The 57,671-nt window shown below is 61.1% G+C and carries 53 protein-coding genes and 1 pseudogene (2 of these 54 cut by a window edge); 30 read left to right on the top strand and 24 right to left on the bottom strand.

Going from position 1 to position 57,671, the window contains the following annotated elements; genetic code table 11:
- The 10 genes in view from F506_RS15410 to F506_RS15365 are tightly spaced (at most 24 nt apart) and all read right to left on the bottom strand, a layout consistent with a single transcriptional unit that may run on beyond the window.
- Positions 1-67, bottom strand: partial view of a polysaccharide deacetylase family protein gene (locus F506_RS15410; RefSeq protein ID WP_053198844.1) — the beginning only. 707 nt of this gene lie to the left of the window's left edge; only the first 67 of its 774 coding nucleotides appear in the window; its start codon is at positions 65-67; its stop codon lies beyond the left edge, outside the window.
- A gap of 23 nt (positions 68-90) precedes the next feature.
- Positions 91-1,218 carry an acyltransferase family protein gene (locus tag F506_RS15405; protein WP_053198843.1) on the bottom strand — a complete coding sequence of 376 codons (1,128 nt, stop codon included), beginning with the start codon at positions 1,216-1,218 and terminating at the stop codon, positions 91-93.
- Positions 1,215-2,603, bottom strand: coding sequence for a hypothetical protein (locus F506_RS15400; protein ID WP_235471169.1), 1,389 nt, complete (start codon positions 2,601-2,603; stop codon positions 1,215-1,217). The genes F506_RS15405 and F506_RS15400 overlap by 4 nt, the downstream gene beginning before the upstream one ends.
- 4 nt (positions 2,604-2,607) lie before the next feature.
- Positions 2,608-4,977 carry a hypothetical protein gene (locus tag F506_RS15395; RefSeq protein WP_053198841.1) on the bottom strand — a complete coding sequence of 790 codons (2,370 nt, stop codon included), beginning with the start codon at positions 4,975-4,977 and terminating at the stop codon, positions 2,608-2,610.
- Positions 4,974-6,353: an O-antigen ligase family protein gene (locus tag F506_RS15390; protein ID WP_053198839.1), complete on the bottom strand. Its 1,380-nt coding sequence runs from the start codon at positions 6,351-6,353 to the stop codon at positions 4,974-4,976. The genes F506_RS15395 and F506_RS15390 overlap by 4 nt, the downstream gene beginning before the upstream one ends.
- A complete protein-coding gene (locus tag F506_RS15385; RefSeq protein WP_053198838.1) occupies positions 6,337-7,275 on the bottom strand; it encodes a glycosyltransferase in 939 nt (312 codons plus the stop codon). The genes F506_RS15390 and F506_RS15385 overlap by 17 nt, the downstream gene beginning before the upstream one ends.
- Entirely contained in the window at positions 7,272-8,525 is a 1,254-nt protein-coding gene (locus tag F506_RS15380) for a lipopolysaccharide biosynthesis protein (RefSeq protein WP_235471168.1), read from the bottom strand. The genes F506_RS15385 and F506_RS15380 overlap by 4 nt, the downstream gene beginning before the upstream one ends.
- Positions 8,526-8,548: 23 nt before the next feature.
- A complete protein-coding gene (locus F506_RS15375; protein ID WP_235471167.1) occupies positions 8,549-9,502 on the bottom strand; it encodes a polysaccharide biosynthesis tyrosine autokinase in 954 nt (317 codons plus the stop codon).
- A gap of 24 nt (positions 9,503-9,526) precedes the next feature.
- Positions 9,527-10,909: a Wzz/FepE/Etk N-terminal domain-containing protein gene (locus F506_RS15370; protein ID WP_053198831.1), complete on the bottom strand. Its 1,383-nt coding sequence runs from the start codon at positions 10,907-10,909 to the stop codon at positions 9,527-9,529.
- Between the two features lie 20 nt (positions 10,910-10,929).
- Entirely contained in the window at positions 10,930-11,829 is a 900-nt protein-coding gene (locus F506_RS15365) for an SLBB domain-containing protein (protein WP_053198829.1), read from the bottom strand.
- Positions 11,830-12,318: 489 nt separating this feature from the next.
- On the opposite strand from F506_RS15365, the gene F506_RS15360 reads away from it, so the two are divergent.
- Entirely contained in the window at positions 12,319-13,374 is a 1,056-nt protein-coding gene (locus tag F506_RS15360; protein WP_083457929.1) for an LLM class flavin-dependent oxidoreductase, read from the top strand.
- A 138-nt stretch (positions 13,375-13,512) separates the two neighbouring features.
- Here F506_RS15360 and F506_RS15355 read toward each other — a convergent pair whose 3' ends face one another.
- Positions 13,513-14,655, bottom strand: a complete 1,143-nt coding sequence (locus tag F506_RS15355; RefSeq protein ID WP_053198826.1) for a glycerate kinase — start codon at positions 14,653-14,655, stop codon at positions 13,513-13,515.
- 259 nt (positions 14,656-14,914) lie between these two features.
- Between F506_RS15355 and F506_RS15350 the strand changes: the two genes are divergently transcribed.
- Complete coding sequence (locus tag F506_RS15350; protein WP_053198825.1) at positions 14,915-15,109, top strand: hypothetical protein; 195 nt, start codon at positions 14,915-14,917, stop codon at positions 15,107-15,109.
- A gap of 225 nt (positions 15,110-15,334) precedes the next feature.
- On the opposite strand, the gene F506_RS23665 is transcribed toward F506_RS15350, so the two are convergent.
- On the bottom strand, positions 15,335-15,628 hold the full coding sequence (locus F506_RS23665) for a hypothetical protein (RefSeq protein ID WP_235471166.1): 294 nt from the start codon (positions 15,626-15,628) through the stop codon (positions 15,335-15,337).
- On the opposite strand from F506_RS23665, the gene F506_RS23660 reads away from it, so the two are divergent.
- From F506_RS23660 to iscX, 10 genes are all read left to right on the top strand, one after another.
- Positions 15,618-16,070 (top strand): hypothetical protein, encoded by a 453-nt coding sequence (locus tag F506_RS23660; RefSeq protein ID WP_235471165.1) that lies wholly within the window; start codon positions 15,618-15,620, stop codon positions 16,068-16,070. The genes F506_RS23665 and F506_RS23660 overlap by 11 nt on opposite strands.
- Before the next feature lie 189 nt (positions 16,071-16,259).
- Positions 16,260-16,763, top strand: coding sequence for a Fe-S cluster assembly transcriptional regulator IscR (iscR, locus tag F506_RS15340; protein ID WP_053198822.1), 504 nt, complete (start codon positions 16,260-16,262; stop codon positions 16,761-16,763).
- Positions 16,764-16,778: 15 nt separating this feature from the next.
- Entirely contained in the window at positions 16,779-18,032 is a 1,254-nt protein-coding gene (locus F506_RS15335) for an IscS subfamily cysteine desulfurase (protein WP_053198820.1), read from the top strand.
- A gap of 60 nt (positions 18,033-18,092) precedes the next feature.
- Positions 18,093-18,497, top strand: coding sequence for a Fe-S cluster assembly scaffold IscU (gene iscU / locus F506_RS15330; protein ID WP_053198818.1), 405 nt, complete (start codon positions 18,093-18,095; stop codon positions 18,495-18,497).
- 39 nt (positions 18,498-18,536) lie between these two features.
- Positions 18,537-18,860, top strand: coding sequence for an iron-sulfur cluster assembly protein IscA (gene iscA, locus F506_RS15325; RefSeq protein WP_016834034.1), 324 nt, complete (start codon positions 18,537-18,539; stop codon positions 18,858-18,860).
- 208 nt (positions 18,861-19,068) lie between these two features.
- Positions 19,069-19,584, top strand: a complete 516-nt coding sequence (gene hscB / locus F506_RS15320) for a Fe-S protein assembly co-chaperone HscB (protein WP_053198816.1) — start codon at positions 19,069-19,071, stop codon at positions 19,582-19,584.
- A gap of 6 nt (positions 19,585-19,590) precedes the next feature.
- Positions 19,591-20,205: a LysE family translocator gene (locus tag F506_RS15315; protein ID WP_053198813.1), complete on the top strand. Its 615-nt coding sequence runs from the start codon at positions 19,591-19,593 to the stop codon at positions 20,203-20,205.
- Between the two features lie 19 nt (positions 20,206-20,224).
- Positions 20,225-22,090, top strand: a complete 1,866-nt coding sequence (gene hscA, locus F506_RS15310; protein WP_053198811.1) for a Fe-S protein assembly chaperone HscA — start codon at positions 20,225-20,227, stop codon at positions 22,088-22,090.
- Positions 22,091-22,117: 27 nt separating this feature from the next.
- Complete coding sequence (gene fdx / locus F506_RS15305) at positions 22,118-22,456, top strand: ISC system 2Fe-2S type ferredoxin (protein ID WP_053198809.1); 339 nt, start codon at positions 22,118-22,120, stop codon at positions 22,454-22,456.
- A 40-nt stretch (positions 22,457-22,496) separates the two neighbouring features.
- Entirely contained in the window at positions 22,497-22,691 is a 195-nt protein-coding gene (gene iscX / locus F506_RS15300; protein WP_016834025.1) for a Fe-S cluster assembly protein IscX, read from the top strand.
- A 101-nt stretch (positions 22,692-22,792) separates the two neighbouring features.
- Here the strand turns inward: iscX and F506_RS15295 are convergent, their stop codons facing one another.
- The 7 genes from F506_RS15295 to F506_RS15265 form a co-directional block, all read right to left on the bottom strand.
- Positions 22,793-24,109, bottom strand: coding sequence for a DUF1501 domain-containing protein (locus F506_RS15295; RefSeq protein WP_053198807.1), 1,317 nt, complete (start codon positions 24,107-24,109; stop codon positions 22,793-22,795).
- Positions 24,110-24,117: 8 nt separating this feature from the next.
- Positions 24,118-25,629 (bottom strand): DUF1800 domain-containing protein, encoded by a 1,512-nt coding sequence (locus F506_RS15290; protein ID WP_053198805.1) that lies wholly within the window; start codon positions 25,627-25,629, stop codon positions 24,118-24,120.
- A 118-nt stretch (positions 25,630-25,747) separates the two neighbouring features.
- Positions 25,748-26,299, bottom strand: coding sequence for a DUF1120 domain-containing protein (locus F506_RS15285; protein WP_144424067.1), 552 nt, complete (start codon positions 26,297-26,299; stop codon positions 25,748-25,750).
- A gap of 25 nt (positions 26,300-26,324) precedes the next feature.
- Positions 26,325-28,910 carry a fimbria/pilus outer membrane usher protein gene (locus F506_RS15280; protein ID WP_144424066.1) on the bottom strand — a complete coding sequence of 862 codons (2,586 nt, stop codon included), beginning with the start codon at positions 28,908-28,910 and terminating at the stop codon, positions 26,325-26,327.
- A gap of 32 nt (positions 28,911-28,942) precedes the next feature.
- The gene (locus F506_RS15275) at positions 28,943-29,653 is read right to left on the bottom strand and encodes a fimbria/pilus chaperone family protein (protein ID WP_268762577.1); all 711 of its coding nucleotides are present in this window, start codon (positions 29,651-29,653) and stop codon (positions 28,943-28,945) included.
- A gap of 147 nt (positions 29,654-29,800) precedes the next feature.
- On the bottom strand, positions 29,801-30,418 hold the full coding sequence (locus tag F506_RS15270) for a DUF1120 domain-containing protein (protein ID WP_158443132.1): 618 nt from the start codon (positions 30,416-30,418) through the stop codon (positions 29,801-29,803).
- A 114-nt stretch (positions 30,419-30,532) separates the two neighbouring features.
- Positions 30,533-31,189 carry a DUF1120 domain-containing protein gene (locus F506_RS15265; protein ID WP_053198797.1) on the bottom strand — a complete coding sequence of 219 codons (657 nt, stop codon included), beginning with the start codon at positions 31,187-31,189 and terminating at the stop codon, positions 30,533-30,535.
- 309 nt (positions 31,190-31,498) lie between these two features.
- On the opposite strand from F506_RS15265, the gene F506_RS15260 reads away from it, so the two are divergent.
- From F506_RS15260 to F506_RS15250, 3 genes are all read left to right on the top strand, one after another.
- Positions 31,499-32,707 (top strand): EAL domain-containing response regulator, encoded by a 1,209-nt coding sequence (locus tag F506_RS15260; RefSeq protein ID WP_235471164.1) that lies wholly within the window; start codon positions 31,499-31,501, stop codon positions 32,705-32,707.
- A 155-nt stretch (positions 32,708-32,862) separates the two neighbouring features.
- Positions 32,863-33,546, top strand: coding sequence for a response regulator transcription factor (locus F506_RS15255; protein WP_053201683.1), 684 nt, complete (start codon positions 32,863-32,865; stop codon positions 33,544-33,546).
- 9 nt (positions 33,547-33,555) lie between these two features.
- Positions 33,556-34,251 carry a response regulator gene (locus F506_RS15250; RefSeq protein ID WP_053198792.1) on the top strand — a complete coding sequence of 232 codons (696 nt, stop codon included), beginning with the start codon at positions 33,556-33,558 and terminating at the stop codon, positions 34,249-34,251.
- 89 nt (positions 34,252-34,340) lie between these two features.
- Here the strand turns inward: F506_RS15250 and F506_RS15245 are convergent, their stop codons facing one another.
- Positions 34,341-34,805, bottom strand: coding sequence for a rhodanese-like domain-containing protein (locus F506_RS15245; RefSeq protein WP_053198790.1), 465 nt, complete (start codon positions 34,803-34,805; stop codon positions 34,341-34,343).
- Between the two features lie 371 nt (positions 34,806-35,176).
- On the opposite strand from F506_RS15245, the gene glnA reads away from it, so the two are divergent.
- From glnA to ntrC, 4 genes are all read left to right on the top strand, one after another.
- Positions 35,177-36,592 carry a type I glutamate--ammonia ligase gene (gene glnA / locus F506_RS15240; RefSeq protein WP_007880082.1) on the top strand — a complete coding sequence of 472 codons (1,416 nt, stop codon included), beginning with the start codon at positions 35,177-35,179 and terminating at the stop codon, positions 36,590-36,592.
- Positions 36,593-36,741: 149 nt separating this feature from the next.
- Entirely contained in the window at positions 36,742-37,236 is a 495-nt protein-coding gene (locus tag F506_RS15235; protein WP_053198787.1) for a hypothetical protein, read from the top strand.
- A gap of 146 nt (positions 37,237-37,382) precedes the next feature.
- A complete protein-coding gene (gene glnL, locus F506_RS15230) occupies positions 37,383-38,456 on the top strand; it encodes a nitrogen regulation protein NR(II) (RefSeq protein WP_053198785.1) in 1,074 nt (357 codons plus the stop codon).
- Positions 38,457-38,555: 99 nt separating this feature from the next.
- Positions 38,556-40,049, top strand: coding sequence for a nitrogen regulation protein NR(I) (ntrC, locus tag F506_RS15225; protein ID WP_053198783.1), 1,494 nt, complete (start codon positions 38,556-38,558; stop codon positions 40,047-40,049).
- A gap of 209 nt (positions 40,050-40,258) precedes the next feature.
- Here the strand turns inward: ntrC and F506_RS15220 are convergent, their stop codons facing one another.
- Both F506_RS15220 and prpR read right to left on the bottom strand, forming a co-directional pair.
- Entirely contained in the window at positions 40,259-41,551 is a 1,293-nt protein-coding gene (locus F506_RS15220) for an MFS transporter (protein ID WP_053198781.1), read from the bottom strand.
- Between the two features lie 290 nt (positions 41,552-41,841).
- Positions 41,842-43,509, bottom strand: coding sequence for a propionate catabolism operon regulatory protein PrpR (gene prpR / locus F506_RS15215; protein WP_053198779.1), 1,668 nt, complete (start codon positions 43,507-43,509; stop codon positions 41,842-41,844).
- 287 nt (positions 43,510-43,796) lie between these two features.
- On the opposite strand from prpR, the gene F506_RS15210 reads away from it, so the two are divergent.
- The 10 genes and pseudogenes from F506_RS15210 to F506_RS22725 all read left to right on the top strand — a co-directional run.
- On the top strand, positions 43,797-44,678 hold the full coding sequence (locus F506_RS15210) for an isocitrate lyase/PEP mutase family protein (protein ID WP_053198777.1): 882 nt from the start codon (positions 43,797-43,799) through the stop codon (positions 44,676-44,678).
- A 67-nt stretch (positions 44,679-44,745) separates the two neighbouring features.
- Positions 44,746-45,906: a bifunctional 2-methylcitrate synthase/citrate synthase gene (gene prpC, locus F506_RS15205; protein ID WP_053198775.1), complete on the top strand. Its 1,161-nt coding sequence runs from the start codon at positions 44,746-44,748 to the stop codon at positions 45,904-45,906.
- A gap of 152 nt (positions 45,907-46,058) precedes the next feature.
- Positions 46,059-48,668, top strand: coding sequence for a Fe/S-dependent 2-methylisocitrate dehydratase AcnD (gene acnD, locus F506_RS15200; protein ID WP_053198772.1), 2,610 nt, complete (start codon positions 46,059-46,061; stop codon positions 48,666-48,668).
- A gap of 46 nt (positions 48,669-48,714) precedes the next feature.
- On the top strand, positions 48,715-49,905 hold the full coding sequence (gene prpF / locus F506_RS15195) for a 2-methylaconitate cis-trans isomerase PrpF (RefSeq protein ID WP_053198770.1): 1,191 nt from the start codon (positions 48,715-48,717) through the stop codon (positions 49,903-49,905).
- Positions 49,906-50,023: 118 nt separating this feature from the next.
- Complete coding sequence (locus F506_RS15190) at positions 50,024-50,416, top strand: hypothetical protein (protein ID WP_053198767.1); 393 nt, start codon at positions 50,024-50,026, stop codon at positions 50,414-50,416.
- 240 nt (positions 50,417-50,656) lie between these two features.
- The gene (locus tag F506_RS15185; RefSeq protein ID WP_053198765.1) at positions 50,657-52,555 is read left to right on the top strand and encodes a propionate--CoA ligase; all 1,899 of its coding nucleotides are present in this window, start codon (positions 50,657-50,659) and stop codon (positions 52,553-52,555) included.
- A gap of 96 nt (positions 52,556-52,651) precedes the next feature.
- Positions 52,652-53,143 carry an arsinothricin resistance N-acetyltransferase ArsN1 family B gene (locus tag F506_RS15180; RefSeq protein WP_053198763.1) on the top strand — a complete coding sequence of 164 codons (492 nt, stop codon included), beginning with the start codon at positions 52,652-52,654 and terminating at the stop codon, positions 53,141-53,143.
- 279 nt (positions 53,144-53,422) lie between these two features.
- A complete protein-coding gene (locus F506_RS15175; RefSeq protein ID WP_053198761.1) occupies positions 53,423-53,689 on the top strand; it encodes a hypothetical protein in 267 nt (88 codons plus the stop codon).
- Between the two features lie 78 nt (positions 53,690-53,767).
- The gene (locus F506_RS15170; RefSeq protein ID WP_200907747.1) at positions 53,768-54,526 is read left to right on the top strand and encodes a helix-turn-helix transcriptional regulator; all 759 of its coding nucleotides are present in this window, start codon (positions 53,768-53,770) and stop codon (positions 54,524-54,526) included.
- 98 nt (positions 54,527-54,624) lie between these two features.
- Positions 54,625-55,002 (top strand): annotated as a pseudogene (locus tag F506_RS22725) (cupin domain-containing protein); the annotation flags it as partial.
- Positions 55,003-55,014: 12 nt separating this feature from the next.
- On the opposite strand, the gene xth reads toward F506_RS22725, so the two are convergent.
- Complete coding sequence (xth, locus tag F506_RS15160; protein WP_053198755.1) at positions 55,015-55,782, bottom strand: exodeoxyribonuclease III; 768 nt, start codon at positions 55,780-55,782, stop codon at positions 55,015-55,017.
- Between the two features lie 388 nt (positions 55,783-56,170).
- Between xth and F506_RS15155 the strand changes: the two genes are divergently transcribed.
- Positions 56,171-57,250 (top strand): porin, encoded by a 1,080-nt coding sequence (locus F506_RS15155; protein WP_053198753.1) that lies wholly within the window; start codon positions 56,171-56,173, stop codon positions 57,248-57,250.
- Between the two features lie 56 nt (positions 57,251-57,306).
- On the opposite strand, the gene F506_RS15150 is transcribed toward F506_RS15155, so the two are convergent.
- Positions 57,307-57,671, bottom strand: the final stretch of a protein-coding gene (locus F506_RS15150) for a MipA/OmpV family protein (RefSeq protein WP_053198750.1). The gene runs 382 nt beyond the window's last position; only the last 365 of its 747 coding nucleotides appear in the window; its start codon lies off the right edge, out of view; it ends in the stop codon at positions 57,307-57,309.

Raw genomic sequence — 57,671 nt, 5'->3', positions numbered from 1 at the left:
CCTTGAACGCATGCTGCGCCAGTCGTCGACTGATGCGCAGGGCGAGTTTGGAAGCGGAATCGGGCATGGGATTTTTCCGGAATCTTTGCCCTAGTTCGCGACCACATGCGCGCCGAAACGGCGACGCCAGCGCAGGAAGGGCTTTTCGACAAAGTTATAGGACGCAACGGCCAGTGCAAATGATAGCAGCACTGCGGTCGCGGCGAACCAAGGGAAGGTTTGCCAGCCGATGCGTTGGGGGCCGAGGCTGCCCGGGCCCCAGCAGATCTCGGCGATCACGATGGCGATTGGATGGTAGAGGTAGAGCGAATACGACCAGTTGCCCACGCGCCGCGCCGGTTTGCTTTCCAGCAGGCGCGTCAGCGGCGCCAGCTTGTCGGTGAAACAGATCGCGGTCACCAGCGGCATCAGCGCCAGTCCTTGCAGCGAGTAGCGCAGCGTGTCGCGAAAGCCCGGATGGCGCAGCGTGAAGCACACCAGCAGCAACAGCAGACAAACTGCCTGGACCACGTGGCTGGACGAAAAGCGCCGCCAGTGTTTTTGCGTGTCGTTGGCGAGGATCAATGCCAGCCAGGCGCCATACAGGATGGAGTCGATGCGCGTGTCCGTGGCCATGTAGATGTAATCGCTGCTGCCGCCGCTGTGATGCACGATCACGCGCCATATCAACACCAGCGCCACGCTGGCCGCCAGCACCCAGGCAAACCGTCGCAGGCTCGCGGCGCCGGCCAGCAACGCCACGCAGACGAAGGGGAAGACCAGGTAATACTGTTCTTCCACCGCCAGCGACCACAGGATGCTGAACGGATCGAAGCCGTCGCGTCCCTGGCCGAAATGCACAAAGATGCCGTAGTAGTTGGCGTAATAGAACAGCGACGCGAAGACCTTGCCCCAGCTCATGATCCCACCGGCGAGGGTGAACACCAGCGCGCCCAAAGCCACCGCGACCAGCAACGCCGGATACAGGCGGAACAGCCGGCGTACATAGAAACGTCCGACCGCGATACTACCGTTCTGGGCGTGCTCGGCCAGCAGCAGGCGCGTGATCAGCGTGCCGCTGATGAAGAAGAATACCGTGACGCCGAAGCCGCCCGGAATACTGGTGCTGAAACCCATGTGCGCCACCAGCACCAGTAGCACCGCGCAGGCGCGCAGGCCGTCGAGTCCCGGAATGTAGTCGAACGAAGGTCGTGCACTGGCAAGCGCGCCGGCGGTCATCGCAGATCCTCGATTTGTTGGCGAGCGCGGTTGTAGCCCTGCTGGTTCTCGTACATGAACGGCCCGGTGATGTTGTCGAAGGTGTAGTTCAGGCTGACCTGCACCGTGCTGCGCCGGTAGTCGATATTGCCGCCCGATTTCGACGTGGTCTGCTCACGCATGGCGTCGACACGGAAGGCCAGCCGGCGCGTGATGTCGTAGTCGTAGCGGAAACCCAGGCGCAGCAGCTCGTCGTTGCCGCTGGTCGGGGTGCTGATCTGGCTGGTGGTGAAGCCGGCGGATTTCTGCGATTCCAGCGAGCTCAGCAGCGACACGCGTGTCTTCGGCGTGGCCTGCCAGACCACGCGGCCCTGTATGCCCTTGGTCACGACGTAGAGACGGCTGTCGGCCTCGTCATTGGCCTGGGGCCGGTCCCAGATGCGGCCGTAGAAGGTGGTCTTGGCGGAGTAGTGCCAGTCGATCCCGAGCTCGGCCGACACCAGCCGGCTGTCGCGGTTGGCCACAGTGTTGAAGTGGCGTGCAATGGTGCCGAGATGGCCGATGAATACCGTGTTCTCGGAAAAACGCCAGGCGGTGTCGGTAAATAGTTCCGTATCGGTATAGCCCGAGTCGAACTGCGCGACATCGAGGGCGGTGCGATTGGGGAAATTCACCTTGTTGCGCCGCATGCCGCCCGAGAAGGTCGACTTGGTGCCGGCGGTGTAGCGGATCGCGGCCTGGACCGCATTGCTGTTCATGTTGTACATCTCGACCCGGCCCGGAATCATGTAGCTCAGGGTTTGCTGGGTCCAGGTCAGCGGTACGTCGAAACGGTTGGTGACGCGGTAGGCGACTTCGACGTTGTCCTCGCGCAGATGCGGAAACTCCGGCTCCACATTGGAAATCCCGCGCGGCGGCGGATCAGTGGGGGCGCTGCGGCGTGCAATCTCGCCGCCGAAGTAGTTGTACAAACGATCGTCGGTTCGATGGCGAATGCGGCCGCGGAACAGGTCGCTGTATTCCCAGTTATAGATGCCCTCGAACTGCTTTTTATCTTTGTTCAGACTGTAGGGGCCGCCGGTATTGACCTGCTCATTGTAATTGCCGAAGCCGCTGCCGAAATGCATCTTGGACAGCGACGCCGTCAGTTGCAGGTTGGTGCGTTCGCTCGGCAAAGGTAGGAACAGCGCGCCGCGCAAGTCGGTCGACCAGGCCGAATCCGAGGTCTTGAGTTTGTTGTCGCTGTTGCTCGGAAACATGAACGGATTGTCGATGCGATACCAGCTCAGGCCGCTCTGCAATGCGTATTCGGCGGTGGCGTGAGCAGCCGGAGCGGCCAGCAGCATGCCGAGCGCGCCGGCAGTAGCGCAGGCCAGCCGGCGCATGGCGAAAATGGGCGGAAGCATGGCGTCACTCATCGGCCACCACCTCGTACCACGGGCTGGCCTGGGCGATATCGGCCTGGATATGAATCGTCGCCACGCCATTGCTCACCGCCGCGCGGCCGGCGTCCAGCGCGGCCAATCGCTTGCCGCTGCCATCCAGCGGATAGACCGCGATGCGGCGCGCCTGCGTGCGCAGGGTGATGCGCGCTTCGTTGCGCTCCATCCAGACCGGGCCTTCGACGTCGCGCGGGCCCGAGGGTTTGTCGTTCATGCCGGAGTCGCGTTCCAGCGTCCACCATTTGGGATCGTTCTTGTAATGCACCAATTCTTTCGGCCGCGACGGCATCGATCCCGGCTGGGTGCCGGTGACGGCGCTGGAGGCGGAAATCAGAATCTGCCGCGACGACGCCAGCGGACGGTTGTCGAGCGCCGTCAGCAACACGCCGGTAAAGCCGCGGTTCTTGCCAAGCAATTCCACCGAGGCATTGTCGTCGCCGACGCGGCGCTTCATCAGGAAGCCGAAGAAGCCGCGCGCCTGCGGGGTGCGCAACTGGATGGCGCGCTGCTGGGCGTCGAACTCGAATTCGCCGTTGGGCGCGCGCAGCGGCATCGCAGGCGGCGTTTGCGTCGCCAGTTTGGCGGCGCCGCTGAGATCCATGCCCAGGCGCGCCTGCGTGGCCAGTTCCGGCCTGACGCCGTAGCGTACCGACAGATGCGATTCGAAAGCGCCCGGTTCACGCACCGCCGCCACGGCGCGACGCGCATCGGCGCCGAACGGAATCGCTGTCAGGGTCGGCAGCGTCGCCACCAGGCCGTTGCGGTACAGCATGGCGCTCTGGCCTGTGGCGGCGTACTTGCCCCAGTCGCCTGCGAGTGTGAAGGCCGACGGCGTGTCGGCCCAGTTGTCGCCGTCCATGTAGTCGAAGAAGAACAATCCATCCCAGTCCTGCGCCGCCGCGAATGCGGCCATCAGCGGCTGGATTTCGCTGCTTTGCCTGTTCGGAAAAGGCTGGTTGTATTCGCTGACCACGAAGGGCTTGCGTATGTCCCGGCGCAGCGACAGCGCCAGCAGGCGGCCGAGTTCGCCGTCGCTGGCGGCGCTGTTGCGGATGCGCCAGTCGTTGCGGTCCCAGGCCGGGCCGGGGAAATCGGGATGGTCGATGTAAAAGTGCTCGTCGATGTAATCCATCTGCGCCTGCGAGTCGAAATTGAGCACGCCGCCATAACCCATCTGGGTGCCGGTCACCGGCACCAGCGCATCGGTTTCGGCTTGCACGACCTGGCGGATGCGGTTGAAATAGGCGCGGTCGGTATCGGCCAGGAACATCAGGAAGTCGCGGATGCGCAGCGCTTCGCCGGATGTGTTGGGTGTGCCGGGATCGCTTGGGCCGAGCACTTTTTCAGCGAGCGATTTGAGCTTGCCGTCGAGGCGGTCGCGCCATTGGCCGATCTGCGAAGCGTCGGTCGGCGTCAGCAACTGGATGACCGAGTTGCTGGAGACGCAGGTGTTCCACGTCGCGCAGGCCTTGGCGGTGGAGCCGTAGCGCCGGACCAGCCATTCCTGCCACTGCTTGCGCAGCTCGGCCTCATAGGCCTTGGGTACGGCCTCGCTCCATTCGCGGCGCTGCCAGGCGGCCAGCAGCGAGGATTCGTTGTTGATCTCGACCATCGCCAGCGCCGGATTGCCGCGCAGGCCGAGGCCGCGGATCAGCTGGCGCGCGTACTCTTCCTGCAAGGCCACCATGCGCGGGTAATACACGTGCAGCGGCGCACCCAGCGGCGTGGCTTCCGCCTTGCCGTCGAGCGGCGGGAGCTGGTCAACGGCAGGGCGGAAACGATAGCCGACGTGCAGATTCAGGTTGACGTAGATGCCTTGCTGCTTCAGCGCCGCAATGAAGTTGCGCAGGCGCGTTACGGCAGTCTGGTTGAAGGTCGGATACGGGCCGGGCGTGAGCAGGCTGCGCGGCGGGTTGTCCTGCACGCCCGGGCTGCTGTCCATGTGATGCAGGCGCACCGCGTTGATGCCGAGTTTGCGCAGGCGCTGGGCCAGCCGTAGTGCATCGGCGTCGGAAGGGAAATTGGTGGCGAAGCTGAGGTTGATGCCGTACAGCCGCACGCGCGTGTCGTCGGCGGTGTTGGGACGATTGTCGGCGCCGACGCGGTAGAAATGACCGTTGCGTACGAAGATGCGCGAGCCGGCATCGAGCGGCTGGTTCATGGCCGAGCGATCAGGGGCGCCGCCCAGCTTGTCTTCGTCGACGGCGAAGGTGAAATAAGGAATGCCGTTGTCGCCAGTAGTGAATGCCGCAGGCGGGGTTTGCGCCTGTACCGGCAGCATCGAAGCGGCAAGCGCTGCCGCCAGCGCGATGGTGTGCAGCGGCGTTAATGCGTTCATGGCGCTGCTCCCGTATTGACCTGCGCCAGCCGGGCAGTTTCGGCCTGTTCCATGCGATGCACGGTGAGGCGCGCCGAGATCGCCGTCGAGGAATAGATGAAGAAAATATTCTGAAACAGCACGCCGCGGAAGACTTCGCTTTCCGACAGATTGCTGATCAGAATCAGGATCAGCATGGCCCAGTGGATGGCCGCTTCTTCGCGATCGATGCGGGTCATCTTCACCAGATTGACGATGTGGAAAATGAAGACGCTGGCCATGATCGCCAGGCCGACGATGCCGAGCTCGTTGAGGATGTCGAGATAGCCGTTGTGGGCCTGCAGCGGGATCCAGTGCAAGGCGTTGATGATCATCTGCGACGGACTGCCTTCGCCCAGCCAGAAGGCGCCGTAGCCGATGCCAAAGACCGGATGCCGCTGCACTTCCAGCAGCACCAGGCGCCAGATGTCGGTGCGGCCGGTGAGGTCGGTGCTCTTGTTGAACAGGGCGCCGAAAGGGGCGAACAATTCATTCCATTCAGGCAGGCGGCCTTGCGCGACGTAGAACATGTGCAGGCATACCAGCGCCACTACGATCAGCGTCAGCGTCAGGCGGCGGCCGTCGAATTCTCCGGTGAGATAGCGCCGGCGCACCAGCAGGTAAATGCCCGTGCCCAGCGTCGCCACCAGGATCGCGGTACTGCTCTTGGCCATCACCAGCATGAACAGGCTGAACAGGATGCCGAAGTAGCAGATCGAACGCGGGAATGTGGTGCCCAGGCTTTCCTTGATCCACAGCACCACGCACAGGCCGGAGATGGCGCCGAGTGTATTTTTTTGCGTCAGGATGCCGCGCCAGGCGCCGCCCAGTTCATAGTCCACTCCGATGCGCGGCAGCACCAGCGACACCACGAAGGACGCCGCCATGAGCGCCATCAGCGTGCCCAGCATGGTGCGGATCAGCTGATGCTTGCCGCCAATCGGCGGCGAAATCGCGATGCCGACCAGCGTCAGGCCGATCAGCTGGATGCTGCGCTTGAGCGTGACCACCGGGTAGGGCGACCACACGATGGTGAGCAGGCAATACAGGATGATGGCGATGAGCATCGGATTCAGATGCAGCACATGGCGCAGGCTCCAGCCGCGATTGCGCCAGGCCAGCCAGGCGCCGATCAGGAACACCGAGCCGAATTCCATCTGGAAGATCAGCGAGCCCTCGGCATAGCTGCCCTGCGGATCGGTGTTGCCCCAGTTGAAGCCGGGTGGCAGCAGGGAGAACGTCATGCTCATGACGATCAGCAGCCGCACCACGAACGGGTCGATGTTGCCGAACGCCGATCCCGGACGGGGCAGCGGCGATGGCGGCGATGAGGTGGAGGATTCAGTTGCCGTATTCATGATAGCGATGGCCCGCGAGGGCGCTTAACTTGCCGCATTGCGCCAGCGTCGTGCGCAGCCAGCGGATGGCCGCAATGCGTGAAAAAGGGAGGGCCAGCAGTGTCACCCCTGCGGCGATCAGCAATTGGATGAGCGCACGCACGCCGAGCTGGGCCGCACGCAAGAAGCGCGGCAGGCCGCCGAGACGGGCGATCTCCGACAGTACATAGGTCTGCCCGAGCCGATAAGAGCGGCGCAGCAGCCAGTTGAGGTTGGCGCGCTGGGCCGGCACTTCTTCGCTGACGGTGGCTTCGTCGCACCAGATGAAGCGGGCACCGTGGGCCAGCATGTCGCGAAACAGCATGGTGTCTTCCGCACCGGTGCGGCCGAAGGCCGTGTCGAAGGGGCCCCCAACGGGAGCAGATACCGCCATCAGCTTGCTGCGTCGAATGAGTACGTTGCCGGTGCGCGCATCCTTGGTGGTGATAGCGGTGCCGGTGGCGAAGCGGCGACGGTTGAAGAAATCGCCGGTGCGGATCCAGTCCGGCGTATCGGGCAGGTAGCGCGGCAGCACCGGCGCAAACACGGCGTCGGCGTTGTATTGACGCTGGGCGCGCACCAGATGGCGGATCCAGTCGGCGTCGGGCGCTTCGTCATCGTCAATGAACAGCACCCATTCACCTTGCGCCGTATGGACCGCGGCGTTGCGGGCCTGGGCGATATTGGGCGTGGTTTCGTGGCGTGCATGCAGCGGCATGGGCAGGCGGCCTTGCCAGTCGCGCAGGACCGCCGCCGCCGAGCCGGCCGGATCGTTGTCGACCACCACGACTTCCACGCGCAGGCCGTCGCAGGCCTGCTCGGTCAGCGCCATGAGCAACTGGTCCAGCAGCGCAGGGCGGCGGAACGTGCAGATGCAGATGCTGATGTCGATGGGCGCCGTCATGGATGTGCGCTCTTGCTCTTACGCCGCAGCATGGGCAGAAACACGACCCAGATCAGCAGCAGGTCGAAGGCTTCCACGATGATCAGCGACAGGATCGCGCCCCAGGTGCCGTACAGCGGAATGAAGACGGCCGCCGAGATCAGCATGATCACCAGGCAAGCCACGCCGCTCAGCAGCAGCAGCTTGTATTGGTCGTTGCTGGTCAGCCAGGAGGAGCCGATCCAGCGCGCGGCGTTGATGGCGAAGTAGCCGCCCCAGGCCAGCACCATCGGTTCCAGCCCGTGATATTTGGCGCCCAGTACATGCGCCTGCAGCCACGGCAGCGCCAGCCACAGGACGATCACGTACAGTACGGTGAGTGCTTCGATGCCGGCCACCGATGCCCAGGCCAGGCGGTCGAGGTGCTTCCAGTCGCGGGCCGCGAACAGGCGGCTGACCATCGGCCGCGCTACCCGCGACCAGGCCAGCACCGAGAGCGAAATCGGCATTAGCAGCAGGCGCGAGGCGTTGAGGTCGGCCGAGGCGGCGACGCCCAGGACAGCGGCGGCGAGATAGAGATAGCTGTAGTTGGTGGCCCAGGCCACCAGCGCACCGGGCAACGCCCAGCGGCCGCGCTGCATGACTTCGGCAACGGCGGCGCGGAAAGCGGCCGGATCGTGTTGCGCGCGCGCATAGCCGTGATCGGTGCTGCGCCACATGCCGGCGATATTTGCCAGGCCCATCACCAGCAGGATGGCCGGCACTGTGAAGTAGCCGGCCAGCAGCAGCACGCCGACGCCCACCGCTACCGCCAGCGCATAGGCGACGTCGGTATGCAGCACACGTCGCGGCCGCGCTTCGATGAAGCTGATGCTGCGATGATATTCGCGCTGTGCGTTGGCGAACAGGTAGATGGCGAAGGCGATGCCGAGCAGGATAGGGTGGGCGTCGACCTTGGCGACCTTGGCGACGATGGCGCTGCCGACGCCGAACAGCAAGGCCAGGCCGATGCTGAGCTGCCACTGGAAGCGCAGCAACAGCGTCGACAGGCGAGCGCGTTGTTCCGGTGTTTTGCCGGGGGCGATGGTGGTCAGGGGGCCGGTGATCAGCGCTTCGATCACGGTGGAGGCAAAAATGCCCGCGACATACAGCTGCGAGTAAACGCCGTAGGATTCCTTGGTGGCCAGGCGGATCAATACCAGGCCGAGCGCAAAGTTCAGGCCGCTCAACAGGGCCTGGTCGATGAGCGAGGCCAGCGAGTGAGTCAGCAACTTTTTATTGCTGACGCCACCGCCTACTTCTGGAGCGGGCCGCTCAGCCATTTGCGTAGACGGCGCCATAGTTTTTTGCCTTTGCCCTCAAGCTGATCCAGTGCGTCCTGTTCGGCGAATTCGTTGTAGACCGTGCCGATGATCTGTGCGCCGGCTGTCTTCATCTGCGCCTGCGTCTGGCGCAGGTCGTCGAGGCGGGAGTGATGCTGGCGCGCCACCAGCAGGCACATCCCGACTTGCTGGGAGATGGTCTGGGCATCGGACGACGTCTGCGCCGCCGGCGTATCGACGATGAAGACGTCGAAGTCATCGGCCAGTTGCCGCATCAGATTGCTCAGCGCGGGCTGTAGCAGGATTTCGAGCGGATTCGGCGGTTTCGGTCCGGCGCTCAGAATGTGCAGGTGCGGAAAACCTTCGGCCAGGCCGCCGGCGGAAATGGCGGTGCGTCCGGCCAGCATGGTCGACAGGCCGGTTTTGTTTTCGAGACCGAACAGTTCGTGCTGTCTTGGAGAGCGCATGTCGGCGTCGATCAGCAGCGTACGCTTGCCCATCTGGGAAAACGCCAACGCCAGGCTCGCCGCCAGGTAGCTCTTGCCTTCGCCTTCGGCGGCGCTGACGATGGCCAGCGAAATCTTTTCCTGGTCGCTGAGGCGGATCGACAGTTCGGCGCGGATCTGGCGGATCGCTTCGGCTTCCAGTCCGAACGGCGCCAGCGCGATGTCGAGCGAGTCGTCGAGGCTCTCGGTGGGCACCAGCGCGGTGGCGTAGTTGAATTGTTCCGACAGTACCGCCTGCACGTTCTGCTCGGTCAGCAGACCCAGCTTCACGGCGGCTTCGCCGAAGCGGATGTTGGCGGAGTTCTGCAGCTCGACGACGCGCGTCACCTGGTCCGGCGTGAGCAGGCCGGCTTCGACGAAGCGGGCGCCCATCTTGTCGGCGGCGCCTGCGCTTGCTGGTGTAGAGTTTTCTGTTGCCATGGTCATGAGTGCCGGGGTCGGGGCCTAGCGAATTCCGATATGGCCGATTAACGGGAGATGGATGCCGCGCACCAGGTCGTCCTCGCAACGCACGCGGCGCTGGCCCAGTTCGTACAGCAAGGCAAGGCACAAACCAAGCGCCAGGCCCACCAGAATGCTGGCGGCGATGTTCTGCAGCAGCAGCGGCTTGGAGTGCGAACTCGGCACCTCGGCCACACGCAGCACGGTCAGGTCGAAGGTGTTGATGTTGCTGGCCATCAGGATTTCATCGTACTTCGCCAGCGCGGTGTTGTAGACACGCTCGACGCTGTCAAGCTGGCGCTGGTAAGAGGTAATGGTGTCGCGATGCTTTTTCTGCTCCAGCAGTTTGTCGCGCTGGGTGTCGACTTCCTTTCTGAGTGCTTGCTCCTGCATGGCCAGGCGGCGCGCATCGATTTGCTGGGCGTCGAGCGAGCTGCGTGCTTCGCGCGAAATACGGGCGGCGAGGTCGTCGCGTTCGCTGATCAGCGCCAGTGTCTTCGGATGGCGCGGACCGAGCACGTCCTGGATGTCGGCCAAACGCTTGTTGACGTCGCTGAGCTTGGATTTCAGGTCGTTGATGTTGGGGCGCTGAGCAACTTCAGGCAATTCGTCGATGCGCAGGCCGCCGCGCACCAGGCTGTCGGTAGCGTTCTTGCGCGCCAGAGCTTCCTGCTGCTGGTTCTGGACCGCAATGAGCGAGGTCATGAGGTCGCCGAGCTGGCGCGACTGCAAGTCGTTGCGCTCGTTCGGATCAAGGATGCCGACGTCCTGCTGGTACTTGGTCAGCTTTTCCTGAATGGAGTCGGCTTCCTTGCGCAGGTGTTCGAGCTGGGCGTTGTATTGCTCGCGGCGGGCGCGCGCCGAGGCCGAGGAAATCTGCTGGTTGAGATCGATGTAGGCGCGCACCACGGCGTTGGCCAGGTCGCGCGCCTGCTCCGGCGCGCCGGCGGCGTATTCGACTTCGATCACGCGGCTGGAACGGCGTGTCACTACCAGAGTGTGGTCGTTGATGCGCTTGACCAGCTGCGAATGTGCGCGCGCTTCGCCCTCGCGCTCGATCGATTCGCGATAGGCGGCGGTGCGTTCCAGGTCCAGCGCGTCGATGACTTTCTCGGCCACGGCCTGGCTCTTGATCATGTCGAGCTGGGTCTGCATGTAGCTCTCGTCCATCATCGGCGAGAACAGGCGGCCGTTGATCGGATCGTTGCCCTTATAGTCGAGGAACACGTCGGACGACGCCGTATAAGTCTTCGGCAGCAGCAGCGTGACGACGATGGTGACCGCCATGGTCGCCATCAGCGTTTTGAAAATGGTGCCGCGCCGCGCCGAGATCATCGACGCCAGCTGTTTGGAGGACAAGCCGGTTTCGGGAGCCTGCAGGTTCACGTTATAGCCTTGATGTTTGTTCAGAATAGACTTTCATTGACGTAGACGACATCGCCGGGCAAGACCGGGTCCGTCAATTTTGCCTTGATTTCCTGTACACCCTTTTCAGGCATTTCCCTATTGATATAGATCCGGCGTTGCGATGCGCGCTGCGTCATGCCGCCGCCCAGCGAAATCGCGCGCATGACGTTCATGTCCTGTTCCATCGGGTAGGACCCCGGGCGATTGACTTCGCCGTGGATGTAGAAGAGCTTCTTCTTGTTCACATAGACGACGTCGCCCGCGTTGAGCTCGACGTCGAGCGGAGTGCGTTCGGTGGCGCTGGTTTCGCCCAGCAGGATGGGAATGCGGACGTCGCTTTCGCTGGTGACGAGGGATTTGTCGTTTTTCCTGCGCAGCAGCGTCACGGTCTGGTCGGCCTGTGCGGTGAGTCCGCCGGCGGTGGCCAGCAATTCAAGCACGCTCATGTGGCCGGGAATCGGATAGCGGCCCGGACGGCTGACTTCGCCCAGCACCGACACCATTTGGCTGCGCAACTGGACCACTTCCACCGAGACTTCCGGATTCTTGAGGTATTGGCCCTTGCGCAGGCTGTCCGCGACCTTGGCCGAGATTTCACTGGTGGTCAGGCCGCTGACGTCGATGCCGCCGATCAATGGCAATGTCAGGATGCCTTTGTCGTTGACGCCGACTTCCGCCGACAGGTCGGGCTGGCCGAATACCGTTACGCGCAACACGTCGCCGGAACCCACGCGGGTATTCGTGACGGTAGAGGAGGGAAGCGCTAGTGTGGACAGGGTGCCTGGCGGCGCGGACATCAGCTCACCGGTCTTGGTCGGATCGGTAGGCACCTGCGCCAGAGCGGAAAAGCTCGTCAGGAGGGCAATGACGGTGACAATGAATAAAGCGAATCGGCGCAAACTTAACTCCCATGACTGATTACAAAACGATTGCTTGTGCGGCACGTCGCCGTGCCGGCAATAAAACGTGAATCAGGAGGCAAAGTTTTGTAAATATGACAACTTAAGTCGTGCATATTAATCGAAAACGGGCGGGTCTCAAAAAAATTCTAATAATGTCTACAAATCTTTGCAATTTGAGTCGTCGTTGCGGAAAATGTTTCCGCGAAGGAATTCTACCTGTTTTTATTTTTATTCTGGCCGGTGGATCCTTCCGATGCACGGAAGTTCTTTCAATTGCATCGATATGGCGTCGCAACTTCGGCTGTGCGACCAGTTAAGCATAGATATTGCGCGATATCAATTCAATGTTGCAGCTTTAAAACGAGTGGCGCGCACTGCACCGGCACTGCGCGGGCATTCATCGGCCGTCGCGCCGAAATCGGACTGCAGAAAACCGTTTTGCCGATTTCGTCTATCCTTGGCGGATTGTCTTCAGCCCCTTACGTCATGTCCGCTGCAACCACCATTTCTGCCGTTTCCGGCATATCTGCCGCTTCCTCCCTGCGCCTCAGCGTGCTCGACCAGGCCCCGGTTTCCGAGGGGATGAGCAGTGCGCAGGCGCTCCGGAATTCGCTCGATCTGGCCGTGCTGGCCGATCGTCTCGGCTATTACCGCTACTGGGTGGCCGAGCACCATGGCACCCAATCGCTGGCCTGCGCCAGCCCGGAAGTGCTGATCGGACCGATTGCGGCAGCCACTTCGCGTCTGCGGGTGGGTAGTGGCGGCGTGATGTTGCCGCATTACAGCCCGCTCAAGGTGGCCGAGTCCTTCAGCATGCTGAGCGGGCTGTATCCCGGCCGCATCGACCTTGGACTGGGCCGCGCGCCGGGCAGTGATTCGCTGACCGCGTCGGCATTGCAGCGCGACCGGCGCCAGCGCCCGCAGGACGATTTTCCCGAGCAATTGAATGAGCTGCTGGCCTACCTGTGGCAAGAGTTGCCGGAGGATCATCCGTTCGCGCGCTTGCCGGCCATGCCCGGCAGCCCGGAACTGGTGCAGCCGTGGATGCTGGGCTCCTCGCCGCAAAGCGGCATCTGGGCGGCTGAACTGGGTATGCCCTACATGTTTGCAGACTTCATCCAGGCGGCCGGTGAAACAGTGGCGGCGCGATACCGCCGCGATTTCGTGCCGTCGCCGCACTGGCCGGATGCACGCCAGGGGGTGGCGCTGCAGGTGATTTGCGCCGAGACCGATGAGGAAGCGAAGTTGCTGGCGACCAGCTACGGCATGCGCCTGATCCACATGCACAGCGGTCGCCGGCTGGACAAGATTCCGTCGGTCGGGACGGCGCTGCGCTTTTTTGAGGAACATGACCTGCCGCCGTCGACCTTGCCCTCGGGCCGGCGCGCCGTGATCGGTTCACCGGCGCGGGTGCGCGAGCAGATCGAGGCGCTGGCCCGGGCTTATGGCGCGGATGAAGTCATGCTCGTGAGCATCATTTACGATCATGAAGCGCGCAAGCGTTCGTATGAACTGATCGCCCGGGAGTTTGCGCTGGTTTGACGGTGAAGAGGCGTGCGCGCAAATGCATCCACTTTTATCAATCCAATAAATTCATTAAAAATCAATTGGATAGCGAGAACTCCTCAAGGTTATCCACAAAGTTACCCCCAATTTTTGTGAGTAACTTTTCCTCCTTGATCAGCGTCCCGACAACCATAGCCGCGTCATCTGTTCGGCGCTGTCCTTGAGCAGCCCGGCGGCATTGGCGATCGCGTTGTCGAGCGTGGTCGGTCCGAACGTGATGGAGAAGCAGCCGGAAAAGCTGCTCTGCAGCGGTGCCAGTGCAGCGCGGTCGATGCCTCCCGACAGCAGCGACGTCTGCACACCGGCCTGGCGTGCACGCTGGGCGGCGATGAACGGCGCCTTGCCGTGCAGCGTCTGGGCGTCGCTGCGGCCTTCGCCGGTGATCAGCCAGTCGGCGTCTTTCAATGCCGCATCGAGTCCGATATAGTCCGCCACGGTTTGCGCGCCGGACTGGAATTCGGCGCCGAGCATCAGCAAGGCATATCCCAATCCACCCGCCGCGCCGGCTCCCGGCGAGTTGGCCTCGCTGCGGCCGCTGGCTTGTTCGAACAGGGCGGCGAAGCGGCCGAGCAGGGCGTCGAGTGGTTTGATCTGATCGGGGGTCACGCCTTTTTGCGGACCGAAGACTGCGGTGGCGCCATGGTCGCCGCACAGCGGGTTGTCAACATCGGACATGGCGACGATGTGGATGTCTTTCAGGCGCGGATCGAGGCCGGCAACGTCAACGCGTGCGAGCCTGGCCAATTGCGACGGGACGGGCTCCACTTCCTTGCCGTCGGCGTCGTACAGTTTCAGGCCCAGCGCGACCAGCATGCCGATGCCGCCGTCGTTGGTGCTGCTGCCGCCCAGCGCGATCAGGAAGCGTCGTGCGCCGCTGTCCAGCAGCGCCAGCAGGGCATCGCCGATGCCGAGCGTGGAGCGGTTTTCGACGGCAATTGCGGTACCGACCGGATCGGTCAGGCCGACGATTTCTGCCGATTCGATGACGGCGCTGCCGTCGCTGAGGATACCGGCGGCGGCGTCGCGTGATGTCCCCGCCGCGCCGCGCACTTGCAGCCGGCGGACTTCGCCGCCGGCGTGCAGCAGCGCGTCGAGCGTGCCTTCTCCGCCGTCTGCGATAGGGCACAAGCGGACGATGGCGGCCGGTGCGGCGGCGCGCACGCCGGCGCCGATGGCTTCGGCAACTTCCTGCGCGCTCAGCGAGCCTTTGAAGGAATCAGGGGCAATGACGACAACGGGTGCGGAGGCGGTGGTCATGAAAGCTTTTTCTGTAGTCGGAGGTATGCAAGGCGGCTGCGGCGCAGGTTTGCGGGTCTCCGTGTTATATGGATTGGCCGTCCTGCCGGACGAACTGCGAAGATTATATAGAACTCATCTTTCACCTATTGATGAAATGAGTTCTTCGCAGGCGCGCATATTTCACTCAGGTACGCGAGGTAACAAAAGGTAATCGCGCTGGTGCAGCGCCGGTCGCCAGCGCATGATGCCAGTAGAATATTCTCGGCAGGAGGGCATCATGAAACGTTTGCTATGGATCATCCCGGCGCTGCTGATGCTGGGCGGTTGCGTGGCGGTTCCCTATGATCCCTATCCGTATTACGGCCAACCGGCACCGGTCTATGTCGTGCCGTCCGCATCGGTGTATTACGGGTACGGCTGGGGCGGTGGCTATCGCGGCGGTTGGGGTGGCGGGGGGCACTGGCGCCATTGAGGCGTTCCGGGCTTCCCCGGGTTTGCATTCTCCGATTCACGGCAGTAGCATGGCAGCTCATCGATCCGGACCGATGCGCCGCATCAGGTATGATGAGCGCTGAAAAACTGGACGCTATTCGTTGTTGCTGCATGGTATGGCGATTTTTACGACACATTCCCGAACCTCTCCCAAAACGCGCACCCGCAACAGAGCTATCGTCGGCGTCAGCCTGTCGGTTCTGATTCACGTGGTGCTGTTTTTTGTTTTGCGGCCCAGCCTGCAAAAAATCGAAACCCAGGCAAGTTCTTCCCATGAACCGCTTGAGGTGACGTTCGTCCAGAGTCCGCCCAAGCCGGTGGCCAAGCAACCTGATCCGCCACAGCCAAAAGCCAGGCCGGTCAAAAAGCCGACGCCGCAACCGAAGCAGGTGGCACGCGCCAAACCAAGCCCGGCCGCACCCTCGCGGCAAGCTCCGCCGGTTTCCGATTCGCCGACGGCCATCACCCAGGCGCCGCCGGAAATGGATATGTCCACCATGCTCAACGCCGCGCGCGAACGCCGCCGCTCCGCCGAAGATTCGGCCGCGCGCGAGAACGCTGCCGCACGCGCCGCAGAGCAGGGACCTTCGGCCAACGAGATCGCCCAGGCGAATATCGATTTCCAGGCGCGCAAGGCCAACGGCGCCACCAACGGCGTGTTTGAAATCGTCAGCAAGGGACCGCGCGTGGCGCAGTACGTATTCCGCGGCTGGACCACCGACGCGCGCCGCAGCAAGCGCCAGACCATCACGGTCGACGCCGGCCTCAACGGCGATGTCGAGAAGGCCATTATCGACAGCATGATTGCCCTGATCCGTCAGTACTATTCCGGCGATTTCAACTGGGATTCCCAGAGGCTGGGGCGGGTGGTGTCGCTGTCCGCCCGGCCGGCCGACACCGCCGGTTTGCAGGCATTCCTGTTGCGCGAATTCTTCAGCTGATCGCACCGCCTTGCAGAGGGGAAACCCTTTGCCCCCGCGTCTTTCCCCCTGCATCCGCCGCCGCCCCTGTACGCCCTGTGCAAGGGCGTTTTTCAGTACCTGACAAGATTACTCAAGTTTGATATACTTGACGTAAATATTCGGGAATTCAGGGAGTGGGACTGAAAACTGTTCTGGAGTCTAGATTTCATGCGATTAACTACCAAAGGCCGTTTTGCCGTGACAGCAATGATTGACCTGGCGTTGCGCCAGGGCAATGGCCCCGTCACGTTGTCCGCCATCAGCGAGAGGCAGGAAATTTCTTTATCATATCTCGAGCAGTTGTTCGGCAAATTGCGGCGTCACCAGATCGTCGAATCGGTGCGCGGACCGGGCGGCGGCTATAACCTGGCGCGCAAGGCGGCGGACGTATCGGTCGCCGACATCATCATCGCGGTCGATGAACCCCTGGATGCAACCCAGTGCGGCGGCAAGGAAAATTGCCACAGCGTGACCCATCCCGGCGGCAGTCGCTGCATGACGCACGACCTCTGGTCGACGCTCAATGAAAAGATGGTCGAATACCTTGACTCGGTCTCCCTGCAAGACTTGGTCAACCAGCAGCACAACAAAGAACAGAAGCAGCCGGAACACAGAACCCTCGGTACTGAACAAAGCGTGGTTGTCATGCACCGCCCTCACGCAGCGGTTTGATTGGAGCTAGAACAAATGAACGCACCTCTGGAAAAAAGCCTGTTGGACACCATTAAGGCGCCGCATTTTCCAATTTACCTGGATTATTCAGCGACTACGCCGGTCGACCCGCGCGTAGCGGACAAGATGATTCCGTACCTGCGCGAGCAGTTCGGCAATCCTGCGTCGCGCAGCCACATGTACGGCTGGACGGCGGAGAAGGCCGTGGAAGACGCACGCGAAGAAGTCGCCAAGCTGGTCAATGCGGATTCGCGCGAAATCATCTGGACTTCCGGCGCAACCGAGAGCAACAACCTGGCCATCAAGGGCGCCGCGCAGTTCTACAAGACCAAGGGCAAGCACATCATCACGGTCAAGACCGAGCACAAGGCCGTGCTGGACACCTTCCGTGAATTGGAGCGCCAGGGCTTTGAAGCGACTTACCTGCAACCGCAGGACAACGGCTTGGTGACTGTCGAGCAGATCGCCGCCGCCGTGCGTCCCGACACCATCCTGGTTTCGGTCATGCTGGTCAACAATGAAATCGGCGTGATCCAGCCGGTTCCTGAAATCGGTGAATTTTGCCGCTCCAAGGGCATCATTTTCCATTGCGACGCTGCGCAAGCGACGGGCAAGGTCGCGATCGACCTGGAAAGCTGGAAAGTCGATCTGATGAGCTTCTCGGCCCACAAGACTTACGGCCCCAAGGGCATCGGCGCGCTGTATGTCCGCCGCAAACCGCGCGTGCGTATCGAAGCGCAGATCCACGGCGGCGGTCATGAGCGCGGCCTGCGCTCGGGCACGCTGGCAACCCATCAGATCGTCGGCATGGGAGAAGCCTTCCGCATCGCCCGCGAAGAGATGGACACCGAACTGGCCCACATCCGCGCCATGCGCGATCGCTTGGCCAAGGGCCTGCAAGAGATCGAAGAAACTTACATCAACGGCGACATGGAACATCGTGTGCCGCACAACCTGAACGTCAGCTTCAACTACGTCGAAGGCGAATCGCTGATCATGGCGATCAAGGACATCGCGGTCTCGTCCGGCTCAGCTTGCACCTCGGCCAGCCTGGAGCCGTCGTACGTGCTGCGCGCGCTGGGCCGCAGCGACGAACTGGCGCACAGCTCGATTCGCTTCACCATCGGCCGCTTCACGACCGAAGAAGACATCGACTTCACCATCGACCTGATCAAGAGCAAGGTCGGCAAGCTGCGCGAACTGTCGCCGCTGTGGGATATGTACAAGGACGGGATCGACATCAGTACGATCCAATGGGCTGCACACTAATCGCAAAAATGAAAAACGCCCCCATATGTATGGCGAGGCGATCTCATCAAGGAGCATCAAATGTCTTACTCGGAAAAAGTACTCGATCACTACGAAAACCCACGTAACGTCGGCGCCTTCGAAAAGGGCGACGAGACCGTAGGCACAGGTATGGTCGGCGCGCCGGCTTGCGGCGACGTCATGAAGTTGCAGATCAAGGTCGGCGACGATGGCGTGATCCTGGACGCCAAGTTCAAAACTTACGGCTGCGGTTCGGCCATCGCCTCGTCTTCTCTGGTGACCGAATGGGTCAAGGGCAAGACGCTGGATCAGGCCCTGTCGATCAAGAACACTCAAATCGCGGAAGAACTGGCGTTGCCGCCGGTGAAGATCCACTGCTCGATCCTGGCAGAAGACGCCATCAAGGCGGCGGTGCAGGACTACAAGGCGAAACACGGCAGCGTTGAGCAAAAGGCTGCGGCCTGATTCAGGGCGCAAACGAGAAGCACGCGAAGGGCAAGCATCATGGCAATCACACTGACTGAAAAAGCTGCAAAACACATCAGCCGCTACATGGAGCGCCGCGGCAAAGGCTTGGGCCTGCGCCTTGGCGTGCGCACGACCGGTTGTTCCGGCCTGGCCTACAAGCTGGAATATGTGGACGAGGAAACACCGGAAGACCAGGTGTTCGAGTCGCGCGGCATTCGCGTTTTTGTCGATCCCAAGAGCTTGCCCTACATCGACGGCACCGAGCTCGACTTCGCCCGCGAAGGTCTCAACGAAGGCTTCAAGTTCCAGAATCCGAACATGAAGGATGAGTGCGGCTGCGGTGAAAGCTTCCGCATCTGATCTGAGTTGGTCGTTGCATCCCGAGACGCCGCACGATGCGGCGGCGTTTGCCGGAGATTCGGCGGGTCTGCGAATTGATGTGCAATGTAGTCTAGTGCTTAGCCAGAATAGTCGTAGCGATAGCCTCTGAAGCGTTGTTCTGCCAAGCCTGTTGAAGTCCGGACAGGCTTTTTATTTTTTACCCATCCGCTCTCCGTTTGCACAACGTATGCAAAATCATTTCGCGCTTTTCCAATTACCGCAACGCTTTGCCGTCGATCTGACAGCGTTGGAAAAGGCGTACCACGGTGTGCAGAACCAGGCCCATCCCGACAAGTTCGCCCACGCGACCGGCGCTGAAAAGCGCGTCGCCATGCAATGGGCCACGCGCGCCAACGAGGCCTACCAGACTCTCAAAAATCCGCTCAAGCGCGCCACGTATCTGTGCGAGCTCAACGGCGTCGATCTCGAAACCGAATCCAACACCGCCATGCCGGCCGCGTTCCTGATGCAGCAAATGGAATGGCGTGAAGAACTCGACGACGCGCGCGCAGGCAAGAACATCGATGCGCTGGAACAGCTCGACCGCGCCTTGCGTAGCGCCAGGAAAGACACCGTCGCCCACATTGAAACCTTGCTCGACGCCGATGATTTTGCCGGCGCCGCGCAGTCGGTGCGCCAATTGATGTTCCTGGAAAAATTCGGCGAAGAGATCGGCAATGCTTTCGCCTTGATCGAAGGTTGATGCGCCATGCCTGACGTATTCCTGTTCCTTGTCGCCGCGATGATGCTGACCCTGGCGCCGGGGCCCGACAATATTTACGTGCTCACGCGCGGTGTCGCCCAAGGCAAGAAGGCCGGATTCGTTGCCGCGCTGGGCTTTTCTTCCGGATTGTTTTTCCATACCTTGCTGGCGGTGCTTGGCTTCGCCGCCATCATCAAGGCGTACCCGGCCGCGTATCACGCCTTGCAGTATGCCGGCGCCGCTTATCTGGTGTATCTCGGCATCCGTACCTTGCGCTCCGCTGCATCGATGTCGCTGGAGGCGACGATGACGCCGGTCAGCCTGTCGCGCATTTACTGGCAAAGCGTGATCGCCAATATTCTCAATCCCAAGGTGACGCTATTTTTCATCGCCTTCCTGCCGCAATTCGTCAATGTGCAAGCGGGCCATGTGGCCTGGCAGATGCTGTTGCTGGCGGTGGTGTTCATCCTCCAGGCGCTGGCGATCTTCAGCGCGATTGCATTTTTCTCCGGCATCGTCGGCGCGTATTTCAAGCGTCAGGCGCGTGCCGCTCTCTATTTGAACAGGCTTGCCGGCTGTGCGTTTGTGGGTCTCGGTATCCGCATTGCTTTGCCGGAATAATTGCCGGAATTAATCGACTATGGCTCTTCTCCAAATCTCAGAACCGGGCATGTCCACCGCGCCGCACCAACATCGGCTGGCGGTCGGCATCGATCTCGGCACCACCAATTCGCTGGTCGCCACCGTGCGCAACAGCATCCCTGAAGTCCTCAGCGACGAAGAGGGACGCAGCCTGTTGCCGTCGGTAGTGCGCTATCTGCCCAACGGCAATGCCAACATCGGCTACAAGGCGCAAGCCGCGCAGACCACCGATCCGAAGAACACCATTGTCTCGGTCAAGCGCTTCATGGGCCGCGGCCTGAAGGACATCGCCTACGTCGAAAACCTGCCCTACGATTTCCAGGATGCGCCAGGCATGGTGCAACTGAAAACCGTGGCGGGTGTGAAGAGCCCGGTGGAGATTTCTGCGCAGATTCTGGCCACCTTGCGCCAGACCGCGGAAGACGCGCTCGGCGACGATCTGGTCGGCGCCGTGATCACCGTGCCTGCCTACTTCGATGACGCACAGCGCCAGGCCACCAAGGATGCGGCGCAGCTGGCCGGCCTGAACGTGCTGCGCCTGCTTAACGAGCCGACTGCAGCGGCAATCGCCTACGGCCTCGACAATGGTTCGGAAGGCATCTTCGCGGTCTACGATCTCGGCGGCGGCACCTTCGACATCTCGATTCTGAAATTGACCAAGGGCGTATTCGAAGTCCTCTCGACCGGCGGCGATTCGGCCCTGGGGGGCGACGATTTCGACCAGCGCCTGTTCTGCTGGATCTGCGAGCAATCGCAATTGGCGCCGTTGTCGGACGAAGACACGCGCATCCTGCTGGTCAAGGCACGCGAAGTGAAGGAATTGCTGTCTTCCAAGGCTTACACGCAGATCGACGCCGTGCTCAATTCCGGCGAAGAAGTGCATCTGTCGATCACCGCCGAAGAATTCGTGGCCCTGACCCAGCATCTGGTCGCCAAAACCATCACGCCCAGCCGCAAGGCGTTGCGCGATGCCGGCTTGTCCGTCGACGACGTCGATGGTGTTGTGCTGGTCGGCGGCGCCACGCGCATGCCCCACGTGCGCAAGGCGGTCGGCGAATTCTTCCAGACCACGCCGCTGGCCAACATCGATCCGGACAAAGTCGTGGCGCTGGGCGCCGCGGTGCAAGCCAACCTGCTGGCCGGCAACCGCGCCGCAGGCGACGACTGGCTGTTGCTCGATGTGATTCCGCTGTCGCTCGGCATCGAGACCATGGGCGGCCTGGCGGAAAAAGTCATTCCGCGCAATTCCACGATTCCCTGCGCGCGTGCGCAGGAGTTCACCACCTTCAAGGACGGCCAGACCGCCCTGGCGGTACACGTGGTGCAGGGCGAGCGCGAGCTGGTGACCGATTGCCGTTCGCTGGCGCGTTTCGAACTGCGCGGCATTCCGCCGATGGCGGCCGGCGCTGCGCGCATTCGCGTGACGTATCAGGTCGATGCCGACGGCTTGCTGTCGGTGTCGGCGCGTGAAATGACCTCGGGCGTGGAAGCGGCGATCACGGTCAAGCCTTCCTACGGCCTGGCTGACGATGACGTCGCACGCATGTTGCAGGATTCCTTCCAATCGGCCGACGAGGATATGAAGCGCCGCGCCCTGCGTGAAGAGCAGGTCGAAGCCGAACGCATCATCCTGGCGACGCAATCGGCGCTGGATGCCGACAGCGCATTGCTCAACGAGCAGGAGCGTCTCGACATTGCGGCACTGATCGGGATCGTGCGCGAGAAGGCGCAAAGTGATGATCACCTGGCGATCAAGGCCGCGGTGGAAGCGCTTGCGCACGGCACCGAAGAATTCGCAGCCCGCCGCATGGATCGCAGCGTCCACGCCGCGCTGGCAGGCAAGAAATTGGATGAAGTTTCGTAAAAGACAAAGTCATTAAAGGTAAATACCGTGCCACAAATCGTCATACTTCCACACCCCACCTTTTGCCCTGACGGCGCCGTCATCGATGCACCGGCCGGCAAGAGCCTGTGCGACGCCATGCTCGACAGCGACGTCGACATCGAACACGCGTGCGAGAAATCCTGCGCCTGTACCACTTGCCATGTGGTGATCCGGGAAGGCTTCGATACCCTGGACGATCCGACCGACAAGGAAGAGGATTTGCTCGACATGGCCTGGGGCCTCGAAGCGAATTCGCGCCTGTCTTGCCAGGTGGTGCTGGGCGACGATGACCTGGTCGTCGAAATTCCGAAGTACACCATCAACCACGCCAGCGAGAATCATTGATTCCGGCTGGTAGTGTGCGACCAATGCTAGCGAGGCAGCCATGAAATGGACCGACATTCAACATATCGCCGAAGAACTCAACGATAAATTCCCGGACATTGATCCCAAGACCATTCGTTTCACCGACCTGCATCGCTGGGTGATGGAGCTGGATGGTTTTGACGATGATGCCAATCGCTCGGGAGAAAAAATTCTCGAAGCGATTCAGGCGGCGTGGATCGAGGAAGCGGAATAATCCGGCGTCGGCGACGGCATGACAACAAAAAAAGGAGCGATTTCGCTCCTTTTTTGTTGTCCGTCCAATACCTGTTTACACACCCGCTTTTACACCTGCTTCTACACCAGAATGTTGGACACATGCTGCATGCCCATCGTGTATTGCGGGAAGATCTGCTGCAAGGCGCTGTCCGGAATGCGCATGTGTTTTTCCGCCAGCGTCGACATCACGGCGCGGAAGTCGGTGGTGATCGCCAGGTCCCGTCCCTCGTTGAGCTCGGTCTTGTTCAACCCCGGCCATTGGCCGTAAATCGTACGCCCGCGCACGTTGCCGCCCAGCAGCCACATGACGTTGCCGTGACCGTGGTCGGTGCCGCCGTTGCCGTTTTCGCGGAAGGTGCGGCCGAACTCCGAAATTACCACGATCACCGTATCGTTGAACGCCGGACCCAGCTCCTGCGCCAGCGTGGCCAGTCCGGTCGCCAGCGGCGCCAGACGTCCGGCCAGTTGCCCCGCGCCGTTGCCCTGGTTGGCATGCGTATCCCAACCGCCCACCGCAAGGAAGCCCAGGCGAATCTTGGGGTCGCCGCGCATCAGGCGACCCAGCCGTGACGCGTCGATGGCCATGCCGTTCGGCAGCGGTGCACCGTTGTTGGCCATGCGCTGCTCGTTGCTGCTCAGTTCCGCCATCAATTCCTTGCGCGCCGCGATGCCGTCGCGATAGGCCTTGCCGAGCGCATCGTCGCCGGCATACATGGCGCCGTATGTCTGACTGATTTTCGGCTGGTCAATCAGGGTGGGGCGTGCCGCGTCGCGGCCGGTCGGCATGTTGGCCACGACTTGCCGGCCGCTCAGGATGCGCGGGATAGATTCTCCCAGCGTCAGCGCCTGCACCGGCGATTCGGAAGGCGGCAGGCGGCCTTGCAGGCGATTCATCCAGCCGTCGCGGGTGTTGTGCTGGCCCGGCGTGCCGGTCTCCATGTAATCCTGCGCTTCGAAATGCGAACGTGAGCCATCGGGGGAGCCGGAGGCGTGGACGAAGGCCAACTGGCCATTGTCCCAATATGGCATCAGCGGCCGCAATGACGGATGCAGGCCGAAGTATCCGGTCAGGTCGATGGCTCCGTTGTTCTGGCCCGGACGTGCGACGGCGATACCGGGACGCGCCTGGTAATACTCCCTGTCGCCGTGCGGCACGACGACGTTGAGACCGTCGACGGCGCCGCGCAGGAACACCACCACCATGCGCGGCGTGCCGTCGCCGTCAGCGTGTGCACGCTGGCGAGGAACGCCGTAGGCCAATGGCGCGTTGCCGCTGGCATTGGCGGCGCCCGGTTTGCCGGCGGGCACCACCGCGCAGCCGGACAAGCCGACCGGCACCAGGATGGCGCCGCTGCCCGCCATGCCCATGTAGCGAATGAAGTCTCGACGTTTCATTGCGCCTCCTAGCGTCTCATGAAGGCAGGTCCGCCCAGAATCAGGCCGACTTGCAAGTTGGGCGGCGCCGCAGCGATTGCGGTCACGGCGTTCTGGTCCAGCAGCGGCGACAGTGTCTGGATCAGGCGTACCGGATCAACGGCTTCCGCGTTGGCGGCCGGTTGCGTATTTTCGGCGCGGGCGATCGGTGACTTGCCATTGCTGAGGCCATTGGCGAAATTGATCCGGCGCAGCAGCGCGTCGGGATTGAGCCAGGCCTCTTCGGAGAACTTGTAGCCCTCCGGCGTCAGCCAGCCGTACAACGGCATGCCGAACTGATTGAGGACACCGCTCACCGGCCTGGCGTTGACGACCGGCGTAGCAGTGGCGCGCAGGCTGGAAACGACGTATTGATACGGCGTCTTGAACTGGCTCTGGTAGTTGCGGCGCGACCAGAACTGCGGACTGTCGAACAGAGTGCGCAGCACGGTCTTGATGTCGCCGTCGCTGGCGAGGAAGCGTTGCGCCAGCTTGTCCACCAGCGCCGGATCGGCCTGGTCGGAGACGAAGTACTGCACCAGTTTGGTCGCAATGAAGCGCGCCGTGGCCGGATTGCGCGCCAGCATGTCGAGCGCCTGTTCGCCTTCCTGCTGGCCGGCGGGCGTGATCGTACGGCCGAGGAATTGTTTGGCGGCGCTGTCATGCCGTTGTGGATTGAAGGCGAAGCCCACCCTGTCGCCCCCCTGTTTCATGTCCGGCACGACGATAGTCCAGCCGCTCAGGATGCGCGCCAGCGAGATCACATCGGCCTGCGTGTAGCCGCCATCGACGCCGAGCGTGTGCAACTCCATCAGCTCGCGCGCGTAGTTCTCATTGAGACCCTTGAAGCGGCCTTTGGCCTGCGGCGTGTTGGCGCCGCTGCTGAGCCAGTTGTCGAGGTAATAGAGCATCGCCGGATGATGCGCGACCGCACCGAGCAACTGGCGGAAATTGCCGAGCGCATTGGGGCGAATCGCGTTCTTTTCATAGTCCGCGGCCCAGTAGCGCACCCATTCCTTGCCTTCGAAGATATTGAAATGGTTGAACCAGAATTCCGTCATCACCTCCTGCAGCTGGCGCGGGCTTTCGGTTGCAAGCCACAAGCGTGCGGCATGACTTTGCGGGGTGATTTCTTTTGCGGCGCGCTGGCGCGCGGCATTCTTTTCGTCGGCGCTGGCGGTGTTGGGTGGGAAGGAGGGCGGACCGTACGCGACGTAGAGTTGCGACGTGCTCATCTGGTATGTCGCCAGGCCATCGAGGCGGCTTTGCAGTTCGGCGGGAAGCGGAATGCGCTCCGGATTGAGCTGCTCGTCGATGTAGCGCTTGACGCCCATTTTTTCAACCGTGGCGACATCGCCCGGACGCGGGCCGTATGCCAGGCGATTGAGTACGTGCAGGGCCTGCTCCTGCGAATTCAGCGCCTGCGCAAACGCGCCGCCGCAAGCGCCGGCGAGGCTCAATGCCAGCAATCCGACCACACCATGTTTGCGAGAGAGTTGCATGACGCCGTATGCAGAAAAGGGAATGCTTAAAGTATCGCATCCTCACTGAACGTCGCTGTAATAAAGTGTAAAAACATCGCTTCTGCTGAAAGGCCGTCAGTAGCTCTTCAGCTTCCCGTCAGTTTTCCACGAGCTCGAAGCTGCCGCTGCTGCGCCATGTCGTGCGATCGGCAACCCGGCTGGCGGTGCCGGAAACCTTGGTGTCGATTTCCACCTGTACCGAAAAGCTGGAGCCCTTGACGGTACGTTCGTCCTGCACCGGCACGATACCTATGCCGGGAGAGAGAACGGCGGTCTCCGCCATGTTGTCCGGTTGCTGGCCGGTGACGCTGACGTTCCCGAGCTTGACGCGTTTGCCGTCCAGTTGCGCGAGCGACAGGTTCAACGCGAAGTTGCCGGCGTTGCCGAAGCGGTAGGCATTGCCGTCGCCTGCAGCGCCGCGGAAATATATCGTCATCAGCGCCGGCTGACGGCAATTGACCGAGAGTGTCATGGTTTGTTTCCCCAGCGCGAAGGCCGTGGGCGATACCTGGCGGCCGAGCAATTCGGCGCGCGTGACCTGGCCGTAGTCGATCACCGTATTGCTGATCTGCATCTGGCAATTATCGTTGGGCGCCGCCAGCGCATGCAGCGATGCCGAGGCAAGCAGCGCGGCAAGGACGGCGTGCATGCGCATGGAGCTGCGTCGGGTGAATTCACAATTGAGCATAGGTCGCTTTCTGTAGCTGTACTTGCAGAGTCGGGCCGCAACGCGCCTCCGCAGTTTCAAAGAACATATTGGGATCCGCCCTGGACGGCAATTCGAATTGCAATGAACATTGCTTGCCGTCCGGGAGCGAGACTTCGAGTTTGGAATTGGGTACGCCATTGATCAGGAAAATCTGACCGTCGTCGACCACCGTCGTGACGAACTGGCCCTCGGCATCCAGCACGAAAGCCCCCTTGGGCAGCGGATTGCCGTCGGCGCCCTTGGTGTTGAGCAGGATGCGCCGTACCTTGATGGTATCGAAGGTGACGAAGTTGACTGAGCCTCGTCCCGGCTCGACGAGCTTGTAGCCGTTCTTGATGTCGACATTGCGCGGCAGGCTCTTGGTGGCGATTTCAAGCCGGCTGCTGGCATATGGCGCCATCTGCGAAATCACCGCCTGTCCCCAGGGATCGGTCCACACCGGGCCGTAGGGCGTGCTGACACGGATGCCCGACTCATCGCCCACCGACAGGATGCCGAAGGTGTCCTGGATCGGATAGGGCGACAGTGTCAGACCGTGCTGATGCAGCACCATGCCGCCGCGCAGGCCGCCGTTCATGGCGGTCGCGCCCGATCCTGCGCGCGAGTAGCCGAGGTTGACCTGGGCATAGCGAGGCAGTATCGACGCCTGCGTCGAGAGATCGGTTTCCTGGCTCTGGGTGTTGCGCTCCGCGGAGACGGTGTAGTTGGCGTATTCGTTGATCGTCTCGTTGTAGGAGGCGCCATAGCGCTTGTAGCCGCTGCTGTTGTTCACGTAGGTGCGCACGTTGCGCTGTCCGAGCGGAATGCTCAGCGTCAGGTAGAAGGTGTTGACGGGCACTGTGTTGCTGCTGTTGCTGTCGGTATTGCCGTTGTTGCCGAGATTGTGTTCGACGTTGAAGGATATCGTGCCGAATGAAAATGTCTGCCCCCATGCGCCGGTCACGCGCTGGGTCGAGACGCCGCTGAATAGCGACGAGCGCGAGTAGGCGACATTGAATGTTCCCATCGTCGCATTGCTCCAGCTCAGCGATGCGGTGTACTGCCCGCGATAGCGATTGTGCTGCAGGTCGCCGGCATTGGCGGGCGTGTCGACGATGGTGTCGCCCAGGTCGCGATAGCCGAGCGTTTGCTGGGTTGCCGAAAAGCTGCCCGAGATCGAGGTCGACAGCAGGCTGCTGCTGGACAGGCTCACCTGCGTACCGTGCACCCCTTCGCCGGTCGCGTTGGACAGGCGTTGCTGCAGGCTGACGCTGGTACTGTTGAACACGCGCGTGTCCATGCCCCATGCGCCGGCCTGATATGAAGTTGCCGCCATGAGGCCGGCGTTGGCATTGCTGTCCTTGCCGATTTTCCAACCGCCGGAGCCGGTAACGATCCATGGCTGGCGCGCGGTGCTGCCGCCGAGACTGCGTTGGCGGCCGACGGCAAATGAATAGCCGCGCTGGCTGCCCAACGAACCGCTGTGCAACGACGCAGCCGGAACGATGAAACGCCGTTGCGCACCCGTCGCTTCCACCACGGTGACTTCCAGGTCGCTGCCTGAGTTTAGCAGCGGCAGATCGGACAAGGCGAACGGCCCGGCGGGAACAACGGTGGTGTAGATCAGCGCACCGGCCTGGCGCACTTCCACGCGCGCTTGCCATTGCGCGATGCCTTCCACCATGACGTTGTTGCGGTTAAGGCTCATCAGCGCACCTTCCGGAATGATCTGCGCCCCTGTGATGGAGCCGCCGGACACCGCCGAGTTGGCGATGTTGATCTGGCCGGTCTGCAAGATGGATCTGAAATCCATCAAGGTTTTCTGGGCGTAAGCGTAGACATGCTGGCGCTGTGATTTTCCGTCCTGCGCGGTGTAAACCTCCCGGCTGCGCACGATCCAGTCCTGAAAGTTGAATCCCAGCTCCGCATTACCCGACATGAAACGGCTGCCGCCGCCGGCAAACTTGCTGTTGACGCCGAGTATTTCGTAATTCAGCATCGCCGCGGTGCCGCCGCTGCTGTAGCCGGCAAAGTCGTCCTCGGTCGGTCGCAGAGCGTCGGTGGGGACCACCAGCGCCACTTCTTCCTTGCCGGGACGCAGTTCGACCTGGGTTTGCGGGAAGGCTTCCTTATAGTCGAAGCAGCCCGGGGCGCCGGTGGTGGTGGTGGTCGTGGTGGCCGGCGCCGCGGGCGCAGATGCCGGTTTCTCCACCTTTTTCAACTGCGGCGGCACGATCAGTCCTCCTTTGTCGAGCAGGCCGACCTCGAAGCACAGGTCGCCCTTGGTATTGAAACGCGCATCGGCGCGTCCACGCTTGCTGCCGTTGACGAACAGCGTCACAACCTGCACACCCGGACGGAAGCGGGCGGCCTCGCGAAAATAATCCGCGAGCTGCGGATCGATACCACGCTCCTTCAGCATGTTCAGATCGAATCCGCTGGCGTCGGCAGCATGCAAAGGCAAAGACGCAAGCCCTCCCGCCACGGCAGACAAGGCGATGAGACAATGCTTCAGGCGAGCGTCGGGCGGGTCGAGGAAAGCTCCATTTTTCCCGCTGATTTTATTATTCATTTTCCCTGATTGCGAGGGAGGAAAAGTGGGGCTTACCTGGTGACCGCCGCGTCGTAGCTGTCCACTGAGAATCCATATACGGTCGCGGGCGCCAGACGTACCGTGGTCGATGCTGCACCTGCGGCGGGCACCGCCACGCTGATGGTCTCGCCAGGCAGGAAATAGGTCTTGCCGAGATCAAGCTCGGTCTTGGCCGGCAATAGCGTCACTGTCTGCGCCAGGCGTACGACGTAGGCACTGTCGTTCTTGGCGACGAGGTTGCCGTTGCGCATAGACCAGGTCAGCAGTTTCCACGGTTCCCGGTTGGGCGCGAGGCCTTTGGGATGGATGATGACCGGCAGATTCTGGCGCACGTTCATCGTCACCTTGACGCCGCCGTCCTTGGACTGCTGCGGAATGCCTTCGAAAATGACGCGTTTGAACCGTTGCGTCTTGAGCGGCTCCTTGCTTTGCAGGATGAAGCGCACGAGCTGGGTTTCATCCGGCTCGACACGCGCAACGGGCGGCGTGACGACCAGCAGGTTTTCCTTGTCTTCCGGGAGGTTTTGAATCGAGGTGTACAGCAAGGTGGCATTGGCGTCGGTGTTCTTGACGTTCATGCTGGCTTCGCCATCGGCCTCGTTGATGATGACTACCGAGGTCTCGGGAAGCATGCCGCTGGCGTGCGCAGTGACGGGAACAAAGGCGTTGGAGAGAAAGCAGGCAACAGCAAGAAAAAGCAATTTCCTAGAATTGGCGCACATTTCATTTACCTCCGGTTGTTGTAGATATTGGTTTTTAACAGCTCCGATGCTAAGAGAAATTAATTCAAGAGTATTTGAGAATATTCTCAAAATTCAGGGTGTTTTAAAGCGTAGAACAGGGGTGAAAAAATGATGTAGAGACAACTCTTAAAGATAGGAGAGCTCCAGCGTCGCCGAGCCGTCCAGCAAGATTTCTTGTGACAGGGAAAGATGTTCAGGCTTGTTGATATAGGGTTGCACGGTCACGGTGCCGGAGATTGTGCGCAAGGACGACACGGTGTTGCTGCCCGGTGCTCCCCAGGCGAAGCGGCGATTCTTGGCGACATAGCCTGTCGTAGACGGTTGCCAGGTCGTACCGCTGTCGGTCGAATACAACAATTGGGTTTGCTGGTAGTCGCCGGTATAGGACGTCGGCTGAAACAGGATGGCGTAACCGCCGATGCTTTTGCCGGCGGCAGTGCCGAGGCCGAAGTTGAAACTGTCGTTGAGATTGCCGTCGCCCGAGCCAGCCGCGATGATACCGACAATGACCGAACTGGTGCGGTTGTCGATGGCCCTGACGCTCACCTTGGCGGCGGCATCGCAATTGATGCTGAACGACAGCGACTTCGCAGGCAGCGGCGTGACCGCGCCGGTTTTCAGCGAGCTGGCCGGGATGGTGCCGTAATCGGCAACACCGCCACCCGACAGCATCGGTGTGCAGGCGGCAGGCGTGATGACGCTCACCACCTGCATTTCCACCATGTTGGCGGCGTATGAGAGCATGGTTGCGGCCAGGCAGAATATGCCCAGGGCCATATTCGCTGCACCGGATCCGGTTGTGATTGTGATGTGCTTCACAGATGCGCTTCTTTCATGTCGGAAGATCGTCGGCATTGTTCATAAATACAAAAGTTCAAAAGTGGCAGAGCCATTCAAGGATGCATCTTCTTTTTCCTGCGTATTGTCGGCGCTGTCGATGACGGCCTGGATACTCAGTTTTACCTCGAAGGTCAGGGTGCCGCCGGGATGGATCTTGTGTTCGGCGTCCCAGGCGTAGAGCACGTTCTTGCGGATGGCGTTGTCGCTGCTCAGCATCCACTGCGTGGCGTTGATGCCGGTCGCGGACTCCAGCATGGCGGGAGGCGTCGCCTTCGGATGCGCAGGTTCGAACGACACGATATAGGCGCCGGCGTTTTGCCCGCTCTCCGCGCCCAATCCGAACAGATGCTTCTTGCTGCGGTTGCGCATCGCCACCGTCTGCATTTGCGGTATCGGCGCGCTCTCGCGATTGTCGATCAGGCGCAACGCAAGACGTGAAGGGAGGGCGCAGGAGACGGAGAGGCTGAAGATTTTCTTGGAGAGGATTTTTGCTGCGCCGCGCTCGGATGAAATCGGTCCGTAGTCCACCACGCCGGCATCGGAAAAAACGGGCAGGCAGGCGTCGGGAACAATCTTCCCTGTCACCCGCAATTCCGTTGCCCCGGCGACGGATGCAACGACAAGCAGGGAAGGAGCGACGCCATGCCGCAGCATCGTCGATACGACCTTCTTCATGCTATCCCCATGTGCCAGCTATTGTGATTTGATCAGGCAAGGATAGCGTCGGCACGGTGCTCCTCCAATCTAAATCTGGAAAACGGATGAAAAAACATCGCTGCTGTGGCGAACTCGTCGTTTTTCGACTAATCGCAGGCGATTAAGCGAGGTTGAATTGAGATCATTCTCATATACGGAGCGGGGCAAGATGATCAGAATCGCAACTGGTCAATCAAAGTCTATGCCGCAGTCGCGGTGCACATCTCGCTTGGGGTAAAGATGAAAACAGTCGCGGATCTTTCTGTTCTGGTAGTAGAAGACGAGCCATTGCAAAAAAAGTTTGCAGTCGAAAAATTGCGCGAGCTCGGTTGCGTCAATGTGATTGATGCCGCCGACGGCATGGAGGCGATGGCGCGTCTGTCCGAACGCCACATCGATCTGGTCTTTTGCGACATCGGCATGCCCAACATGGATGGCTCGCAGTTCGTGCTTGCACATGACCGCTCGGTGCAATCCGCCGGCAAGGAATTGCCGATGCTGGTGTGGATGAGCGTGCACGGGGAAGATGTACGTGAGTCGCATCTGCAACTGGCGTATTCCGCAGGCTTTCCCTTTGTCGAAGCGATTTCCAAGCCGCTTAGCGTGCCGGCGTTGCAGACTGTCCTGGCTGCGGCGCTGACGATGATGAACGCAATCAAGCCGTCTTCCGCCAAAAGCGGAAAAACAACGCCGGCGCCAGGCGACGGCGCCATCGGCGACGACGACATCCTGCGCGCCATCTGTGACACCAGCGAGTTCGAAGTGTGGTATCAGCCGCAGGTTTCGCTGGAAACCAGGGCCATCGTCGGCGCCGACGCCATGGTGCGCTGGAGCCATCCCAAATTCAGCTATCTCATGCCGGAACAGTTCATGACACTGATCGAACGGCAAGGGCTTGGTCTCATGCTGTTCTACCGCACCGTCAATCATGTGCTAAAAACACAACAGAAGCTGGCGCACATCGGCTGCAGCATTCCGATTTGCATCAAGGCTTCGGCATCGACACTGGAGACGCCGGAGATCGCGGACTATCTTTACGAGCGTTCGCAGCGTTATGGCATTGCTTCGCATCTCATCACCGTCGGCATTTCTGAAGAGGAGCCGTCGCAACATGCGCTGAAGCTGGCGGCGTCGCTCAATCGTTTGCGCCTGTGCGGATTCGGTTTGTCGATCGACGATTTCGGTTCGGGCATTTCGACCATGAAGCTATTGTCGCAAATGCCGTTCACGGAGATCCGCATCGATCGGCACTTCGTGCGCCAGTTCCTCCGCCAGCCGCAATGCCGTGTCATCGTGGAATCCATCATCGGCATCGCCAAGCGCCTGAAGCTTATCGTTACCGCAGAAGGCATCGAGAATGCGCGCCAAATGGAGATCCTCGCCGCCATGGGATGCGGACGCGGGCAGGGCTATATTGTTGTGCCGATGCGCCAGGAAGACTTCCTGAACAAGGTCGGAGCCAATCAATTGTTTAATAACGGCCTAATAAATGCCTGAGTTTTCTATTGAATTTTTGCTATCTTTGATACACTCGATCGTAATTCGGCTGGTCGGGAGTTCCACTTTTTGTCATCGTATCCAGGCGAAGCGCACATCGATTTCGATGTCTAGCGGTTTTCTGCGTGAATGACCGTCTGCGAAAGGACGCCATGATGACCTGGACTGCGACAAAGGCAATTCGTATTGCACTGCTCGACGATCATGCCGTGGTCCGGCATGGACTCGCGACGCGGTTGACTGAAGAATCTGATTTCGAGGTGGTCGGCGCCTATGCCGCCAGCAAGGACATGATGGCGGCCCTGCGCGCCTTGCCGGCCGATATCCTGTTGATCGATTATTCTCTCGGGGCCAACGACATCGACGGCCTCAATCTGATCCGGGCACTCAAGGTGCGTTTTCCCGACAGTAAAATCCTCGTCTCTTCCTCACATTACAATCCTGCTACGGTTGCGCTGGCGATGCGCGCCGGCGCACGTGGTTTCGTGGGCAAGGAGCAGGAATTGTCCGAACTGATCGCGGCAGTGCGTTCAGTGGCAGTGGGGCGCGTACACCTGAATCCGTTGATGGCGGCGGAAATCTCCTCCATGCTGTCCAGCAACGGCTCCGACGAAGAATCGGCGAACGGCGATTCGCTCACCGATAACGTCGAATTGTCGCCGCGCGAACGTGAAGTGCTGCGCTGTTGCCTGGAAGGGATGAGCGTCACCCAGATCGCGGAAAAATTCGCGCGCAGCGTCAAGACCATCAGCGGCCAGAAGCAGGCGGCCTTTCGCAAGCTGGGCGTGCGTAACGACAATGAGCTGTTTAAAATCCAGCATCAACTCCAAGACATATAAGGACGCATCATGAACACGACTGCTACCGCTCCTTTGCTGCAGATTCTTGTCGTCGACGATTCCGCGACCAGCCGCGTCGTCATCGAGAAGCAACTGAAGAAACTGGGCTGCGACGTAGCGACGGCGCAGGACGGCAACTCCGGACTTGCTGCAATGCAGGACGGTGAATTCGATCTGGTGCTGCTGGATTGCCAGATGCCGGACATGAGCGGGTATGACGTGGCGAAGATTTTCCGCCGGCGCGAACAGGAAGAAGAGCTGGTGCACACTCCCATCATCGCCATCTCGGCTGAGACCGATACCGCCCACATGCAGCTGTGTCTCGACAGCGGCATGGATGGAGTACTCGGCAAGCCCCTGCCGGTCGACGAACTGAAAAAAATGCTGTCGCTGTGGTGCGACGTCGACGTCTCGGCGGCAGCGCCGATGAATATCGATGACTTGCGCAGCGTGGATCTGAGGGCGTTGTTTCGGACGACGTCGCTTGAGGATTTTGCGGTTCTGCAGGCATCCGCGACAGAGGCCGATATGGCATCCGTCGGACGGCTGGCGCATCGCATGAAGGGAGCGGCACTCACGATGGCCGCCGCCGACATCGTCGCGACGCTGGAACGCATCGAAGCGATTGCGATGCATCGCCTTTCGGCACCCTCGGATCTGGCGGCTGAGGTCTCGATGCTCGGACGGCAATTGCAGTCAATCTGAATCTGATTTGTAGGAACAATCGGCCCGCACTAGCGGGCCGATTTTTTTTTGACGAAAACGGATGGCCTGCCGGTCAGGCCCGATTCGGTTCAGGCGCCGATCCACGGCAGACCGGCCTTGCACCATCCTTCGACTGTCTTGCGATGGCCCGCGCTGTCCTTGTTGCCTTCAAAACCTTCCAGGATGTCATAGCAGTGCGCATAGTTGTTTTCTGTCGCCAGTTTGGCGGCATGGCGGGAACGGACACCCGAGCGGCACAGGAACAGCAAGATCGTCTGCTTATCGGCAAGGGCGCCTAGCTGTTCCAGGAATTGCGGATTGGGCGTGTTCTCCGGGTAGAGATTCCATTGCACCGCCAGATGCTGTTCGGCCGGAATTACAACCTGGCCGACCCAGTCGCGTTCCGCCTTGGTGCGCACGTCGACCAGTTTGACGGCCGGATTTCCCTGCAGCAGGGCAAACGCCTCTTGCGGCGTGACTGCGCCCGCATAGGGAAACTGCCCGGCTTGGGCACGTTGAGTTGCGGTCGAGAGAATATCGCTGGAGCTTGTCATGAAGAGTCCTTAAAGAGTTGCCGGAAAGATACCTAACTTATTTCATTGACGCTATCACGTATAAAATTCGCACCAAAATAATGCATTAGTAATGGCGTGCATTTTATTGGTGCAAAAAAGTGTAATTGCACCATAATTGAACATTATTGAAATCGCCGTGCACTGCTCGGAAACGCCCACCAGCCAATAACTCCCTAAAATATGCCATAAGCATCAACGTGAGGCAGTTGGTGGCATGGAATCTGCTATCATTCCCGCCTGAGTTCTGGCGCACTATCTGTTGTATTTGCTGCACACATCAAGTCGCACGTAGTCGGCTCATCACCCAAATTGTACAAATTTATACTACTTCCTCGTTTTAGGAGATTCGCATGGCAAGGACGGCCGCAGAGGTTTTGAAGTTGGTGAAAGACAATGAAGTCAAGTTTGTTGATTTCCGTTTTGCCGACACCCGGGGTAAAGAGCAACACGTAACTGTTCCCGTTTCCCACTTCGACATCGACAAGTTCGAATCGGGTCACGCATTCGACGGTTCCTCGATCGCCGGCTGGAAGGGTATCGAAGCTTCGGACATGTTGCTGATTCCTGATCCAAATACTGCCAACATCGACCCGTTCATGGAAGAAACCACATTGTTCATGCAATGTGACGTGATCGAGCCATCCGATGGCAAGGGTTACGACCGTGACCCGCGTTCCATCGCCAAGCGCGCTGAAGCGTACCTGAAGTCCTCGGGCCTGGGCGACACAGCCTACTTCGGTCCAGAGCCAGAATTCTTCATCTTCGACGGCGTGCGTTGGGGTGCGGACATGTCCGGTTCCTTCGTCAAGATCGAATCCGAAGAAGCATCGTGGAGCTCCGGCGCCAAGCTCGAAGGCGGCAACACCGGCCACCGTCCTGTCGTCAAGGGCGGCTACTTCCCAGTGCCACCGGTCGACAGCTTCCAGGACATGCGTTCGGAAATGTCCCTGATCCTCGAATCCCTGGGCATCCCTGTTGAAGTGCACCACCACGAAGTGGCCGGCGCAGGTCAAAACGAACTGGGCACCAAGTTCTCGACCCTGGTTGAGCGCGCCGACTGGACACAAACACTGAAGTATGTGATCTGGAACGTTGCGCACACCTATGGCAAGACAGCGACCTTCATGCCTAAGCCGCTGGTCGGCGACAACGGCTCCGGCATGCACGTTCACCAATCGGTCTGGAAAGACGGCAAGAACCTGTTCGCAGGCGACGGCTATGCCGGTCTGTCCGAATTCGCGCTGTTCTACATCGGCGGCATCATCAAGCACGCCAAGGCGTTGAACGCGATCACCAACCCAGGCACCAACTCGTACAAGCGTCTGGTTCCAGGTTTCGAAGCACCGGTCAAGCTGGCTTACTCGGCACGCAACCGTTCCGCATCGATCCGCATTCCACACGTTGCGAATCCTAAGGGCCGCCGTATCGAAACACGTTTCCCTGATCCGCTGGCGAACCCGTACCTGTGCTTCTCGGCTCTGCTGATGGCAGGTCTGGACGGCGTGCAGAACAAGATCCATCCAGGCGAAGCCGCTTCGAAGGACCTGTACCACCTGCCGCCGGAAGAAGACAAGCTGATCCCGACAGTCTGTGCATCGCTGGAAGAAGCGCTGGACGCACTGAACAAGGACCGCGAGTTCCTGACACGCGGCGGCGTCTTCACCGACAGCATGATCGATGCCTACCTGGACCTGAAGGGCCAGGAAGTGCAGCGCTATCGCATGACGACACACCCAATCGAATTCGACATGTACTACTCGCTGTAATCGTCGATTTTGTATTGATAAAAAAGGGAAGCTTGCTTCCCTTTTTTTATGCGCGCGGCATTTTTTCATTTGTGTCGGGCGGACCCTGTTTGTTCGTCGGCGGGTCTTGTCTTACACTTGGTTCCATCGCATTTTTCAGGCTCGGGCCAATGAAATTTTCAGTACTTGCCGCACTGTCAGGCCTGGCCTGCGCCGCCTTCGTGGAAGCCGCCTCGGCGCAAGACGAGGTCTATGTCTGCGTCGACCGGAATGGCATCACCGAATACCGCAACACCGGCATCAGCAAGGAATGCCGCAAACTGGATATCCCGGCTGCAAGTGCGCCGGCGCCGGCCAGGCGTGCCGCTGCGGTCAGGCCGGCAGCATCGGCGGCAACTTCGGCAAGCGCTTTTCCCAAGGTCGACGGCCAGGCGCAGAAAGCGCGCGACAGCGATCGCAGGCAGATATTGCAGAATGAACTCAGGATGGAGGAGGGCAAGCTGGCAAGCCTGAAAACCGACTACAACAACGGCGAACCCGAGCGGCGCGGCGACGAGCGCAACTATGCGAAATACCAGGAGCGCGCTGCGAGCATGAAAGACGATATTGCCCGTGCGGAAAGCAACGTCGAGGCGCTCCGGCGCGAGTTGGCCAGACTGCGCTAGTCTGTCGATACGGCCTGCAAGCCGGGAAGTCAGTCCTATTGCAGCCTTGCCCAAATCTTGCTTAGCTGAGGGGAAGCTGACGAATCCGAGCCCGTGGCCACAAGCCGCGACGGCATACTTGATGCGGCATTAATTTATCGGAACGCATGAAAACAACTTTACCTTCACTCGACGGTCTCGACCTGCTGGCCTCGGCGGTCATCATTCTCGACGCCAATGGCGGCATCGTGTACGCCAACGCCGCTGCTGAAAACCTGCTGGAAAGTTCCTTCAAGGTCTTGTCCCAGCAAAAGCTCAGCGAGCTGTTCCTCAATGGCAAAGAGCTCGCCACCTTGTTCTATCAGGCGGTCGAACACCAGTTCGCCGACAAGCGCCTCGATCTCGTGCTGGAGCGCGTCGGCCGCGAGCCGCTGCAGGTCCACACTATCGTTACCGCGCTCGACAATGCCGATACGCCGGTACTGCTGGAGCTGCGGGAAAATGTCCAGCAACTCAAGCTCGACCGCGAAGAACGTCTGCTCGACCAGAGCCAGGCCAACAAGGAACTGATCCGCAACCTCGCGCATGAAATCAAGAACCCACTCGGCGGTATCCGCGGCGCGGCGCAGTTGCTGGAGCTGGAGTTGCCTGAACGTCACCTGAAAGAGCTGCGCGAATACACCCAGGTCATCATCAAGGAAGCCGACCGCCTGCAAACGCTGGTCGATCGCCTGCTGGCGCCGCACCGGCGACCGCACATCGTCGGCGACGTCAACATCCACGAAGTCTGCGAACGGGTTCGCAGCCTGATCCTGGCGGAGTTCCCCCACGGCCTGACCATCAAGCGCGACTACGACCTGTCGATTCCGGAATTCCGCGGCGACAAGGAGCAACTGATCCAGGCCTTGCTCAACATCGTCCACAACGCCGCGCAAGCGCTCGCCGAACGCATCCGTGCCGGCGACGGCGAACTGATTTTGCAGACCCGCGTAACGCGGCAAGTGACGCTGGCCAAGGTCCGATATCGGCTGGCACTAGACTTGCATATCATCGACAATGGCCCCGGCATTTCACCAGATATCCAGGACCGTATTTTTTACCCGCTGGTATCCGGTCGGGAAGGAGGTAGCGGTTTGGGACTGACGTTGGCGCAAACATTCGTTCAGCAGCACATGGGGGTGATCGAATGCGAAAGCCGGCCGGGATGTACGGATTTCAGAATATTGATTCCGCTTCCCTGATGGCAGTTCATCGGGAAAGCAGGAGTTGAGCAGGGCAATATGGGCGCATGCCTTTCAGGCTGTCCACACACGTTACCAAACGCAGGAAATGATAAGACTATGAAACCGATCTGGATTGTTGACGACGACGAATCGATACGCTGGGTATTGGAAAAAGCCCTCGCGCGAGAAAATCTCGCCACACAAAGTTTTTCCAGCGCACGCGACGCCATGCAAGCACTGGAGACAGGCACGCCGCAAGTATTGGTTTCCGATATCCGCATGCCCGGCGCATCCGGCCTGGAGCTGCTGCAGACCATCAAGGCCAAGCATCCCGGCATTCCGGTCATCATCATCACCGCCTTCTCCGATCTTGATTCGGCGGTCTCGGCATTCCAGGGCGGCGCCTTCGAGTACCTGGCCAAGCCCTTCGACGTCGACAAGGCGGTCGAGCTGATCCGTCGCGCATTGGAAGAGAGTCTGCGCGAAACCGACGTCGAGCAATCGTCGGCCAACGCGCCGGAGATCCTCGGCCAGGCACCGGCCATGCAAGATGTTTTCCGCGCCATCGGCCGCTTGTCGCAATCGAACGTGACCGTGCTGATCACCGGCGAGTCCGGCTCAGGCAAAGAACTGGTTGCGCGCGCCTTGCACAAGCACAGTCCGCGCGCCGCGCAGCCGTTCGTCGCATTGAACACTGCAGCGATCCCCAAGGACCTGCTCGAGTCCGAACTGTTCGGCCACGAACGCGGCGCCTTCACCGGCGCGCAGGCGATGCGCCGCGGCCGCTTCGAACAGGCCGAAGGGGGCACGCTGTTCCTTGATGAAATCGGCGACATGCCGCTCGACCTGCAGACGCGTTTGCTGCGCGTGCTGTCGGATGGTCATTTCTATCGCGTCGGCGGTCATCAATCGCTCAAGGCCAACGTGCGCGTCATTGCGGCGACCCATCAGAACCTCGAGCACCGCGTGCGCGAAGGCCTGTTCCGTGAAGACTTGTACCATCGTCTCAACGTCATCCGCCTGCGTCTGCCGAGCCTGCGCGAGCGCAGCGAAGACATCCCGATCCTGGCGCGCCATTTCCTCACCCAAAGCGCACGCCAGCTCGGCGTCGAAGCCAAGCGACTGTCGCCGCAGGCGATGCAGTTCCTGTCGCAACTGGAACTGCCCGGCAATGTACGCCAGCTGGAAAACCTGTGCAACTGGATCACCGTCATGGCGCCCGGGCAGACCGTGGAAGTGAAGGATTTGCCGCAGGACCTGATCGAAGAACGCAGCAGCAACTTCCAGCCGGCGCAGACGCACGCCGCGTCCTCAACCGCGCCGGCCGAAGCGCACAGCGGTGCCGGCGTGAGCGCGGGCTACGACGGCGATGCCGGTGCCGATCGCAGCTGGATCAGCCTGCTGGAAACCGAAGCGGCGCAGATGCTGGCGGAAGAGCGCCCGGAAGTCATGGACATCCTCGGCCGCCAGTTCGAAGCGACGCTGATCAAGATCGCGCTCAAGCATACCCATGGCCGCAAGAATGACGCCGCCGTGCGTCTGGGTATCGGCCGCAATACGATTACGCGCAAGATCCAGGAACTCGGCATCGGTGGCGCCGAAGACGATTGAGCGGAAGAGTGAACGAAGAGGGTTGAGGGGAAGAGGGAACAGAACAAGCTGCAGCGCGGGGGCGACATCTGCGCATGCGAGGCGGATCAGCAATCAAAAACATGAGGGCCGGTTTCAGTGATGAAACCGGCCCATTTTTTCATTCCATTCCGTCCTTCACGACTTCACGACGACCGGACAAAACGGTCATGCATGAAGCAATACGCTGCTCAGCGCACGCGCAGGACGTAGCGCGCCGCAGTCGATGCGATGAAGCTCAGCGCGGCGCCGAAGATCACGAAGAAGCTCACCGACAGCTTGTTGCCGGTGGCCTGGATCAGCCAGGTGATGATCAGGCCGGCGAAACCGCCGAACAGCATCACGGCGATGTTATAGCTGAGCGACATGCCGGTGCCGCGCGTCTGCACCGGGAACACATCGGCCAGCAATGCCGGCATCGAGGCGAAGTACATCGTCATCAGCACGCCGATCACGATCTGCAGCAACAGCAGGTTGACGAAGCTCGGCGCGCTCGTCAGGAACACGAACATCGGATACGTGAACACCACGAACGCCAGGCTGCTGCCGATCATGAACGGCGTGCGGCCGTACTTGTCGGACAGTTCGCCCACCAGTGGCGAGGCCACCATCATGATCAGGCCGGAGACGATCGTGGCCGCGTACGACGACCATGCCGGCATGCCGAGCTGCTTGATCGCATACGTCGGCATGTACAGCGCGAGGTAGACCGAAACGGTCGCCATGATCACGCTGCCCGTGCCGATCAGCAGACGCATTTTCTGGCCGGAGAAGGTGTCGCGCAGCGGTGTTTCGGTACGTTCAGCGGCGGCGAACTCGGGCGATTCATCGAGATGGCGGCGAATGTAGTAACCGGCAGGACCGATCAGCAGGCCGAACAGGAACGGCAGGCGCCAGCCCCAGGAATACAGCTGTTCAGGCGTCAGCAAACCGTTCAGCCCGGCGCCGAAGACCGCCGCCATCAGCAGGCTCAGACCCTGGCTGGCGACTTGCCAGCTCGAGAAGAAGCCGCGGCGATGCGGCGCGTGTTCCACCAGGAATGCCGTCGAACTGCCGAACTCGCCGCCGGCCGAGAAGCCCTGGATCAGGCGCGCCAGCACGATGCCGGCAGGCGCCCACAAACCGATGCTGGAATAGGTCGGCATGAACGCGATCATCGCGGTGCCGATGGTCATCAGCACGATCGACAGCGACAGTGCCGCCTTGCGGCCGACGCGATCGGAATACGCGCCGAGTACGACCGCACCGAGCGGCCGCATGAAGAACGACACGCCGAAGGTGGCGAAGGTCACCAGCAAAGAGACGGTCTCGTTCTCGGTGGGAAAAAACAGTTTGGCGATGATCACGGCGAAGGCGCCATAGATCAGTACGTCGAACCACTCCAACGCGTTGCCGATCGATGATGAAATGACTGCGCGCCAGGTTTGTGGGTGTAATTTAACTGCTGCGGCGTCGCTCGTATTTGCTGAACTGATGGCGTTCATGTGCCTCCCCGGATAAAGTGATTGAGATGATGCGGCTGTGGCTATGGCAATGCGTCGCACGGCAAGCCATTCAGCGCCATGTTGTTTGCACATGAACAATGCGTAAACAGTATGTCGTTGAGAGGTGCGATCGGGCGAGAATACGTGCATGCGCGCGCGACTGTCAATGAAGTTTCGCGCTGGAAGGGAAGTGTTTTTCGGAGCGGATCCGGCACGATTCCCACTCTTCGGGAATCGTGCCGGATCCGCTTCACAGGTGAATCAGAATCGGTGAGACGCAAAGGCCGACGTCACTGCTCGGGGCCGGCGCCGGTGCTTCCGTGTTTCTCGCCAAGACGGCGCCACAGCGTCGTGCGGCTGATGCCAAGATAGCTCGCCGCAGCGGCCCGGTTGCCGTTGAATCGCGCCAGCACATCCTGCAATGATTCTTCGCTGCCGGCATGTCCCGCGGACAGGGTGGGCGCCAAGGGCGCCGTTGTTGTCGATACGTTATCGCGCAGGATTTCCGGCGCGATGCGCGCGATCAGGTTCGGCGTCAGCGCCTGCAGCGGTTCGGCCGCCAGGAACAGCGCCAGACGCTCCATCATGTTACGCAGCTCGCGCACATTGCCGGGCCAGCGGTAGCGCGCCAGTAGCGGTGCGCAGCGCAATATTTCCGCGTGCAGGTTGGCGTGCGGACGGATGTCCATTGCGGCCAGCGCGTTCTTCAGGCACCACTCGGCCAGCGGCGCGAGATCGTCCGGTCGCTCGCGCAGCGGCGGCAGCGTCATGCGCAAGACGCTCAGGCGATAGAACAGGTCGGCGCGGAAACGGCCTTCGCGCACGCGCGCATCAAGATCGCAATGCGTGGCGCTGATGATGCGCACATTGACCGGTATCGGTCGCGTGCCGCCCACGCGGACGACTTCACGTTCTTCCAGCACGCGCAACAGGCGCGTTTGCAGCGGCAACGGCATCTCGCCGATTTCGTCGAGCAGGAGCGTGCCGCGATGCGCGGCTTCAAACAGTCCGGCGTGACCGCCGCGGCGCGAGCCGGTGAAGGCGCCTTCTTCGTAGCCGAACAATTCGGACTCCAGCAATGACTCCGCCAGCGCGCCGCAGTTGACGGCGACGAACGGATGATGAGCCTGGACCTTGCCCTGCATTTGCGGATGCGCCCGATGGATGGCTTGCGCGGCGAGCTCCTTGCCGGTGCCGGTTTCACCCTGGATCAACACCGTCGCCGGCGATTTGGCGAACAGCGTGACTGACTGCCGGACGCTTTCCATCGCCGCCGAATCGCCGCGCAGGTCGTTGATGTGATGTTTGGCGCGCAGCGTGTCGGCCACCGGAAAGCTGCGGCCGCGCGTCGACTCCAACTGCGTCAGCCGCGCCAGTTCCAGCGCGTCGTCGAAGGCCTGGCGGATGGACGCGGCGGAGTACACGAAGATGCCGGCCAGTCCCGCTTCCTCGGCGAGGTCGGTAATCAGGCCGGCGCCGACGATGGCCTTGATGCCGGCTGCTTTGAGTTCGCTGATCTGCGAGCGTGCGTCTTCTTCGGTGGCGTAAGTGCGCTGGGCGATGTTGAGGCCGAAGGTGCTCTGGAACTCGCTGAGCGCCGGCATGGTTTCCTGATAGGTGATCAGGCCGATGTCGGGCGTGATCTTGCGTGCGCGCGCCAGCGCCTGCATCACGTCGAAGCCGCTGGCCTTGGCGATGATGACGGGCACCGACAGGCGGCTCTTCAGGTAGGCGCCGTTGGAGCCTGCTGCAATCACCGCATCGCAGCGCTCAGTGGCGAGGCGCTCGCGGATATGCCGCACGGCATCCTCGAAGCCCAGCGGGATCGGCTCGATCTCGGCCTGGTCGTCGAACTCAAGCGTGATGTCGCGGAACAGTTCGAACAGGCGCGATACCGAGACGGTCCAGATGACCGGCTTGTCGCCCTGATCGCGGTGCTGAGGGGAATGGCGTTTCATGTTTCGTGTTTCATTCATGCGTTTCAAGTGTTTCAAATGTAACACATCAATGTAAGGGACGTGAGGCTTCGAAATGGCTGTTGTCGAGGAGGAAATACCCGTAACTCATTGATTTCACAATGGCTTGTCCTGAAACATCGATTTCTCCTGCGATGCAACATCCGGCATCGGCCGGCATGGCACGCGCATTGCAATAAACAGGAGCATCCGTATCGCTGAAACACGTACCGACCACGTATCGATCACGTACCGACACACGCAGACACACGCCACTTCAAGGACTTCGCATGACCAACATTTCCCAAACCACCAAACAAATCCTGCGCGACAAGGTCAACGCACGCAAGGGCCTGCTGGTCCCCGGCGCATTCAATGCGCTGTCGGCGCGCGTGATTGCCGATCTCGGCTTCGAAGCGCTCTATATCACCGGCGCCGGCGTGACCAACATGTACTTCGGCATGCCGGACCAGGGCTTCATCGGCCTCAATGAACTGGCCGACCATACCGCACGCATTCGCGACGCGGTGGAGATTCCGCTGATCGTCGATGCCGACACCGGCTTCGGCAACGCCCTCAACGTGCGCCACACCATCCGCACACTGGAACGCGCCGGCGCCGACGCGGTGCAACTGGAAGACCAGGTATCGCCAAAACGTTGCGGCCACTTCAGCGGCAAGGAAGTCATCTCCTGTGCTGAAATGGTCGGCAAGATCCACGCCGCCGTCGATGCGCGCAGCAACGACGGCATGCTGATCATGGCGCGCACCGATGCGCGCAGCGTCCATGGCTTTGAAGATGCGCTGGAACGCGCGGCCCGCTACAGCGAAGCAGGCGCCGACATTCTGTTCGTGGAAGCGACCGAGACCGCAGATGAAATCCGCCGCCTGCCGCAAGCGCTCGACAAGCCGCAACTGGTCAATCTGGTGATCGGCGGCAAGACGCCGATCTTCAACGCCGACGAGTTGGGCGATCTGGGCTACGGCATCGTGCTGTACGCCAACGCCGCGCTGCAAGGCGCCGTGGCCGGCATGCAAAAGGCGTTGACCGTGCTGCGCGACAATCATCGCCTCGACGAAGACCCGAATTTCGTGACGCCGTTCGCCGAACGCCAGCGCCTGGTCAACAAGCCGATGTTCGATCTGCTGGAAAAGAAATACGCGGAAAAATAACCCGGCTCCAGTAGCAGCCGATTCAGTACACCCATTCATACCTCAATACATCAGTCAGGAGATACGCATGAGCGAAACACAAGCACCGGCAGCAGGTTTCAAACCGAAGAAATCCGTCGCCCTGTCCGGGGTGACCGCCGGCAACACCGCGCTGTGCACCGTCGGCAAGACCGGCAATGACTTGCACTATCGCGGTTATGACATCCTCGATGTCGCCGACAGCTGCGAATTCGAAGAAATCGCCCATCTGCTGGTGCACGGCAAGTTGCCGACTGCTGCCGAACTGAAGGCCTACAAGGCCAAGCTGAAAGCGTTGCGCGGCCTGCCGGCCAACGTCAAGGCGGCGCTGGAGTGGCTGCCTGCGGCATCGCATCCGATGGACGTGATGCGTACCGGCGTGTCGGCATTGGGCTGTGTGCTGCCGGAGAAGGACGACCACAATACGCCGGGCGCACGCGATATCGCCGACCGCCTGATGGCGTCGCTCGGTTCGATGCTGCTGTATTGGTATCACTACAGCCAGAACGGCAAGCGCATCGAAGTCGAAACCGACGATGAATCCATCGGCGGCCACTTCCTGCATCTGCTGCACGGTGAAAAACCGTCCGAGCTGTGGGAAAAGGCGATGCACACTTCGCTGATCCTGTACGCCGAACATGAATTCAATGCCTCGACATTCGCCAGCCGCGTCATCGCCGGCACCGGCTCCGACATGTACTCGGCCATCACCGGCGGCATCGGTGCGTTGCGCGGCCCCAAGCACGGCGGCGCCAATGAAGTGGCCTTCGAAATCCAGAAGCGCTACGACAATCCCGACGAAGCGGAAGCCGACATCAAGCGCCGCGTCGAGAACAAGGAAGTCGTGATCGGCTTCGGCCATCCGGTCTACACCATCTCCGATCCGCGCAACAAGGTCATCAAGGAAGTCGCGCGCAAGCTGTCCAAGGATGCCGGTTCGGTCAAGATGTTCGACATCGCCGAGCGCCTCGAAACGGTCATGTGGGACATCAAGAAGATGTTCCCGAATCTCGACTGGTTCTCGGCCGTGTCCTATCACATGATGGGCGTGCCGACCGCAATGTTTACGCCGCTGTTCGTGATCGCACGCACGTCCGGCTGGGCCGCGCATATCATCGAGCAGCGCATCGACAACAAGATCATCCGTCCGTCGGCGAACTATGTCGGTCCGGAAGATCTGAAGTTCGTGCCGATCGGCAAGCGCAAATAGTTGCGCAGTAGCTGAGCAGTAGTTGTGCACCTATCGCGCAACAAGTACGCAAGCAAGCTTCACACATGCAGCACCGCAGCCTGCCACCCCTGATTCGGCAGGCTGCCGCTTTTACCAATTCCTCTTACCAATGTTTTTCTCGGGATCGAGCCATGAATACCGCACACCGCAAACCTCTCCCTGGCACCAAGCTGGATTACTTCGACGCGCGCGGCGCAGTGGAGGCAATCAAGCCGGGCGCCTGGAACACGCTGCCCTATACCTCGCGCGTGCACGCCGAGAACCTGGTTCGCCGCTGCGATCCGGCCATCCTCAATGATTACCTGAAGCAGATCATCGAATGTAAGCGCGAACTGGATTTTCCCTGGTTCCCGGCGCGCGTGGTCTGCCACGACATCCTCGGCCAGACTGCGCTGGTCGACCTGGCCGGCCTGCGCGACGCCATCGCCGACCAGGGCGGCGATCCGGCCAAGGTCAATCCTGTGGTGCCGGTGCAGCTGATCGTCGACCATTCGCTGGCGGTGGAGTGCGGCGGCTTCGATCCGCAGGCGTTTGAAAAGAATCGCGCCATCGAAGATCGCCGCAACGAAGACCGCTTCCACTTCATCAACTGGACCAAGCGCGCGTTCAAGAACATCAACGTGATCCAGCCCGGCAACGGCATCATGCACCAGATCAATCTGGAAAAAATGTCGCCCGTCATTCATGACGACAACGGCGTGGCCTATCCGGACACCTGCGTCGGCACTGACAGCCACACGCCGCACGTCGACGCGCTGGGCGTGATCGCCGTCGGCGTCGGCGGCCTCGAAGCCGAGAACGTCATGCTGGGCCGCGCATCGTGGATGCGCCTGCCGGAAATCATCGGCGTCGAACTGTCCGGCAAGCCGCAGCCGGGCATCACCGCGACCGACGTGGTGTTGTCGCTGACCGAATTCCTGCGCAAGGAAAAAGTGGTGGGCGCCTATTTGGAATTCCGCGGCGAGGGCGCCGCTGCATTGACGCTGGGCGACCGCGCCACGATTTCCAACATGGCGCCGGAATACGGCGCGACTGCGGCGATGTTCTTCATCGACCAGCAAACCATCGATTACCTCAAACTCACCGGCCGTGAAGATGAACAGGTCAGGCTGGTCGAGACCTACGCCAAGGAAGCCGGGTTGTGGGCCGACAGCCTGGCCTCGGCCCAATACGAGCGCACGCTGAAGTTCGACCTGTCGACCGTGGTGCGCACGCTGGCAGGTCCGTCCAATCCGCACCGCCGCTTGCCGGTGTCGGCACTGGCCGAGCGCGGCATCGCCGTCGATCTCGACAAGGCGCAGGCGCAGGAAGCCGAGGGTTTGATGCCGGACGGCGCCGTGATCATCGCTGCCATCACCAGCTGCACCAACACCAGCAACCCGCGCAACGTGATCGCCGCCGGCCTGCTGGCGCGCAACGCCAACAAGCTCGGCCTGACGCGCAAGCCGTGGGTGAAGTCGTCGCTGGCGCCGGGCTCCAAGACCGTGGAACTGTATCTCGACGAAGCGGGCCTGAGCACCGAACTGCAAAAGCTCGGCTTCGGCATTGTCGCCTTCGCCTGCACCACCTGCAACGGCATGTCGGGTGCGCTCGATCCGGTGATCCAGAAAGAGATCATCGAGCGCGATCTGTACGCCACCGCAGTCCTGTCGGGCAACCGCAACTTCGACGGCCGCATCCATCCTTACGCCAAGCAAGCCTTCCTGGCCTCGCCGCCGCTGGTGGTGGCGTACGCCATTGCCGGCACCATCCGCTTCGATATCGAAAAGGACGTGCTGACGGTGGTCGACGGCAAGGAAATCCGTTTGAAGGACATCTGGCCGAGCGACGAGGAGATCGACGCCGTGGTCAAGTCCTCGGTCAAGCCCGCGCAATTCCGCAACGTCTACACGCCGATGTTCGCCGTGCAGGCGGACAAGGGCGAAGCGGCCGCGCCACTGTACGACTGGCGCCCCATGAGCACCTACATCCGCCGTCCGCCGTACTGGGAAGGCGCACTCGCCGGCGAACGCACGATGACCGGCATGCGCGCGCTGGCGGTGCTGCCCGACAACATCACCACCGACCACCTGTCGCCGTCCAATGCCATCCTGGCCGATTCTGCTGCCGGGGAATATCTTGCCAAGATGGGCTTGCCGGAAGAAGACTTCAATTCCTACGCTACGCATCGCGGCGACCATCTCACCGCGCTGCGCGCCACCTTTGCGAATCCGCAGCTGGTCAATGAAATGGCGATCGTCGACGGCGAAGTCAAGAAGGGTTCGCTGACGCGCGTGGAGCCGGAAGGCAAAGTCATGCGCATGTGGGAAGCGATCGAAACCTACCTCAACCGCAAGCAGCCGCTGATCATTGTTGCCGGCGCCGATTATGGCCAGGGCTCGTCGCGTGACTGGGCGGCCAAGGGCGTGCGCCTGGCGGGCGTGGAAGTGATCGCGGCCGAAGGCTTCGAACGCATCCATCGCACCAACCTGATCGGCATGGGCGTGTTGCCGCTGGAATTCAAACCGGGCACGACTCGAAAGACGCTGGGCATCGATGGCACCGAAACCTTCGACGTGATCGGCAAGCGTACTCCGCGCGCCGACCTGACGCTGGTCATCATCCGCAAGAACGGCGAGCGGGTTGAAGTGCCGATGACTTGCCGTCTCGACACCGGAGAAGAAGTCTCGATCTATGAAGCCGGCGGCGTGCTGCAGCGTTTTGCGCAAGACTTCCTGGCGTCGACGGTCAAGGCCGCGTAGTTCATCGATTGTTCGAACCATATTCACGCCATCTGGAAAGAAGCATATGACCCACGTACCTCAAATCAAGATTCCCGCCACGTACATGCGCGGCGGCACCAGCAAGGGTGTGTTCTTTCGCCTGCAGGATTTGCCGGCTGCGGCGCAGGCGCCGGGTCCAGCCCGCGACGCCTTGCTGATGCGCGTGATCGGCAGTCCCGACCCGTACGGCAAGCAGATCGACGGCATGGGCGGCGCCACCTCGAGCACCAGCAAGACCGTGATTCTGTCCAAGTCCACCCGGGCAGAGCATGACGTCGATTACTTGTTCGGCCAGGTGTCCATCGACACATCGTTCGTCGACTGGAGCGGCAACTGCGGCAACCTGTCGGCGGCGGTCGGTCCGTTTGCCATCAGCAACGGCCTGGTCAATCCCGATCGGATTCCGCTCAACGGCGTCTGCATCGTGCGCATCTGGCAGGCCAATATCGGCAAGACCATCGTCGCGCACGTGCCGATCACCGACGGCCAGGTGCAGGAGACCGGCGACTTCGAGCTCGACGGCGTGACTTTCCCGGCGGCCGAAGTGCAGCTCGAATTCATGGATCCTGCCGCAGAAGAAGAGGGTGCCGGCGGCGCCATGTTCCCGACCGGGAATCTGGTTGATGATCTGGAAGTGCCGGGGATCGGTACCTTCAAGGCGACCATGATCAATGCCGGCATTCCGGCGATTTTTCTTAACGCGGAAGACATCGGCTATACCGGCGCCGAATTGCAGGACGCCATCAACAGCGATCCGCAAGCATTGGCCCGGTTCGAAACCATCCGCGCGCACGGCGCCGTGCGCATGGGCCTGATCAAGCATGTTGACGAAGCCGTCAAGCGCCAGCACACGCCCAAGGTCGCATTCGTCGCCAAGCCGCGTGACTATGTTGCTTCCAGCGGCAAAAAGGTTGCCGCCGCCGACGTCGACCTGCTGGTGCGCGCCATGTCCATGGGCAAGCTGCACCACGCCATGATGGGGACGGCGGCAGTCGCCATCGGCGTCGCAGCGGCGATTCCCGGCACGCTGGCGAATCTTGCCGCCGGCGGCGGCGACCGCACGGCGGTGCGCTTCGGCCATCCGTCGGGTACGTTGCGCGTCGGCGCACAGGCGCAACAGGCCAACGGCGAATGGAGCGTGACCAAGGCCATCATGAGCCGCAGCGCGCGGGTGCTGATGGAAGGGACGGTGCGCGTGCCGGGAGACGCGTTCTGACGAGATCGATCAGGGGCGACGCCGGATGCTGCGCTGCGGCGCGACAAAACCGGAGTTGCGGAACGAAAGTTGGTAAGATGCCGTCCACACTCTTTTTCACCCCGGCATTGGACTAAACATGACTTTCTTGCAACGTGCTTCCGTACTGACCCTGACCATCCTGCTGGCTGCCTGCGCTGAAACAGTGCCGCTGACCGAAACCAAGCCGGTGCCTGCACCGCTGCAACCCGTGGCCGCCGCAGTCAATCCGGCCTGGGCCGGCCGCCTGGCGACCGGCAGCTTCTCCTGCGAGATGGGCAACAAGGTGGAAGTCAAGCTCGACGGCAACAATAACGTGAGCCTGGTGTGGAAGGGCAGCACCTACAAGATGATGCCCATATCGACCTCGACCGGCGCCTTGCGTTTCGAAGACAAGGGCGATGGCCTGGTCTGGATCCAGATCCCGTCGAAGTCGATGCTGCTGAATTCGAAGATCGGCCAGCAACTCGCGAACGATTGCAAGAATCGATAACACCTTGTTTTCGGCAAGCGAAAAAAGGATGCGTCGATGCATCCTTTTTTTCGTCCGGCTGTTTTTTTTTGCTACCGTTTTTTAAAAAAAGAAGGCCGCATTAAGCTGCACGTAAGCATGTTCTGCGACAGTAAACGTCAACCACAACAAGCAAGAAGATGCCGCGCAAAGACGCGGCACACAGCTCGCAGCGACCCTCCGGCAAGGTCGATGCGCATCCGATCGCCATGAGGAGACATCATGAGTTTCGCATCGTTTTACCAGCAGTCCATCGACGACCCGGATACCTTCTGGGCCAATGAAGCCAGGCGTATCGACTGGCATGCACCCTTCACCAAGACACTCGACTACACGCGCCCGCCGTTCGCACGCTGGTTCATCGGCGGCGAGACCAATCTGTGTCACAACGCGGTTGATCGCCATCTGGCGCAACGCGCCGACCAGGCCGCGCTGATTGCGGTATCGACCGAAACCAACACCGAAAAAACCTATACCTTCCGCGAGCTGCACCGTGAAGTCAGCGCGATGGCGGCGATCATGCTGTCGCTCGGCGTCAAACGCGGCGACCGCGTGCTGATTTACATGCCGATGATTGCCGAGGCAGTGTTCGCGATGCTGGCGTGTGCGCGTATCGGCGCGGTGCATTCCGTGGTGTTCGGCGGCTTCGCCTCGAACAGTCTGGCGACGCGCATCGACGATGCGCAGCCGACGCTGATCGTATCCGCCGATGCGGGTTCACGCGGCGGCCGGGTGGTGGCGTACAAGGGCTTGCTGGATGAAGCGATCCGGCTGGCGCAACACAAGCCGGCGCACGTCTTGCTGACCGACCGGGGACTGGCCGAAATGCCGCGCACCGCCGGACGCGATGTCGACTATACCGGCCTGCGCGCGCAATATCTTGACACCGAGGTGCCGGTCACCTGGCTGGAATCGAACGAGCCGTCCTACATCCTCTACACCTCCGGCACCACTGGCAAGCCCAAGGGCGTGCAGCGCGATGTCGGAGGCTATGCGGTGGCGCTGGCGGCGTCGATGCCCTACGTGTTCTGCGGCAATCCCGGGGAGACTTATTTCTGCACCTCCGACATCGGCTGGGTGGTCGGCCATTCCTACATCGTCTACGGCCCGCTGATGGCCGGCATGGCGACCATCCTGTACGAAGGCCTGCCGGTGCTGGCGGGCGACAAGCCGGACGGCGGCATCTGGTGGAGCCTGGTGGAGAAGTACAAGGTCACCCGCATGTTTTCGTCGCCGACCGCCATCCGCGTGCTCAAGAAGCAGCCGGCCGAATGCATGACGCGTCACGATCTGTCGTCGCTCAAAAGTCTCTATCTGGCCGGCGAACCGCTGGACGAGACGACGTCAAAATGGATTTCGGAAGCGCTCGGCGTGCCGGTGATCGACAACTACTGGCAAACCGAGAGCGGCTGGCCCATCCTGTCTGTCGCCAAGGGCGTCGACGACAAGCCGACCCGGCTAGGCAGCCCGGGCGTGCCGCTGTACGGCTACAAGATGCACATCATGAACGAATCCACCGGCGCGCTGTGCGGCGCCAACGAAAAGGGCGTCGTGGTGATCGAAGGGCCGCTGCCGCCGGGATGCATGCAGACCGTGTATCGCGACGACGAACGCTTCGTCAATACCTACTGGTCCAACTTCAAGACCCAGGTGTACTCCACCTTCGACTGGGGCATCCGTGATGAAGACGGCTACTACTTCATCCTCGGCCGCACCGACGACGTCATCAATGTTGCCGGCCATCGCCTCGGTACGCGCGAGATCGAAGAGAGCATTTCCAGCCATGCCAACGTGTCCGAGGTGGCCGTGGTCGGCGTCGAAGATAAGCTCAAGGGCCAGGTGGCGATCGCCTTCGTAATTCCCAAACGGGCCGATGCCGTCGCTACGGCGGAAGCGCGCCAGGCGCTCGAAGCGGAAATCATGCGCGTGGTCGACAAGCAGATCGGCGCCGTCGGCCGGCCATCGCGCGTGCATTTCATCAGCCTGCTGCCGAAGACGCGTTCGGGCAAGCTGCTGCGCCGATCCATCCAGGCAATCTGCGAGGGCCGCGATCCCGGCGACCTGACAACCATCGAAGATCCCAACTCGCTGGAACAGATCAAAGCGGCCTTGCAAACATAGAAATACGCCGGAAGCGGTAGCGACGACGTCCGGGCCATGCGCCGGACGCCGTCATTTTGGGTACACTACGTGTTACCGCATTTTCTTCCCGCTTTCATGACCACCTCTATACGTCCGGCCACAACGGCCGATGCCGCCGCCATTTGCGAGATCTATAATCACTACGTTCTGACGACGACCATCAGCTTTGAACTGGAAGCCGTTTCCGTCGAGGAAATGGCGCAGCGCATCGTCGAGGTCTCAGCCTTGTTCCCGTGGCTGGTGTACGAAGAAGACGGCCGCATCCTTGGCTATGCCTACGCAACCAAATGGAAGGCGCGCAAGGCCTACCAACAGTCCGTCGAAAGTTCGGTCTACATGGCCAGGGACAGCGGCGGCAGGGGTGTCGGCACGCAGCTGTACCAAGCCTTGTTCGCTGGGCTGAAGGCGCGCGGCGTACACGCCGTCATGGGCGGCATCGCCCAGCCGAATCCCGGCAGCGTGGCCTTGCACGAGAAGATGGGCTTCGTCAAAGTTGCCCATTTCGCACAGGTTGGAAGGAAATTCGATCAATGGATTGACGTCGCCTACTGGCAGTTGATTCTTTAGAACTCATTTCATCAATAGGTGTGAGATGCGTTCTTCCCAGAAAGGGCGCTGGCAAGGCGTGCGACGCGTCGCGTGGCGGTGCCACGCGCAAGGAGCGCAACGCGGCCAGCGCCCTTTCTGGGAAGAACCCGAAGGGAGCGGCCTGTTTGGGCGATCTGCTGCGTTACGAATCGGGATCAAGACACCCAGTCTTGACCCCGATTCGCGCCTTGCATCTCATCCCAAACAGGACTCGCTCGCACTCACACCTATTGATGAAATGAGTTCTTAGGAGCAAACATGGCCAGATCGACCAGAGCAACCGGCGCCATCGAGCGCCTCAACACGCGCGCAGGGACGAAGCAGTATTCCATGGGCCGCACCTCGGCAGAACTGTTTTACCTGCTCCAGCGTACGCCCGAGAATCCAGCGGAAAAACTGTGCGATCCGTTGCCGCTGGACGAGTTCGTCGCTTTCGTCAATGCCTACGGGCCGCAAAAGCCGAAACGCGTCAGCAAGCTCGATGTCGCCTTCGAGAAGCAGCTCGCGAAGAAGCGCGAAGAGTAAATCGCCGTGGCCCCGTCCCACCCTCGCCCCCGCCAGCAAAAGCGCAAGGACTGGATACTGCGGTCGCAGTCGTCCGGCATGGAGCGCATCGAGGCATTTTTCCACGGACGCGGCTACGCCATGCATCGCCACGATACGTATGCCATCGGCATCACCATGGGCGGCGTGCAGTCATTCCAGTACAAGAAGTCGATGCGCCACAGCCTGCCCGGCAACACCATGGCGCTGTACCCCGATGAGCCGCATGACGGCCAGGCCGGCAGCGAAGCGGGCTTTCGCTATCGCATGCTGTATATCGAGCCCTCGCTGTTGCAGGATGCGCTCGGCGGCGTTGCGCTGCCGTTCATTGAAGGCGGCATCTCGACCGATCCACGCCTGTTCGGCGTCGTGCGCAACCTGTTGCTGCATATGGATGACGAGGTGGAGCCATTGCAGCAAGACGACGGCATCTTCGAGCTTGCCCGCGCGATGGATGCAGTATCCGGCAAGCGGCCGCGGCGCCATGCCGCCGACTTCGGTGCAGCTCAGCTGGCGCGTGAATACATCCACGGCGCGCTCGACCGCACCCTGACGCTCGACGAACTGGCGCAGGCCTGCGGCCGGGATCGCTGGAGCCTGACACGGGATTTCCGCAGTTTCTTCGGCACCAGTCCCTATCGCTACCTCAGCATGCGCCGGCTCGACATGGCGCGGCGCCTGATGGCGCAAGGTCTGCCGCTGGCGGATGCCGCAGCCATGTCCGGCTTTGCCGACCAGAGCCACATGACGCGTTTGTTCACCAAGACTTACGGCATTGCACCGGCGCACTGGTTGCGCATCATGCGGCGCGAAGCCTGATTTCGCCAGGGTGCGAACACGCCTTAGTTGCACGATCGTTCAAGACCGCGGCGCCCGGCCGGCGTAGGCTTGCCTTCTTGTTCACCCAGGGAGCCAGCATGCCAGCCGCCATCAACCCGCGCGAATACCGCCCCATCAATTTCACCGACAAGCTTTCGCTGTTCAGCGAGCACTGGTCGCAACGCGTCATTGCCGAAATGAACGACTACCAGTTCAAGCTGGCCAAGGTAAAGGGCGAGTTCATCTGGCACGACCACGCCGACACCGACGAAGTCTTCATCGTGCTCGACGGCGCGCTGCGCATCGACTTTCGCGACGGCGCAGTGCATCTCAAGGCCGGCGAGATGTTCGTGATCCCCAAGGGCGTCGAGCACAAGCCGTATGCGGAAGAAGAAGCCAGCATCCTGCTGGTCGAACCGCGCGGCGTGGTCAATACCGGGGCCGAGGAAAGCGATCGTACGCGCGCCAACGACGTGCGTGGCGCAAGTTCAGTCGAGCGTGGCCACCACCGGCGCATGGTCCGAAGGCTGTTCCCACTTGCGCGGTACCTTGTCGATCACGCACGCCGTGCACTGCGCCGCCAGCGGCGCGGTCAGCAGGATATGGTCGATGCGCAGGCCCTTGTTCAATCGGAACCCCATCTGGCGATAGTCCCACCAGCTGTAGAGCTTTTCTGGTTGCTCGAACTTGCGGAAGGCATCGGTGAAGCCCATCTTTTCGAGATGGAAGAACGCCGCGCGCTCCGGTTCCGACACCAGGTTCTGGCCGACCCAGGCAGCCGGGTCGTGGACGTCGCGATCTTCCGGCGCGATGTTGTAGTCGCCCAGCAGGGCCAGCCGGGGATGCAGCAATTGTTCTTGCGCCAGCCACTCGTGCAGCGCGGCCAGCCATTTCAGCTTGTACTGGTATTTCTCCGAATCCGGCGCCTGGCCGTTGGGAATATAGGCGCAGACGTAACGCACGCCTTCGATGGTCGCCGCAATGATGCGTTGCTGTTCATCTTCGAACAGCGGATTGTTCTTGACCACGTCGGTGATCGGATGGCGCGACAGGATAGCCACCCCGTTGTAGGTCTTCTGTCCGCTGAACACCACTTCGTAACCGGCGGCGTTGATTTCGGCCTGCGGGAACTTGTCGTCGGTGAGCTTGGTTTCCTGCAGGCACAGCACGTCGACCGGATTGTCGCCCAGCCATTGCAATACCTGGGGCAGGCGGACTTTCAGGGAGTTGACGTTCCAGGTGGCGATTTTTTTCATTGGAGCAGTGGCCTTTTTGCTTGGCGCTTCCGGCAAGTCCGGCAGCATGCGGAGAAATAAGAAGTCGAATATTACAGGAACTCGTTTGAACCCATTTCACAAAATCCCGTGAGGGCCGTTCTTGCCGTGCTTGCTCAAATGGCGTGCTCTCCAAGTCCGTCAATGAAATGCTTTTGCTCCGGCGGCGTAAATATTCTGGAGTGCGTTTCGTGAATTTTGATAAATACGGTCAATCTGCGTCTGCGCCGGCGAAGTGTTGTCATCGCACAAAAATGTAACAAGTCTGACATGTTGTCTGAATAGCATCCATCTCGTCGCGCCGGCCGATGTAATCGGCCCGCCGGCATCCGATGCAATTCCCCGTCCACTTGCTATCTCCTGGTGCTACATGACAAAAGAAATTGCCGTACCGGCGCTCATGCTGAGCGTTTTCCTTCTTGCCGGCGCGTCTTCCGCGCAGGGCGCTTCTCCAGGCGCCGTCACCCTATACGGCGTTATCGACATCGGCATGGAGTATCTCAACAATGCCGGACGCAGCGGCGGAGGTTTGCTGCGGATGCATTCGGGTGGCACGAGCACGTCCAATATCGGTTTCAAGGGGAGCGAAGATCTGGGTGGGGGAATGCAGAGTTTTTTTCAACTGGAAAGCGGTTTCCAGGCCGATACCGGCGAACGGTCGGATCCGCACAGTTTCTTCAACCGGCAGGCGAATGTCGGCTTGTCGGGAGCGTATGGCAAGGTATTGGCGGGACGAAGCGAAAGCACGACCGGCGATTTTTCCGTCAACGATCCCATCATGGGCAACAACTATTCGTGGTCTGGGGCGAGCACGCACATGCGCGGCGATCGCAGGGACGGAACCCTGGGTCGCATCTCCAACCTGGTGAAATACGAAGGCAGCTTCGGCTCTTATCGCATTGGCGGCAGCTACGGTCTGGGCGAGGCCGCAGGCAGCCACACCAGCGATGCCCGCTATTCGGCGGGACTGCAGTACCTGGGCAGCAGCGTGACGGGCGTGCTGACGTTTGACCGGGAGAACAGTAATCGCATCTTTCCGGGCTATGACCGCGCTTCGAATATCCAGGTGTCGGGCTCTTACGCACAACCGCTCGTCAAATTCTTCGCGGGCTATCGACGGCATGCCAAGCATGCCGCCACGGCGAGCAAGGACTTGCGCAGCGACTTTGTCTGGATCGGCGCCAGCTATCCGCTATCGCAGGCGACAACCGTGAGCGCGGCGATTTATCACGTGGACCTGCGCAACGATCCCCGCGGCAACAACGGCAATCCGACCATGTATGCGGGACGCATCCGATATGCCATGTCCGCGCGCACGTCGCTCTATCTCGTCGGCGCGTACGCCGTCGTCAAGAACAGCCAGCCGGTCGCCGTGTCTCACTCCGCGAGAACCCACGCGGAAAACGGTGTGCAGGTGGGGATCAACATGGGCGTGACCCATCGGTTTTGATGTCCGCTATCCGCTTGACGCCGGCGTCAACGCCAGGCGGAGTCTTCCCGCGCCGGTTATTTGAAGTGATAGTTGATCGCCACTAGCCCCATGTTCTCGGTGCTGTGGTTGACGATCGGGCTGTTGGCGATGCCGTTGCCCAGCCATTTGCGGCGGAAGGTGACGTTGGCGACCCAGTTCTCGGCCACCGGCATTTCGATGGTCAGGCCCAGCATCGGGGTGGTCGAGGCGCCGGCATGGTATTCCCGGAAACCGCTGGCGCTCGATTCGGCGGCGGTGACGCCGTAGAAGTAGTCATTATACGAACCGCTGCGGCGCTCGATGCCGATCTGCGGGTAGAAGCTGGCGCGGCCGAGGTCGAACTGCGCTGCGTAGACGGCTTCCAGCAGCGTACCGTGCGATTTGTTGACGTCGTAGAAGG

The sequence above is a fragment of the Herbaspirillum hiltneri N3 genome (genome assembly GCF_001267925.1).
GTDB lineage: Bacteria > Pseudomonadota > Gammaproteobacteria > Burkholderiales > Burkholderiaceae_D > Herbaspirillum > Herbaspirillum hiltneri.
The sequence above is the reverse complement of the archived record's forward strand: the minus strand, read 5'-3'. Positions and strand labels throughout refer to the sequence as shown.

Excerpts from the sequence above, each read along its gene's own strand:
- F506_RS15405 (WP_053198843.1), bottom strand. The coding sequence starts at position 1,218 with ATGACCGCCGGCGCGCTTGCCAGTGCACGACCTTCGTTCGACTACATT.
- F506_RS15400 (WP_235471169.1), bottom strand. The coding sequence starts at position 2,603 with ATGCTTCCGCCCATTTTCGCCATGCGCCGGCTGGCCTGCGCTACTGCC.
- F506_RS15395 (WP_053198841.1), bottom strand. The coding sequence starts at position 4,977 with ATGAACGCATTAACGCCGCTGCACACCATCGCGCTGGCGGCAGCGCTT.
- F506_RS15390 (WP_053198839.1), bottom strand. The coding sequence starts at position 6,353 with ATGAATACGGCAACTGAATCCTCCACCTCATCGCCGCCATCGCCGCTG.
- F506_RS15385 (WP_053198838.1), bottom strand. The coding sequence starts at position 7,275 with ATGACGGCGCCCATCGACATCAGCATCTGCATCTGCACGTTCCGCCGC.
- F506_RS15375 (WP_235471167.1), bottom strand. The coding sequence starts at position 9,502 with ATGGCAACAGAAAACTCTACACCAGCAAGCGCAGGCGCCGCCGACAAG.
- F506_RS15360 (WP_083457929.1), top strand. The coding sequence starts at position 12,319 with ATGTCCGCTGCAACCACCATTTCTGCCGTTTCCGGCATATCTGCCGCT.
- F506_RS15355 (WP_053198826.1), bottom strand. The coding sequence starts at position 14,655 with ATGACCACCGCCTCCGCACCCGTTGTCGTCATTGCCCCTGATTCCTTC.
- F506_RS15350 (WP_053198825.1), top strand. The coding sequence starts at position 14,915 with ATGAAACGTTTGCTATGGATCATCCCGGCGCTGCTGATGCTGGGCGGT.
- F506_RS23660 (WP_235471165.1), top strand. The coding sequence starts at position 15,618 with ATGTCCACCATGCTCAACGCCGCGCGCGAACGCCGCCGCTCCGCCGAA.
- F506_RS23665 (WP_235471166.1), bottom strand. The coding sequence starts at position 15,628 with ATGGTGGACATATCCATTTCCGGCGGCGCCTGGGTGATGGCCGTCGGC.
- iscR (WP_053198822.1), top strand. The coding sequence starts at position 16,260 with ATGCGATTAACTACCAAAGGCCGTTTTGCCGTGACAGCAATGATTGAC.
- F506_RS15335 (WP_053198820.1), top strand. The coding sequence starts at position 16,779 with ATGAACGCACCTCTGGAAAAAAGCCTGTTGGACACCATTAAGGCGCCG.
- iscU (WP_053198818.1), top strand. The coding sequence starts at position 18,093 with ATGTCTTACTCGGAAAAAGTACTCGATCACTACGAAAACCCACGTAAC.
- iscA (WP_016834034.1), top strand. The coding sequence starts at position 18,537 with ATGGCAATCACACTGACTGAAAAAGCTGCAAAACACATCAGCCGCTAC.
- hscB (WP_053198816.1), top strand. The coding sequence starts at position 19,069 with ATGCAAAATCATTTCGCGCTTTTCCAATTACCGCAACGCTTTGCCGTC.
- F506_RS15315 (WP_053198813.1), top strand. The coding sequence starts at position 19,591 with ATGCCTGACGTATTCCTGTTCCTTGTCGCCGCGATGATGCTGACCCTG.
- hscA (WP_053198811.1), top strand. The coding sequence starts at position 20,225 with ATGGCTCTTCTCCAAATCTCAGAACCGGGCATGTCCACCGCGCCGCAC.
- iscX (WP_016834025.1), top strand. The coding sequence starts at position 22,497 with ATGAAATGGACCGACATTCAACATATCGCCGAAGAACTCAACGATAAA.
- F506_RS15295 (WP_053198807.1), bottom strand. The coding sequence starts at position 24,109 with ATGAAACGTCGAGACTTCATTCGCTACATGGGCATGGCGGGCAGCGGC.
- F506_RS15290 (WP_053198805.1), bottom strand. The coding sequence starts at position 25,629 with ATGCAACTCTCTCGCAAACATGGTGTGGTCGGATTGCTGGCATTGAGC.
- F506_RS15285 (WP_144424067.1), bottom strand. The coding sequence starts at position 26,299 with ATGCACGCCGTCCTTGCCGCGCTGCTTGCCTCGGCATCGCTGCATGCG.
- F506_RS15280 (WP_144424066.1), bottom strand. The coding sequence starts at position 28,910 with ATGAATAATAAAATCAGCGGGAAAAATGGAGCTTTCCTCGACCCGCCC.
- F506_RS15275 (WP_268762577.1), bottom strand. The coding sequence starts at position 29,653 with ATGTGCGCCAATTCTAGGAAATTGCTTTTTCTTGCTGTTGCCTGCTTT.
- F506_RS15270 (WP_158443132.1), bottom strand. The coding sequence starts at position 30,418 with ATGCTCTCATACGCCGCCAACATGGTGGAAATGCAGGTGGTGAGCGTC.
- F506_RS15265 (WP_053198797.1), bottom strand. The coding sequence starts at position 31,189 with ATGAAGAAGGTCGTATCGACGATGCTGCGGCATGGCGTCGCTCCTTCC.
- F506_RS15255 (WP_053201683.1), top strand. The coding sequence starts at position 32,863 with ATGACCTGGACTGCGACAAAGGCAATTCGTATTGCACTGCTCGACGAT.
- F506_RS15250 (WP_053198792.1), top strand. The coding sequence starts at position 33,556 with ATGAACACGACTGCTACCGCTCCTTTGCTGCAGATTCTTGTCGTCGAC.
- F506_RS15245 (WP_053198790.1), bottom strand. The coding sequence starts at position 34,805 with ATGACAAGCTCCAGCGATATTCTCTCGACCGCAACTCAACGTGCCCAA.
- glnA (WP_007880082.1), top strand. The coding sequence starts at position 35,177 with ATGGCAAGGACGGCCGCAGAGGTTTTGAAGTTGGTGAAAGACAATGAA.
- F506_RS15235 (WP_053198787.1), top strand. The coding sequence starts at position 36,742 with ATGAAATTTTCAGTACTTGCCGCACTGTCAGGCCTGGCCTGCGCCGCC.
- glnL (WP_053198785.1), top strand. The coding sequence starts at position 37,383 with ATGAAAACAACTTTACCTTCACTCGACGGTCTCGACCTGCTGGCCTCG.
- ntrC (WP_053198783.1), top strand. The coding sequence starts at position 38,556 with ATGAAACCGATCTGGATTGTTGACGACGACGAATCGATACGCTGGGTA.
- F506_RS15220 (WP_053198781.1), bottom strand. The coding sequence starts at position 41,551 with ATGAACGCCATCAGTTCAGCAAATACGAGCGACGCCGCAGCAGTTAAA.
- prpR (WP_053198779.1), bottom strand. The coding sequence starts at position 43,509 with ATGAAACGCCATTCCCCTCAGCACCGCGATCAGGGCGACAAGCCGGTC.
- F506_RS15210 (WP_053198777.1), top strand. The coding sequence starts at position 43,797 with ATGACCAACATTTCCCAAACCACCAAACAAATCCTGCGCGACAAGGTC.
- prpC (WP_053198775.1), top strand. The coding sequence starts at position 44,746 with ATGAGCGAAACACAAGCACCGGCAGCAGGTTTCAAACCGAAGAAATCC.
- acnD (WP_053198772.1), top strand. The coding sequence starts at position 46,059 with ATGAATACCGCACACCGCAAACCTCTCCCTGGCACCAAGCTGGATTAC.
- prpF (WP_053198770.1), top strand. The coding sequence starts at position 48,715 with ATGACCCACGTACCTCAAATCAAGATTCCCGCCACGTACATGCGCGGC.
- F506_RS15190 (WP_053198767.1), top strand. The coding sequence starts at position 50,024 with ATGACTTTCTTGCAACGTGCTTCCGTACTGACCCTGACCATCCTGCTG.
- F506_RS15185 (WP_053198765.1), top strand. The coding sequence starts at position 50,657 with ATGAGTTTCGCATCGTTTTACCAGCAGTCCATCGACGACCCGGATACC.
- F506_RS15180 (WP_053198763.1), top strand. The coding sequence starts at position 52,652 with ATGACCACCTCTATACGTCCGGCCACAACGGCCGATGCCGCCGCCATT.
- F506_RS15175 (WP_053198761.1), top strand. The coding sequence starts at position 53,423 with ATGGCCAGATCGACCAGAGCAACCGGCGCCATCGAGCGCCTCAACACG.
- F506_RS15170 (WP_200907747.1), top strand. The coding sequence starts at position 53,768 with ATGGAGCGCATCGAGGCATTTTTCCACGGACGCGGCTACGCCATGCAT.
- xth (WP_053198755.1), bottom strand. The coding sequence starts at position 55,782 with ATGAAAAAAATCGCCACCTGGAACGTCAACTCCCTGAAAGTCCGCCTG.
- F506_RS15155 (WP_053198753.1), top strand. The coding sequence starts at position 56,171 with ATGACAAAAGAAATTGCCGTACCGGCGCTCATGCTGAGCGTTTTCCTT.